This is a genomic window from Streptomyces sp. NPDC085524 (assembly GCF_044541755.1).
Lineage (GTDB): Bacteria > Actinomycetota > Actinomycetes > Streptomycetales > Streptomycetaceae > Streptomyces.
Genome location: NZ_JBITTH010000010.1, coordinates 168,723 through 224,412, shown reverse-complemented (window position 1 = coordinate 224,412; position 55,690 = coordinate 168,723). Strand labels below are relative to the sequence as shown.

Below are 55,690 nucleotides of genomic sequence, written 5' to 3'. Positions count from 1 at the left end.
GGGGACGCCGGTCGACGGCGCCGTTCCACACGGCCCGGGCGGCGTCGTAGTCATCGTGTCCGGCGGTGATCAGCCGGCCCCGGAAACCGTCGATGTCCATCGCGGTCACCTCCCGCTCGGACGGCCGGCCCGCCGGCCGGCCGGTGTCGTGGTCCTCGTATCCGACACCCCCATCGCACCACCGGGTGCCGGGGCCGTGAAGTCAGGAATCTGGACCGGACCGCCCGGGGCGGGCGTGCGAGACTGGCAGCGTGCGGACCTACGGTCAGTACTGTCCCATCGCCCGCGGCGCCGAGATCTTCGCCGAGCGCTGGACACCGGTGATCATCCGCAACCTGTACCTGGGCTGCGGAAGCTTCGGCGAGATCCTCCAGGGCGCCCCCGGACTGTCGCGGACCCTGCTCGCGCAACGCCTCAAGCAGCTCGAACGGCTCGGCATCGTCGCGTCGGAACCCAAGCACGAAGGGCGCGGACACCACTACGAGCTCACCTCCGCGGGCCGCGACCTCTTCAAGGTCTGCGTGTCGCTCGGCGAGTGGGGCGCCGCCTGGCTCGAGATCGCCCCCGAGCACCTCGACCCCTTCGTGGCGCTGTGGTCGATGTGCAACATGCTCCGCCGGGACCGGCTCCCGGACGGCCGCGTCGTCATCCGCTTCGACTTCACCGGGCGGCGCAGCAGCCCGGAGCGGTACTGGCTGCTGATCGAGCACGCGGACACGGAGATCTGCAAGACGTACCCCGGTGTCGACGAGGACCTCTACGTCACGGCGGAAGCAGAGGCCTTCGTGAAATGGCACGCCGGCCGGCTGAGCTGGACCGAAGCCGTCCGGGAGGACCGCATCAGGCTCCACGGCCCGTCCTGGCTCGTACGGGCCTTCCCCACCTGGAACGCCAAGAGCGCCTTCGCGCACATCAAGCCGGTCGCACGAAGGCCGTCGGGGAGCGGTGGCGCTGCTCCCCGACGGCCCTCGGCGACGGCTCGGCGGAACTAGAAGGTCAGGTTCCAGGAGTCGATCTTGCCGGTGTCGCCGCCGGCGTTGTCGTTGACCCGCAGCTTCCAGGTGCCGTTGGCGACCTCCGAGGAGGCGTTCACGGTGTAGACCTGGTTGATGTTGTCGGCGCTGCCGCCGGCCCGGTTGTGGACCGTGTACACGGTGCCGTCCGGGGCGATCAGGTCGACCTTCAGGTCACCGATGTAGGTGTGCACGATGTTCACGCCCACCTTGAGGGTGGCCGGGGCGTTGCCCGTGACACCGCTGACGGTGATGGGGCTCTCCACGGTGGTGTTGTCGCCGATGGCGAAGTCACCCGTGTTCTCGAAGTACTTGCCGGGCGGCGGGGTGGACCCGACCGCCTTCAGCGCGTCGACCTGGCCCTCGCCGAAGAACCCGTTGTTGGCCGCGGTGCCCTTGCAGCGGCTGTCCGACGGGCAGGCGACGTCGTTGGCCTGGGCGGCCAGCTTCTCGCGGATCTGGGCCGGCGTGATGCCCGGGTTGACGCTGGCGATGAGCGCCGCCACACCCGCGACGTGCGGGCTGGCCATCGACGTACCGCTCATGGTGGCGTAGGTGCCGCCCGGTGCGGTGGAGTAGACGTTGCTGCCGGGAGCTGCGACGTCGATGACGCCCTGGCCGAAGTTGGAGAACGAGGCCTTGGTGGTGCCGGTGCCGTTCGCCGCGACGGTGACCACGCCCGGGAGCTCGGTCGGGATGTCCAGGCAGGCGTTGGTGATGGTGCGGGTGACCGGGGTCGAGTCGTTCGGGCTCTCGGTGTCGGTCGTCTTGTTGGCCAGGTCGATGTTGGAGTTGCCGGCCGCCGCGACCTGGAGCGAACCCTTGCCCTCCGCGTACTCCTGGGCGCGCTTGACGCCCTCGATGATCGCGGCCTGGTCGGCGTTGTCCGGGCAGTTGAACTGCCACGGGTCCGTGTAGTAGCTGTTGTTGGTGACCTTGAAACCGTGGTCGCCGGCCCACATGAAGCCGCACACGGTGTTCTCGGCGAAGAAGAGCGAGGAGCCGGGCTCGGCGATGCGCACCGAGGAGATCTTCACGCTCGGGGCCACGCCGATGACGCCCTTGCCGTTCTTGGCGGCGGCGACCGTGCCGGCCACGTGGGTGCCGTGGGTGCCGACGTCACGCCAGGCGCCCGTACGGGTGTCCGGCTTGCCGTAGGCGCAGGAGGCGGAGTCCGCCGCGTTGAAGTTCGGCGCCAGGTCCTGGTGCTGGTCGTCCACACCGGTGTCCAGGATGCCGACCTTGACCGAAGGGGAGCCGGTGGTGACGGCCCAGGCCTGGTCGGCCTTGATCTGGGTCATGTCGACGCGGTTCGGCTCGCCCGCCGGCGTCGTGGCCTGCGTCGGATTGGCGGGCAGGGCCGGGTTGTAGGCGTCCGCCGGCACGTCCGAGGTGCGGGTCGCGCCGACCTGCTGGACGCCGCTCACGCCGCGCATCGTCGTGGCGAAGGTGCCGGACGAGGAGTGGGCGACGATCACGCCGATCGCGTCGTAGTACTGGAAGACCGTGCCGCCGTTGGCCGTTACCGCGTTGCGGACGGCCGTGGTGTCACCGGGAGCGGTGATCACGAGGTAGGCGCGGGTGCCGGCAACCCAGGTCGCACTCTGGGAGGTCGGCGCCGCGGCCTTGGGCGCCGCGGGGGCGGTGCCGGACTTGGCGGGAGAGCCGGAAGGGGAGACGGGGGCGGTGCCGGCGAGCGCGGCGGGGGCCCCGAAAGCGAGTGCGGCGCCGATGGTGGCGGCCAGCACGAGGGTACGTCGAGGTCGGCTGGATATGTGGGGTATCAATGCGTCCTCCGTGGACCCGGTGGTCAGGCCGGGTCGTACGAAACAAGTGGTGGACGCAAGATGTCATGCACGCGGCCGGTTGCGGAAGTACCTTTTACCGCCCGGAGGTTCGTTTATCGGTGGCTGAATACCGACTATGGGTGCAACTGCGGAGAATACGGCGGACCGACCGGGCTGGGTACCGTGGGGGCGAACCCTGTCCGGTCGGTCCGTGACGGCGCACCGGTTATACCGGTACGCCGTCCTTGTCGCCGGCCGACTGGACCGGGACGGGGGCCGTCGGCCCGCCGTGCCCGTCGTCGACCAGCGTGGTCTCGTCGAACGGCAGCCGTCCCGCGAGGACTTCGCCGGCCCGGGCGTGGTCGAACTCCTTCGTCCACGTCCCGATGAGCACCGTCGCGATCGCGTTGCCCGCGAAGTTGGTGAGCGCCCGGGCCTCGCTCATGAACCGGTCGATGCCCACGATCAGGCCGACGCCGTCGACGAGTTCCGGCCGGTGCGACTGGAGCCCGCCCGCCAGTGTGGCCAGACCCGCGCCGGTGACCCCGGCGGCACCCTTCGAGGCGATGACCATGAAGAGCAGCAGTGAGATCTGCTCGCCGAGCGCGAGCGGCTTGCCCATCGCCTCGGCGATGAACAGCGAGGACATCGTCAGGTAGATCGCGGTCCCGTCCAGGTTGAAGGAGTACCCGGTGGGCACCGTGATCCCCGTGACGGGACGCGAGACGCCCAGGTGCTCCATCTTCGCGATCAGCCGCGGCAGCGCGGACTCCGAGGAGGAGGTCGAGAGGATCAGCAGGAACTCGCGGCCCAGGTAGCGCAGCAGGGAGAAGACGTTGACCCCCGTGCACACCCGCAGCAGCGTGCCCAGCACCACGAACACGAACAGCAGACAGGTCGTGTAGAAGCCGATCATGATGACGGCCAGGGATTTGAGGGCGTCCATGCCCGTCGCCCCGACCACCGCCGCGATCGCACCGAAGGCACCCACCGGCGCCGCCCACATGATCATCGCGAGCACCCGGAACACCAGCTTCTGCACGTGCCCGATCCCGCGCAGCACCGGCTCGCCCGCCGCACCCATGGCCTGCAGTGCGAATCCGCAGAGCAGCGCCACCAGCAGCGTCTGCAGCACCTGCCCCCCGGTGAAGGCGGACACCAGCGTGGTCGGGATGATCCCGAGCAGGAATTCCGGCGTGCTCTGCGCCCCGCCCGCCTTGGCCTGCGCCTCGCCCGCGTGCTTCACGGCCTCGGTCAGGTGCAGCCCGCTGCCCGGCTCCAAGAGGTTGCCGACCAGCAGTCCGATCGCCAGCGCGACCGTGGACATCACCATGAAGTAGCCGAGGGCGAGCCCGCCCACCGCCCCCACCTTGGCGGCCTTGCGGACCGAACCGATGCCCAGCACGATCGTGCAGAAGATCACCGGCGAGATCATCATCTTGATGAGGTTGACGAAGCCGGTGCCGAGCGGCTTGAGCTCCACGGCCACGCCCGGCGCGGCGAAGCCGACGGCGATGCCGAGCAGCACCGCGGCGATCACCGCGATGTAGAGATAGTGCGTTCTGTCGCGCCTGGCGGCCACGATGCCTCCTGGTGGTGAAGTCGTTCCGGGAGACCATCGCCCAGCGCTGTGACCCCGGTCACCCTTGCGTTCATTGAGTTCACGACCCGGTGCACACTGAGCGCCATGTTCCGCTTCCCCCGGCCCCCGCGCAGCCTCGCCGGCCAGCTCTTCGCCATGCAGGTGCTGCTGGTCGCCGTGGTCGTCGCCGGGTGCGCCGTCTTCGCGTACGCCACCGCACGCGGCCAGGCCGAGGAGGCCGCCCGGCGCCAGGCCGGGGCCGTGGCCCACGCCGTCGCCGACTCGCCGTCCGTGCGCGAGGCCGTACGGGGATCCGCGGGCGGAACCGACCCCTCGGCCTCCCTCCAGCCCTATGCGGAGAAGGTCCGCACCGACTCCGGCGTGGACTTCGTGACGATCATGGCCCCCGACGGGCGGCGCTGGACCCATCCCGACCCGCGGCGCATCGGCGAGCCCTACCTCGGCAACACCGCCCCCGCACTGCGCGGCGAGACCTTCAGCGAGACCTACACCGGCACCCTCGGCCCCTCCATCCGCGTGGTCACACCGCTCACCGACGGCGGCCGGATCGTCGGCCTCGTCAGCTCCGGCATCACCGTCCGCGCGATCAGCGACCGGCTCGCCGCACAGCTCTCGGCGCTCGCCTGGGTCGCCGGCGGGGCGCTCGCCCTCGGAGGCCTGGGCACGTACGTGGTCAACGCCCGGCTGCGCCGCCACACGCACGGCATGAACGCGGCCGAGCTCAGCCGGATGTACGACTACCACCAGGCGGCCCTGCACGGGGTCCGCGAAGGCCTGCTGCTGCTCGACGGACAGCGCAGGATCACCCTGATCAACGACGCGGGGCGGGAACTGCTCGGCCTGCACGGCGGGATGACCGGCACGGGCGTCGCCGACCTCGGCCTGCCCGCTCCGCTCACCGGCGCCCTGCTCGCCGACCGGCCCCGGGTGGACGAGGTGCACCTGACCGCCGACCGGGTGCTCGTCGTCAACAGCTCGCCCGTCGCGGGCGGCGGCCGCCGGGGCACCGTGGTCACCCTGCGCGACCACACCGAACTCCAGTCGCTCACCGGCGAACTGGACCAGGAGCGGGGTTTCACGCAGGCCCTGCGCTCCCAGGCCCACGAGGCGGCCAACCGGCTGCACACCGTGGTCTCGCTGATCGAACTCGGCCGGGCCGACGAGGCGGTGGAGTTCGCCACCGCCGAACTGGAGCTCGCGCAGGCGCTGACCGACCAGGTCATCACCGCGGTCGGGGAGCCCGTGCTGGTGGCGCTGCTGCTGGGCAAGGCCGCCCAGGCGCACGAGCGGGGCGTGGAACTGGTCGTCACGCCCGACAGCCGCAGCCTCGCCGAAGGGGGCGGTCTGCCGCCCGCACGCGACCTGGTCACCGTGCTGGGCAACCTCATCGACAACGCGGCCGACGCCGTCACCTGCGTCCCCGGCGCCCGGATCGCGGTGACCCTGCGGCCGGACGGGGACGAACTGCTGCTGCGGGTCGCCGACAACGGCCCCGGGCTGCCGGAGGGCGTCGACGTGTTCCGCCGCGGCTGGTCCGGCAAGGGCGAGGGGCGGGGCCTGGGCCTCGCGCTGGTGCGCCAGGTGGCACAGCGGTACGGGGGGAGCGTCACCGCGGCCCAGGGCCCGGCCGGGGGCGCGGAGTTCACCGTACGGCTGCCGGCCCCGGGCGGTGCCCGGTGAGCGCGGGCGAGGTGCGGGTGCTGATCGTCGAGGACGACCCGGTGGCCGCCGACGCGCACGCGCTGTACGTCGGGCGGGTGCCCGGGTTCACCGCCGTCGGCGTCGCCCACTCGCTCGCCGAGGCCACCCGGACCCTGGAGCGGACCCGCGTCGACCTGCTGCTGCTCGACCTCACCCTGCCCGACGGGCACGGGCTGCGCTTCGCGCGCGGGCTGCGGGCGGCCGGGCACCCCGTCGACGTGATCGCGGTGACCTCCGCGCGGGACCTGGCGGTGGTCCGCGAAAGCGTCTCCCTCGGCGTGGTCCAGTACGTACTGAAGCCCTTCGCCTTCCCGACCCTGCGCGAACGGCTGCTGCGCTACGCCGAGTTCCGCCAGGCGGCGGGCGAAGCGGCCGGCCAGGACGACGTGGACCGGGCGATGGCCGCCCTGCGCGCACCCCGCCCGGCCCAGCTCCCCAAGGGGCTGAGCGCGCCGACCCTGGACCGGGTCGCCGCCCTCCTGAGGGCGGCGACCGAGGGGCTGACCGCGGCGGGGGCGGCCGAGGCGGCCGGGATCTCCCGGATCACCGCGCGCCGCTACCTGGAGCACCTGGTGGACACCGGCCGCGCGGACCGGACCCCCCGGTACGGCCAGGTCGGCCGCCCCGAACTGCACTACCGCTGGCTGGCGGCGGCGTCCTAGGGCCTGTCGAAGGTGTAGAACTTCCGGTGGTCCAGCATGTCCGCCGGGGTGACGTCGTTCCACGGCCGCATGGTGTCGTGGAGGTCCACCACGTTCGGGGTGCCCGCCGCAGGCAGGTACGCCGACTGCGGGTGGCGTGCCTGCCAGTCGGCCCACAGCTTGTCCACGAAGGCGTGGTGCATCCAGAAGACCGGGTCGTTCGGCGAGACCCCGGTCGCCATCTGCCCGCCGACCCACACGTGCACCCGGTTGTGCAGGTTGGCGCCCCGCCAGCCCTCCAGGTTGTTGCGGAAGCCGCTCGAGGAGCTGTTCCACGGGGCCGCGTCGTACACGGGAATGGCCAGTACGGAGTCCACCTCCGCCCTGGTCGGCAGCTCGGCGACGCCCGTGCCGAGGGCCCGGCGCAGGTAGGCGCGCCCGTCCACCCGTACGTTCACGTTCCACTTGCCGCCCGCATGGGCGAACGGCCCGTCGAGCACCTGCCCGTCCCGGGCCCGGCCTGTGCCGCCGAGGAAGTCGGCGGCCCAGAGCGAGGAGCGGGAGGTGCGGTCGGCGGTCCAGTCCCAGTACGGGATCGACACGCTCGCGTCGACCTTCTGCAGCTCCGCCTCGAACTCCAGCAGGAAGCGCCGGTGCCAGGGCAGGAACGAAGGGGAGCGGTGGCCCACGCGGTCGCCGGAGTCCGTGTCGGACATGATGAAGCCGTTGTGGGTGGTGACGAAGCGGTCGTACGTGCCGGTGCGCTTCAGCTCCAGCAGCGCGGCCGTGAAGGCGCGCTTCTCGTCGGCGGTGAGCGCGGCCTGGTTCTTGCGGACGGTCATGCCGCACCGCCGAACGGGGCGAGCTCGGAGCCCTGGAGATCGCGGACCGCGGCGCGGGCGAGGGAGAGCGGGTCGGCAAAGGTCTCGTAGTGGTTGACGACGCTGATCCAGCTGCCGTCGGCGTTGCGCATCACGTGCAGCTCGCGGCCGTCTATCCGGACGGTGGGCAGCCCGGCGCCGTGGTGGCCGCCGTGGTGGCCGCCCCCGTCCTGGGTTATCCGGATGCGGCGGCCCTGGTAGACCTCGTCGGTGGCCGTGCCCGAGGTCGTCGGAGCAGTGGCCGTGGTGGCGTTCGCGACGGTGGCCGCCAAGCCCCATGCGGTGAGTGCGCCGGCAGTGGTGCCTGCCAAGGCCTGTCGGCGGGTGATCTTGTTCATGGCACGAAGAGGTACCAGGGCGAAGAGGGCCACTGACCGATATCCGGACATCAGCGGATAAGTTGCCGGTAGAACAAGTTGGATGATCTTCCCGTCCGGACCGGCTCCAGTGGCCCGAACGGGAAGACCTGCGGGTGAAACCCTACTCGACGGTAAATCCTCCGGCCGCACCGGCGGGCTATGGAGGCGGTCACACTGCGGAGTCGGCCGGAAGCGGCGGTGCGTGCCGGTCGGCCATCGAAGGGATTCAGGGTCATCTGTCCCATATAGTCCCGATATGGCCCTGCATAAGACGAAGGACGAAGGTGCGCTCGACGCCTGGACGGATGTGTTCGCGTCCGCGCTGAGCGGCCAGATCCTCCCCAAGTACCGGATCCCGGACGAACACTCGCCCACCGAGGTGGTCTACCAGCTCCTCCACAACGAGCTCCTCCTCGACGGCAACGCCGCCCAGAACCTGGCCACCTTCTGCACCACCTGGTCGGACGACGGCGTACACCGCCTGATGAACGAGTGCCTCGACAAGAACATGATCGACAAGGACGAGTACCCGCAGACCGCCGAGATCGAGGAGCGCTGCGTCAACATCCTCGCCGACCTGTGGCACGCCCCCGCCGGAACCGCCGCCACCGGCTGCTCCACCACCGGCTCCAGCGAGGCCGCCATGCTCGGCGGACTCGCCCTCAAGTTCCGCTGGCGCGAGCGCCGCCGCGCCCAGGGCCTGCCCGTGGACCGCCCGAACCTGGTGTGCGGCCCGGTGCAGATCTGCTGGGAGAAGTTCGCCCGCTACTTCGACGTCGAACTGCGCCCGGTCCCCCTCGAGCCCGGAGCCACCGGCCTGCGCGCCCACCAGCTCGCCGACTACGTGGACGAGAACACGATCGGCGTCGTCGCCATCATGGGCGTGACCTACACCTGCGACTACGAGCCCGTCGCCGAGTTCTCCGCCGCGCTCGACGCCATCCAGGCCGAACACGGCTGGGACATCCCCATCCACGTCGACGGCGCGAGCGGCGGCTTCGTCGCACCCTTCCTCCACCCGGACGTGGTGTGGGACTTCCGGCTGCCGCGGGTGGCCTCCATCAACACCTCCGGGCACAAGTACGGACTCGCACCCCTCGGCGTCGGCTGGATCGTCTGGCGCACCGCCGACCTGCTCCCCGCCGACCTCGTCTTCAACGTGGACTACCTCGGCGGCGACATGCCGACCTTCGCCCTCAACTTCTCCCGGCCCGGCGGCGAGGTCATCGCCCAGTACTACCTCTTCCTGCGCCTCGGCCGCGGCGGCTACCGGCGCGTCCAGCAGGCCTGCGCCGACACCGCCCAGTACCTGGCCGGCGAGATCGCCGCCATGGGCCCCTTCACCCTCCTGTACGACGGCCAGGGCGGACTCCCCGCCGTCTCCTACACGCTCACCGACCCGGCCGGATCCCCCTTCACCCTCTACGACCTCTCCGACCGGCTGCGCATGCGCGGCTGGCAGGTCCCCTCGTACCCGCTGCCGCCCGCCCGCGACGACACCGTGATCCAGCGGGTGCTCATCCGGCACGGCGTGACCCGCGACCAGATCGCCCTCCTCGCCGACGACCTGCGCCGGGCCGTCGACCACCTCACCGCCACACCCCCGCCCGTGCCCGCGACCGAACCCCGGTCGGGCTTCCACCACTGAGGTCCCGTACGGGTCCGGCTGGCGTGCCCGGCTGGCGCCCGGCGGGGCACCCCCCGCCGGGCGCCTCAGCCGGACGCCGGCCAGCGCATGCCCAGGGCGTCGAGCGCCGCCACCCGCTCCGGGGTGAGCGAGCTCGCCCGGGAACGCTGGTTGGCGATCCAGGCGCCCAGGCGCAGCTCCTGGTCGCCGACCCGCTCCACGTGCTTGCGGGGCACCCTCAGATGCTGCTCGCGCCGGTGGAACTGTTCGGCCGCCTCCAGGTGATCGGCCCACGCCTCGGCGTGGCTGCGGCGCGGCGCCGGACGCTCCGCCTCGCTCGCGGGGGTCGCGCCGAGGGCGTGCTCCAGCAGCCAGCGCTGCGCCCAGGCCAGCCGCTCCCAGTTCAGCCGCTGGGTACGGACCCACGCGCCCAGGTCCTCGCCCTGGACCAGCACCTCGCCGGGGGCGAGCGGCAGCCGCCCGCCCGCGTCCAGGTGAGCCCGGGTCAGGTGGAAGGCGCGCTGCCAGGAGATCTCCCAGTCCGGGCACCAGGAGGCGTCGATGGCCTCCAGCGCCTCCCGCCGCTCCTCCGACAGGGCCCCAGGGCCCTTCCGGCGGGCCGCGGCCCGCTGGTTCTTCACCCACACCCCGACCGGCGCGCCGCCCCAGGTGGCCTCCACCGGCGGGAGCAGGTGCCCGTGCTCCGCCGCCCAGGCGCGGGCCGCCGAGAGTCCTTCGGCGAACGCCACGTCGAAGTGGCTCCACACCATGCCCAGCGCGTCGAGCTCGGCCGCCCGCTCCCGGCCCAGCGCACCCCGGCGGTAGGTGCGCCGTACGTCCGCGATCCACTGGCCGAGCGGGAACCGGGCGAGCCCGGGCGGCCAGGCCTCGTCGCCCGCCGGGGCCTTGAAGCCGAACGGGACCTTCAGGTCCCCGGCCCCGGCGGCGTAGATCCGGGCGGCCTCGACCCCGCGCCGCCAGTGCTCGTGCTCCGGGTTCAGGACGCGCAGCCGGACGAAGGCGGCCAGCAGCGCCGGATCCCGGGGCGTCGAGAAGCTCAGCAGGCCCTCGGCGCCGCCGCTGAGGCCGCCCGGGGCCGCCGCGCCCGGGGCCCCGCCCGGCACCTGCGGCTGGGCCAGCGACTCGACCAGCCGGGTGTCGTGCGCCCGCAGCGCTTCCAGCAGCCGCGCCAGGTCTCCGTACGCCCGGGAGGTCAGCATCTCCGCCGGGCTCTCGCCGGGCCCCAGCAGCACCGGCACCACCAGGGAGGCGACCTTCCCCTCCCCGGGGCGGATCCGCAGCGCCCGCCCGACCGCCTGGACCAGGTCGGGCATGGAGCCCCGTACGTCCGCCCAGAAGACGGAGTCGCACTCCTTGGTGTCGACCCCCTCGCCCAGCACCCGCACGCTGCCGAGGAACGCCTTCTCGGCGACCCGGGCATCGGCGAACGCGGACAGCACCCGCCGCCGGTGCGGCGCCGAATGCTGCCCGCACAGCCAGTCCGCCCACACCCGCCGGGGATACACCGGGCGCGGGGTGCGGCTCGTCAGCCGCAGCCGCGTCGCCACCGCCGGCAGGCCGGCCGCGAACGCCTCGGCCTCCTTGGTCAGATGGTGGAAGACCAGCGTCCGCCGGAACCCCTGGTGCACCGCGGCCTTCACGAGAGCCGTCTGCAGTGCGGCGAGCCGGGCCCCGCGCACCTCGTCCGAGCGCCCGTCGCGGCCCATCAGCACGGCCGCCTGGAACCCCGGATCGGTCACGTCCACGCACACGACCCGGTAGGGGGCGCAGATCCCGCGGTCGATGGCCTCCGACAGGGACAGCGTGTAGCAGCGGGCGCCGAACGGCCCCCGGGGGTCGTCCTCCATGGAGGCGACCAGCTCGCCGCGCCCCCTGGCGCCGCTGCCTCCGCCCTCCTCCTCGCTCTCCTCGCCGTCCTGCCAGACCCGGGGCGTGGCCGTCAGGTAGAGCCGCCGGACCGCGGGGATCCGCGTGTTGTCGTGGACCACCGCCCAGGGTTTGCCGATCCGCCCGGAGGTGCGGTGCGCCTCGTCGACCACGACCAGGTCCCAGCCGGGCAGCCCGGCGAGGTGCGCCCGCTCCACGATGCCCAGTCCGAGCGAGGCGTACGTGGCGAACACGGTCACCCGCTCCACCGAAGGGCCGCACCAGCGGGCCAGCTCCGCCGGATCCGTGGTCGTGGGCACCCCCGCGTCCTCGCCGCGCAGCGAGCACACGGCGAGGGAGCGCCCGGTGCGGCCGCCGTCCCGCCAGGCCGCGGCCGTCTGTACGAGCAGGTCCAGCGAGGGCACCAGCACCAGGACCCGCCCGGCCCGCAGCTCCTCGGCCGATCGGACGGCGACGAGGGACTTCCCCGACCCCGTCGCCATGATCACCTGGGTGCGCAGCCCGGCCCCGGGTACCCGGCCCCCGGCCGGCAGCTCCAGGGCCCGCACCACCGCATCGACGGCCTCACGCTGGTGCGGGCGCAGCTGCTTCCTCGCCATTCACCTCACCCACCCCTGTGATCTGCTGATTCGTCTCCAGCTCCTATCCTGCCCTGATTTTGACGCACATGCCCGGAGGGTCGTGACACGGGTCACACCAGGGAGCGTCAAGTGCGGTGGGCTTGTCTTGTCCCATGGACATGAACGAGACCAAGAAGGTACTGCTGGCCGGGGCGAGCGGAGTCCTGGGACGCCACATCACCGAGGCGCTCACCCGCACCGGACACACCGTGATCAGCCTCGGCCGGGGCACCGGAGCCGACGTCCGCGCCGACCTGATGGACCGTGACGGACTGCTGCGCGCGGTCGACGGAGTCAAGGCCGACATCGTCGTGCACGCCGCGACCGCCCTGCGCGAGGCCCCGATGAAGCACAAGGACGTGTTCGCCACCGACGACCTGCGGCTCACCGGCACCAGGTACCTGATGGAGGCCGCCCACATCGTCGGAGCCCGCCGCGTCATCGCCGAGTCGATGGTCTTCGGATACGGCTACCGGGACTTCGGCGCCCACGTCATCACCGAGGACGCCGACCCCTACGCCCCGGTCGGCGACCCGGCCGTGGAACGCCACCTCGAAGGGATGCGGGTCAAGGAGCAACTCGTCCTCGGCGACCCGGACATCGAGGGGATAGCGCTGCGCTTCGGCCTCTTCTACGGCGCCGGCGGAACCGAGTCGTTCGTCGAGCTGCTGCGCACGCGGAAGATCGCGGCGGTCGCCGACCGGGGCAGGGTGCTGCCCTGGGTCGACCTCGCCGACGCCGGACGCGCCGTGGCCCTCGCCGTCGAAGGCGGCCGCCCCGGGGAGGCGTACAACATCGTCGACGACACCCCGATGGGCTTCGGCGGGTACGTGAAGAACGTCGCCGAGGCGTTCGGGACCCCGAAGCCGCTGACCGTGCCCGCCTGGCTGATGCGCCCCTTCTCCTACGTCCACCGCGTGGTCACCACGAACATGCGGGTCTCCAACGCCAAGGCGAGGGCCGGCCTCGGGTGGGCGCCGAGCCACCCCGGATGCACCGAGACCCTGAAGGCGCTCGCGGCGAAGTGAGGCGGAGGGCGGGCGGGGAACACAACGGGAGAGGGAACGGGAATGCGGGACGGATCCCGGACGGACCTTGATCATCCGGCTGGGCGGTGCCACCGTACCGATCATGACTGACCCCTTCGAGGAGCACCGGCGCCTGCTGTTCGCGGCCGCCTACCGCATGCTCGGCAGCGTCGCCGACGCCGAGGACATCGTGCAGGACGCCTGGCTGGCCTGGCACCGCGCCGACCGGGCGTCCGTGGAGAACCCCAGGGCCTACCTGGTGCGCACCGTCACCAACCTCAGCCTGAACCGGCTGAAGTCCGCCCGGGTGGTGCGCGAGGCGTACGTGGGGCCCTGGCTCCCCGAACCGCTCCTCACCACGCCGGACATCGCGGAGGAGGCCGAGTTGGCCGACACCGTCTCGATGGCGGTCCTGGTCGTCCTGGAGACCCTGACCCCGACCGAGCGGGCCGTGTTCGTGCTCCGCGAGGTGTTCGGCTACTCCTACGCGGAGATCGCCGAGGTCGTCGGGAAGTCCGAGGCGGCCGTGGGCCAGTCCGCGCACCGGGCCCGCGCACACGTACGCGCCCGCCGCCCCCGCTTCACCGCCGACCCGGCCGAACAGCGCCAGATCGCCGAGAAGTTCCGCGCGGCCTGCGCCGGCGGAGACCTCGGAGAGGTGCTCGCGCTCCTCGCCCCCGACGTCGTCTCGTGGTCGGACGGCGGCGGCGTCGTCACGGCCGCCCGCCGCCCGCTGCACGGCCCGGACAGCGTCGCCCGCTGGTTCCTCGGCGTCCTCGCCAAACCGGAGGTCCAGGGCGTCGAGATGCACCCCGCCGAGATCAACGGCGAGCCCGGACTGCTTCTGGTGTACGGCGGCGTGAACGCAGGCGCCCTCACCTTCGACGCCGTGGACGGCCGGATCACCGCGCTGCGCCTCGCGATCAACCCGCAGAAGCTGCGCGGCATCCAGGCCTGAGGGGCGCTGCTACCGCGCTCCGAAGTTCTGCGTCCACCAGGGTCCGCCCGAACCCTGGTGGATGCCCACGCCGATGTCCTTGAAGGAGCAGTTGAGGATGTTCGCCCGGTGGCCCGGGCTGTTCATCCAGGAGTCCATGACCGACTTCGCCGTCTGCTGGCCCCGCGCGATGTTCTCCCCGTACGTCGACCAGCGGTACCCGGCCGCGGTCGTCCGGTCGCCCGGGTCCTTGCCGTCGGGGTTGGTGTGGTCGAAGAAGTTCCGCGCCGCCATGTCGTCGGAGTGCCCCTGGGCGGCCGCCCGCAGCTGCGGGTCCTCCTTGAGGGGGCCGCAGCCGGCCGCCGCCCGCTCGGAGTTGACCAGGGCTATCACCTGCCCGGCCACACCCTGCGGGGCCGGCGCCGGCGGGGGAGCGGAGGTCTTCTTGGCCGGGGAGGCCGAGGTTTTCGCCGGGGTCGGACTGGGGCTCGGGCTCGCGGAGGCGGACGCCGAAGCCGACGGGGAGGGCGACGGCGAGGCGGAGGCCGACGGGGAGGGGAGCGCGGAGGCGGACTCGGTCGCCGAGAGCGCGGCCAGCGGCGCGGGCGCGCCCTCGTCCTTCTTGCCGCCGGAACCGGGAAGCGTGCCGAGGTACACCAGGCCGCCGCCCGCCACGCACGCCGCGACCACCGCGGCGCCGACCACCCGGCGGCGCTGGCGGCGGTGCCTGCGCAGGGCCCCGCGGCCGCCGGCCGCCTCGCCGGCAGCCTCGCCGGCCGTGGTACCCACCTGGGCGAGCTCGTCCGGGCCCGCGGCGGACGCCGAGGCGGCGGGGACGAAGCCGACGGCGCCGGCCGTCCGGGTCCACGCGAGCAGCGCCGCCGAGAGCGGTACGAGCGCCAGCCCGGCCAGCAGCCCCTCCGCCGGAACCAGGCCGCTCCACAGGCCGGAGCAGCGTACGCACTCACGCGCATGGCGGGCTATTCGCTTGCGCCACAGCGCGGAGGGCTCGCCGTCCCAGGTCGCCACCACGGCCCGCAGCTCCTCGCACCGCGGCTGCGCGTCCAGCGCCCGCTCGACCACCCGCGCCGACTCCAGCTGCGCCTTCATCCGCTGGATCCGCACCGCCGCGTGCTGCGCGGGCAGCTCCAGGGCGGCGGCGACCTCCGCCCGGGTCAGCTCCCCGGCGCACTCCAGCCACCACAGCGACAGCAGACCCCGGTCGTCGGGCTCCAGCCAGCGCGTGGCGCGGGCCGTCTCGCGCCGCTGGCCCGACAGGTTCAGCCGTACGACGGTCAGGTCGACGAAGTCCGCCCCCGGGTCGGCCACGTCATCGGCCGCGTCCAGGGCGGCGCTCTGCCCGAAGCCGCTCTGCCGGTCCTGCCAGTGCGCGCGGACCCGGTTCATCGCGATCGCCACCAGCCAGGACCGGAAGCTCTCGTCCGAGCGCAGACCGCCCAGCCCGTCGAGGGCGCGCAGCATGGTGTCCTGGACCACGTCGTCCACGTCGACGGAGCCGTTCAGGGCCCGCCCGACGATGTTGTAGACCAGCGGCAGATGGGTGGCGACGAGCTCGTCCTGCGCCCGGGGATCGCCTGCGCGGGCCGCTGCCACAAGCGCTGCCGTCTGCTGAGTACTCATGTGATGTCCCTGTCCGTACCGGCGGTCGATGATGCCCAATACCTGGGAGACCGTCGAGTGGGGCCCCGATAACAGTTATCCGGAATCTGTTTTCCCGGCATCCGCCGGCCATGGTCCCGCCCTCCCCTCCGCGGGCGCGCCCGGCCTCCTCCCTTGCGGACCCGCGAGCACCCCAAGATCTACCAAAAGGTGCAAATGGGTGAAATCTCCCAATCAACTCCCTTCCCGGCATATGCCTCTTGATGGTGTGTCAGCGGCAATCGTGCGAGGCATAATCGGGCCCGGTCGTCTCCGGAGGCAATGGAGCCATGGGGGCACGAACCGATCTCCCGAGCGGATTCCCGCACCGACCGACCCCCAAGGCGCCCGCAGATGTCCCTGGCCAGCCGCCCCCGCCTCGCGGCCCTGCTCGCCGCGATCACCATAGGCGTCGCCGGGACGACGGCGTGGGCCTACGGACACGTGACCGACCGACAGCCGGACGGCCCTGAGGCGTTCGTCACACCGAGCGTGACCGAGGGCTCCGCGCTCCAGGTCGTCGCGCACCCCGACGACGACCTCTTCTTCATGAACCCCGACCTGAGCCGCTCCATATCGACGGGCATCAGGGTCACGACCGTCTACCTGACCTCCGGCGAGTCCGACGGCAGGAACGAGGCCCACAGCCCGCACCTGCAGGACGCCGTGGGCCCCGCCGACCGAGCCGCCTACGCGGAGGCCCGGCAGAACGGCATCCGGGCCGCCTACGCGGAGATGGCCACCGGGGAACGCACCAGCGCCTGGCAGCGCCGCTCCATACCCACCGCCGGCGGAGGCAGCGCGGAGGTGGACGTGCTCGTCGCCAGGCCCGAGGTCAACCTGGTGTGGATGCAGCTCCGCGAGGCCCGCAGCATCTCCGGGGACAACCCGGACAGCCTGCGCGGACTGTGGGACGGCAAGGTGCCCGCCCTGGGGGCGCAGCTGACCTCCGGGACGCCGGTCAAGCCCTGGTTCTCGTACACCAAGGAGCAGGCGGTGGCCGCCATCGCGGACGTGTTCGCGCGCTACAGGCCGACCACGATACGGACGCAGGACCCGACCCCCGGCAGGACGGGGAGCGGCACCTTCCTCGACCACCAGGACCACATGTACGGCGCCCGCTTCGTGCAGGCGGCCGCCGAGCGCTACGCGAAATCCGCGGACCGGCCGCACTTCTCGGTCCAGAACTACGTGAGCTACCCGAACAGCTCGCTGCCCCCGACGCTCGACCCGCAGACCGCCGAGGAGAAGCTCGGCTACCTCAAGACCTACGCCTGGACGGATCACCAGGACTGGTGCGGCAGCCCCGCCGGCTGCGGCGACCGCAAGACCGCGACCCGGCCCGCCGGTGCGGGCTGGAGCCAGACCATCCGGTACAGCCGGGGCGACGGCACGTCCTGGATGGCCGAAGGCGCCCCGGGACGGCTGTGGGCCTTCGCGGTGCTGGACGGCCGGATGGCGTACTGGTCGCGCACCGGCGCGCAGGCCCCCTGGCAGGGCCCCCGGTTCCTTCCCGGCACCGGCACGGGCACCGTCGTGGACGCGGGCGGGAAGGCGGTGCGGCTGCCCGGCGGCAGGGTCGCGGTGTTCGCCACCCGCACCACCCTGGGTACGGCGCCCCAGGACTACGGCCGCGACGTCGTGTACGCCGTCCAGGCCGCGGCCGGCGGGGAGTTCGGCCCGTGGCAGTCCCTGGGCACCCCCGACACCGCCGACATATCCGGCACCTCGGCGATCAGCGGACCCGCGGTCGCGGTCGATCCGGCGGGCCGGATGACGGTGTACGTACGCGATTCCGCGCGCACGCTGCGCGCCCGGACCCAGGCGGCCGCGGGCGGCTCGTTCGGCGAGTGGCAGGCCCTGGGCGGCGCCGGCCTCCAGGGCGACCCGGTCACCGCGACCGACGGGTCGGGGCGGCGGCACGTGTACGCGGCGACCTCGGAGTCCGTCCTCGCCTGGGTCCAGCAGGCGCCCGGTGACCCGTTCGGCGGGCCGTTCCCGACCGGGCTGCCGCAGACCACGGGCGTGCTCTCGGCGAGCCCGGAGGGCGGCGGAGTCCGGCTGTTCTTCCGCCGGCCCGGCACGGGCAACGTCTGCACGAGCCTGGCCGGCGCGGGCGAACCCGCGCCGGAGTTCTCCCCGGTCGCCGAGGAGGGCGGTCTGGGCGGCTACGGCGCGGTCGGCGTCGCCGGCCATCTGCTCGCGGGCCGCGCGGACGCGGGCACGGTCGCCTGGGCGGTCACGGACGGTCCGCGCTCCTGGCAGCAGTCCCAGATGCTCTACACGGGGGCCCCGGCGGCCGTGGCCGACAGCTCCGGAACGGCCGTCGCCGCGGCCCTCGGCCTGGACGCCGAGCTGCACGTCGTCAACGCGGTCCCGCAGCCCGGGACCGAGCCGCACGGCAGCCGGACCCCCTCCCCGTGGCACCGGGCGGTTCAGCCCCGGCCGCACGCACAGGACGGGAGCGCCGACCGGACCGTCGCCGGGGGACCCCCGCTGCGGTGACCCGCGCCGTGCGCCCGCGGCCCCCGGAACCCGGGTGGCAGCCGGGGCCGCGGCGGGCGACGATGACGGACGGACCCCCTCCGGGGACGGCGGCGGCACGACCCCCACCCACCAGCGATCGGGGCTCTCATGACCCCTTCCCTCCTCCCGTGCGGACGGCGCGTGCGCGTGCGGCCGGGCGCGGTCGGCGCCGTGGCCGCCTGCGCGGCCCTCGCGGCCCTCATGACCGGGTGCAGGAACGACGCCGTGCCCGCCTGGGGGTACCCGGAGCTCAGGACGACCCTGAGATCGCTTTCCGCGGTCCTGGAAGAGGGCTGCGACGAAACGGCCCCCGCGAGCTGCGCGAAGCACCTCGACCGGCTGGACGCCCTGGCGGAGCGGGCCTTCACCCAGGTCCTCGACCACAAGCTCCTCGACGGCGGATACGTGGCCGCGCTGAACGAACTCGACGACGCGAGGGCCCGGCGGGCCGCCGCCGCGGGGCAGGCCCCGTCCCGGCACGATCCGCACCACCTCCCGTTCCGGCGTGCGGTGCAGGCGGAACGGCGCGCGTACGAGCACCTCCTCGCCGAGCTGGAACGTCTGCGCACCGCTCCGCCGCCGGGTGACGGGACGGAGCCCGTCTGAGCGGACGCCCGGCCCGGGGCGGGACGGCCTAGGAACGCAAGGGCGGTGTGGGGAGAGCCCCGTCGTCGAGCGCGACCAGCGAGAGGACGAGGATCGAGGCCGTCCACGCCAGGGGTGCCACCGACGAGGGCCTGCCGGCCCGGTCGACCTTCTCGGACAGTTCGCCGAGCGGGTTCCGCTTGGCGAGGATCCAGTCCAGGACCTTCCCGGCATCCGCCGTCCTCCCCGTGCCGGCCCAGGCGAGGGCGAAGAGCGCCGTACTCGGCGTCCAGGCGTAGGCGCCCCAGGGCGCCGTCGGATCGTTTCCGGGAGTGAGGCCCCCCTGGGGCAGGAGCAGGGCCTGGTACGTGGCGTCGAGCGCGCGGGGCAGGCCGGGCGGGGCCGCGTTGAACGGCGGCGCCATGAAGGCCACCGCGCTGTCGCGGCCGTGCTGCCCGTCGACGGTGCGCTGGTATCCCAGCGGAGCGAACCTGCCGGCAATCGCGGCGGAGAGCCGCCCGGCGGCGCCGGACCAGCGTGCCGCGTCGGCCGGCCGGCCGAGTTCCCGGGCGAGGTCCGCGGAGGCGTTGAGCCCGGAGAGCAGGGGGGCGGCCGTCCCGATGTTCGGCGTGGCCGTCGTCAGCTCCCAGTAGTCCGGGGAGGCCGGGGGCAGGCCGTCCTTCCCCAGGGAGGCCGCCGCACGGTCGGCCGCCTTGCGGACCATCGGGTAGAGGCCCGTCAGCCGGGCGTGGCGGGTGCTTCGAGGCGCCGTCCGGTACCACTGCCAGGTGGCCCAGGGGACCCAGCCGTTGGCGTCGAGCTGCCACCGCCTGCCGTCCGGCGGGCCGGAGCCGTCGAGTTTCGTCCGCGCGTCCCAGGTGCCGTCCTTGCGCTGGGTCGCAGCGCTGTAGCGCAGGATCCGGTAGGCCTCGGCATCGTGGCCGGTGTGGGCGAACGCGGCGGCGGCGAAGCCGGCGTCGCGCGGCCAGGAGTACATCCAGCCGGGAGTCCACCCCGCCGCCAGGGCCCCGTTGGGCCGGAGCAGGGCGCGCGTGGACAGCAGGGCCCGCTCCGCCGCCGCCCGCTGTGCGGGTGACCTGCCGGGCACCCGTCCGGCGGCCAGCCAGGCGCGGCTCTGCGCGATCTGCCGCCGGGCCGCCGGATCGCCGGCGGCTACCAGGACCGATGCCGTCCGGTCGGCGGGGACGTACCTCCACCGCCCGGACGGCAGCCGCAGCACGTTGCTCCGCTCGACGTACTGCGCGTCCTTGGCGACCGACGCCGTGATGCCCTCGACGGCGGTCTCATGGGCCAGGAGACCGACGGTGGGGGCGGCGAGGATCGACAGGGGCGCGTAGCTGCCCTCGGCTTCACCGTGGCTCTGGTGCCCCAGGGCCCGCACGAAGAACACCTGCCGCTTCTCGTCGGCGGGCCGGGCGACGGGGACCGCCGCGACGCACACGGGAAGCGCGACGCTCGCGAGGGACGCCGTGACGACCGCCCAGCGGACCAGCGGGACAGCAGGCATGACCGCTCCTTCTCCTGGGCTCTCCGGGCCGGGCGAACCCGCCCGGTGTCCGGGCGTCCCGGGGTCCCGGTGGCGGGCGTCCCGGCGTCCGGGCCTTCCGGCGTTCCAGGCGTCTCGGCCTTCCGGCGTACGTGTGTCCCGGTGTCCCGCCCTTCCGCCCTTCCGGGCACAGGCCCCCGGAAGGCCCATCGTGGGACAGGCGTGCGCCGCCCGCCACGACATGCCCGCCGCCCGGGTGATCGGGCCGCCCCCGGATGCCGGTCGGCTGCGGACTGTGCACATTGGTGTGATCGGGCCTGCCCTGAGGTGTCCGCCGTCGGCAGGCGCACCGGCCGTCGGCCCGGCCGGGAGCCGTCGCTGCGGAGGACTGCTGAATGATCACTGCACCGACCGAGACCGAGGACGAGGACGAGGACGGGGACGGGGGCCGCCGGACGCATTCCTCCGCGGCGGGCCCCGAGAGCGGCCGACGCCGCCTCGTCCGCAGGATGCTGCGGGGCGCAGGCGGAGCCGTGCTGGCCGCGGCCGGGGCCCTGGTCGCCGTCGGGTGCTTCCTCGGGCTCTACCTGCGGCCCACCTCCGATGACTGGTGCGCCGCCTGGAAGGCCCGTGACCTGGGGGTCCTCGGCATCACGGCCGATTTCTACTCGACTCAGAACGGCCGGATCGCCAACGCCTTCCTGAGCGGCGTCGTCTACGGCGGGGGACTCGCCGGAGCCAAGATCCTCCCGACCGTCATCACGGTCGCCTTCACCGTCGGGCTGGTCCTGCTGGGGCGCCAGTTCGTCCGACTCCTCGGCGGAAGACCCGGGGTCGTGACGCTGACCGCCTGCGCCCTGGTCGTCCAGGCGGTGCTCTACTACGCCGGGACGCGCAGCTACCAGGTGCTGCTGTGGGCCCCCGCTTCGATTTCGCACACGATCCCGAGCGTCATCGGAGTGTGGGCGCTCCTGCTGGCGATCCGGACCGTCCGAAGACCCCGGTCCGCCGCGCGCGCGCTCGGTTTCGCCGGGTCGTTCCTCATCGGCTTCGCGCTCGGCACCCTGAGCGAGCCGTTCGCGCTCGTCAGCGGTCTGCTCGCGGCGGGAGCCGGGCTGCTGGCGCTGCCCCGCCTGGGGCTGGCGCAGACCTGGCGCCCGTTCACCTGGTGCCTGCTCTGGTGCTCCGGACTCGTCTGCGGCCTGATCGTCCTCTACACCTCACCCGGCGCCCGGTGGCGCCGCGCCCAGCAGCCGGAGAAGGAGTCCCTGCTCTCCCCGGGCGGACTCCGGGCGACCTTCAGCGACTGGCTGCACATGTGGGAGACGGTGACCGGCCAGTGGGCCTACCTCGGAGCCGTCGCCGCCGGCGTCCTGCTGGGCCTGGCGGCAGGGCTGCGGATCCCGGCCACGCAGCTCGGACGGCGCAGCCGGAGCCGGCCCGTTCCGCGGACCACGCTGGTCGCGGTGCTGCTGCTCCCGGTGCCGGTGGTGGTGCTGGGCTCGTTCGCGGTGGTGCTGGGCCTGCGCAGCGGCTACGGCCCGAGCGGGTGGACGTACGCCCGTACGTGGACGAACTACCTCGTGCCGATGGAACTCGCGCTGTGCGCCTACGGTGCGCTGCTCGGGGCATGGGCCCGCCGGCTCCCGGCACGGGGGCGGACCGGCACGCTCGCCCTGCCCGCCGGGATCGTGGCCGCGGGCGGCCTCGCGCTGGCCGCAGTGGCCGCGCTCGTCCCGAGCGTCCAGCAGCTCACCACCGCCACGGTCACGCGCGCCGTGGCCTGGGACGCCCAGAACTCCCGCATCCGGACCGAGGCCGCGCGCGGCGCCACCGACATCGGATACCGCCCCCTGCACATCGGAAGCCTGGCCGAACCCTTCTACACCTCCGCCTACGACAAGGACTGGGTCGCCGCGTGCGTCGTGGAGTGGTACGGAATCGAGCGGATCCACCGCCTCTGACCGGAGATCCCGGTAGGGTCTAGACCACATCGTTGCCGTACGACGATGGGCGTTCCGCTGCGTGGAACACAGGGGAGGGGTCCTTGTCCTGCCACCCGTACGACGTGCTGGCAGCCCAGCGCCTGCTGCCGGTGCTGCGCAATGCCGACGCCGGCGAAGCCGTCCGCGGCACCCGCGCCCTGCTCGCCGCCGGGTGCCGGGCCGTGGAGCTGACCACCTCGACGCCCGGCTGGGCCGACGCCCTCACCCGCACCGTCCCGCTCGCGGACGCCCACGGCCGCCCCGCCCTCATCGGCGTCGGCACCGTCACCACGGCCGCGCAGGCCGAGACCGCGCTGGATGCGGGCGCAGCCTTCCTGATCTCCCCGTACCCGGCTCCCGAAGTCCGCGAAGCCGCCGCCCGCCGCGAAGCCGTGTTCGTCGAGGGCGGGTTCACCCCCGGCGAGATCGCCGCCGCCGTCCGTGCGTCGGGCGCGGCCAAGGTGTTCCCGGCGCACGTGGGCGGCCCGGGGTTCATCCGCTCCCTCCGGGCCGTCCTCCCCGAGGCGTTGATCATCCCGACCGGCGGGATACGGCCCGCCGAGGTCGCCGACTGGATCGCCGCCGGGGCGAGCGCCGTCGGCATCGGCGGCGGACTGCCCGCCGATCCGGGGGAGCTGGCGGCCCTGTTCGCCGGATCCGCCGGGCCGTGCTGCGCGGGCTGCTCGGAGGCGCGGTGAGCGGCGGCGGGCGCGGCGGGTACGACGTCCTCGTACTCGGGGAGGTACTCGTCGAGCTCCACGCCGGCACCGCCCTGCGGAACGCCGAGGACGGCACCCCGGCCCGCATCTCCTACTCCGGTGACGCCCTCAACGCGGCCGCCGCGGCAGCCGCCGCCGGGGCCCGCACCGCGCTGCTGGCCGTGGTCGGCGAGGACGAGCTCAGCCTGCCGCTGCTGCGGCGGGCCGCCGAGCTCGGCATCGACGTCTCCCACGTGCGCCGCGCCCCGCGCCCCAACGGGGCCTACCTGCTCTCCGCCGACCCCGACGGCGACCGCGAGTTCGTCTACTGGCGCACCCACAGCGCCGGTTCCACCCTCTCGGCCGAGCACGTCGAGTCCTGGCGCGGCCTGCTCACCGGCTGCCGGGCGCTCGTCACCAGCGGCATCACCGGCGCCCTGTCACCCACCAGCCGCGAAGCCGTACTGGCCGCCGCCCGCCTGGTGCACGGGGCCGGCGGGCACCTCTCGTACGACCCCAACTTCCGCCCCCGCCTGACCGGCCGGGCCGAGGCCCGGGCGCTGCTCGCCCTGCTCGCCCCGCTGACCGGGCTGCTCAAGACCTCCTGCCCGGCCGACGCCCTGGCCCTGGTCGGCACGGACGACCCGCGCACCGCCGCCGCCCGCTACCGGACGCTCGGCGCCCGGGCCGTCGCGGTCACCTCGGGCGCGGGCCGGCTGCTGCTCGACGACGGCGCGCGGGCCGCGTACCACCCCGTGCCGCTCGACCCGGCTCCGGTCGACGCGACCGGTGCGGGGGACTGCTTCACCGGGACCGCCACCGCCCGGCTCGCCCTCGGCGACCCCCTCGAGGAGGCGGTGGCCTACGGCATCGCCGCCGCCTCGCTCTCCGTCGCGGGCCGCGGGGGCACCGGGCGGGTGCCCGCCTTCGAGGAGACGGCGGCCCTGGCCGCTACGGCCGGCCGGCTTCCAGGACCGAGACCTCCTCGGCGGTGAGGCGCAGGGCCCCCGCGGAGACGTTCTCGACCAGGTGGTCCGGGTTCCCGGTGCCGGGGATCGCCAGCACGTGCGGGCCGCGGTGCAGCGTCCACGCCAGCCGCAGCTGGGCGACCGACACGCCGCGGGCCTCGGCTGCGGCGCGCAGCCGCGCGCCGTCGTCCGCCACGGATCCGGCCTCCTTGCCCGCGCCGGCGATGGCGTAGAACGGGACGAAGGCGATGCCTTCCTTCTCGCACAGGTCGACGAGGGCGTGGTCCTCGGCGGGCGAATCGATTCCGTACGGGTTCTGCACGCACACCACCGGAGCGATGGACCGGGCCTCCGCCAGGTGGTGGGCGCGCACGTTGGAGATCCCGAGGTGCCGGACCAGGCCGGCCGTGCGCAGTTCGGCGAGGGCGCCGAAGTGCTCGGCGAGCGACTCCTCGGCCGCCGAGCCCGGGAGGCGCAGGTTGACCACGTCGAGGTGGTCCCGGCCCAGCTGGCGCAGGTTCTCCTCCACCTGCCCGCGCAGCTGTCCGGGAGCGGCCCAGTGGAAGGCACCGGACGGGTCGCGGCCGGGACCGACCTTGGTGACGATGACGAGGTCGTCGGTGTAGGGGCCGAGCGCCCGGTTGATCAGCTCGTTGGCGGAGCGCAGGGGCGAGAAGTAGAACGAGGCGGTGTCGATGTGGTTGACGCCGAGTTCGACGGCGAGGCGCAGCACGCGGATCGCGCGGCCGCGGTCGCTGGCGGGCGCGCCGGCCCTCAGCGCGGCGCCGTCCTGCGTCAGCCGCATCGCGCCGAAGCCGATGCGGTTGACGGTCAGGTCGCCGAGCTGCCAGGTGCCGGCCGCGTCCGCGGTGATCATGTCAGTAGTCATCCTCGGACGGTACCGGGTCGGGTTCGCGGACCCACCCGGCGGCGAGGACCAGCCGCGACGTGCGGTGCACGGCCAGGAACCCGAAGGGCCGGTCGTACCGGACGTCCACCCGCCGTGTCCGGTACCTCAGCCGTGGCATGGCGCAGCCCGCGACGGCCGCGAAGGCGGTGACGGCGGCGGCCTCGAAGCCGGTCGCGTGGAAGCGGGCCAGGGCCGACTGGCGGGCCGACTCGACGGCCAGCGGCCTGGTACTGATCCCGGGGAAGTGGCCCCGGCTCGTGTCGCTCGCCGTCCGCAGCCCGAACAGCGCGGCGTGGGCGAGGAGGTCGTGCTCGGCGCGCACCTCGAAGGCGACCGTCCGGATGGACAGCCGGGGTTCGGGAGTCTCGGCGCGCACGCTGCGGACGGTCAGCCCCGGCCCGGCCTCCCCCTCGGGGAGCAGGCTCGCGCCCGTCGACGGCAGGGCCCGGGTGACCGCGTCGATCCCGGTGGCGAGCACCGCCCCGGGGGCGGCTTCCGGCTCGCCCAGCACGAGGTGCACGTCGACCCCGGCGCTGCCGACCACCTCGAGCACGGTGACCGGGCCCCGCGGTCCCCGGGCCACCGAGACCCGGTCCAGCAGGGTGGTTTCGCGGCGCAGCACCGGCAGCTCGCGCCCGGCCCACGGGCCCTGTCCGGTGGTGTCCCGGCACTCGTCGAACGGCTGGATCCACCGCAGTCGCAGCGCCAGCGCCGAAGCCAGGACCAGCAGGGTGTCCTCGGTCACCGGCAACGGCATGTGCTCGATCAGCCCGCCGGTGCGGTCCGAGGCCCACGCGTCCAGCGCCTTGCGGTCGGTGTCCGCGTCGCCCGTGAGGCCGCCCCGGGTCCCGGGCGGGAGCTGCGCCGACCAGCGCTCCTCCAGCGGGAGTTCCTCCCTGGTCCACAGCCCCGTCGCGCACTGGAGACCCCGTACGCCGGCCAGCGCGGCCAGCAGCTCCCGGGCGGCCTCGGCCGCGGAGCCGGCGGGTATGCCCAGGGCCTGCGCCAGCTCCTCGCGCGCCGCACCGTCCGCGCCGTCGGCGAGGAGGGCGAGCAGCGGCCAGACCCCGGCCGCGGTGAAGACCGTGCCCTGCTCGGCGGCCGGGGTCCGATCGGCGAGCGTGCCGCGCTCGGCGGCCTCGTCCCGCTCGGCGAGCGCCTCCCGCTCGGTGACCGTGCTGCGCTCGGCGTCCGTGTTCTGCGCGGCCCACTGCCTCGTGAGGCGGTTGACCGCCCGCACCGTCGAGTTCCTCATGCGAGGGAGGGTACGTGGAGGGGCGCCGCCGGGCCGGGTCTTTTTCCGCGGCCCGGCGGCGCCGGTCAGTGGCCGCGCAGGCCGCGGTCGACGGCCGTCATCAGCTCGCCGTCGGCGGTGTCCGAGTCGAGCGACCAGAACATCGCCCCGCCCAGGCCGTGTTCGCGGATGTAGCCGGTCTTCGCGCGCAGCACCTGCGGGTCGTCGTACGTCCACAGGGTGCTGCCGTCGAACAGCCAGGCGTGCCCGCCGCGCCGGTCGCGGTAGACCTCGTACGTCCCCGAACCGGCCAGCTTCTTGAGCGCCTTGTAGTCCTCGTACCCCGCGGACCAGGTGGCCGGCGCCGGACCCGTCGCGGGCTGCCCCATGCCGTCCCCGCCGCCGCTGACACCCGTCCAGCCCTGGCCGTAGAACGGCATGCCCATCACGAGCTTGTGCGCGGGCGCCCCGCGCCGCCGCCAGGCGTCCACGGTGCCGTCGACGCTGAAGTCGCCCCGGGCGTACAGCGCGGACTGCTGGGCGGTGCGCGCCTCACCCGACACGTGGAAGTCGTAGCCCTGGAGGGTCACGAAGTCCAGGTCGCGCATGATCCGGCGGACGTCGAAGCCCGCGTCGATCTTGGCGGGGGCCGTCGGGACGAAGGCGGTCAGCTCGTACGCGGACTTCCGCTTCCGGCTGCGCGCGTACGCGTCGAGCTGCGTACGGAACTCCTTGACGAGGGCGGCGAAGTTCTCCTTGTCCTCGGGACGGTACTTCGTGTCGGTGTCCCCGGCCGAGCCGGGCCACTCCCAGTCGAGGTCGATCCCGTCGAACACGCCCGCGGCCGCGCCAGCACCGCCGCGGGTACCGTCCTGCGGGAGGTTGCCCTTGATGTACAGGTCGATGCACGACTCGACGAAGGCCTTGCGGGAGGCCGGCGTGAGCGCGGCGTCCGAGAAGTGCGTGGACCAGCTCCAACCACCCAGCGAGATCAGCACCTTGAGGCCGGGGTGCTTCGCCTTGAGCTCGCGCAGCTGGTTGAAGTTGCCCGCGAGCGGCTGCTCCCAGGTGTCGGCGACCCCGTCGACGGAGTTCGCGGCGTCGAGGGGGCGCACGTAGTCGGCCCAGGCGTCCGCCTCGCCGGGCACGTTCCCGGTGAAGCACTTGCCTTCCGGACTGACGTTGCCGAAGGCGTAGTTGATGTGGGTGAGCTTGTCGGCGGAGCCGTTCGCCTGCAGGTCCTGGACCTGGAAGTCCCGCCCGTAGACCCCCCATTGGGTGAAGTAGCCGACCTTCTTGTACGGGCGCTCGTGCCCGCCGTCGGCCTGCGCGGCGGCTGGCGCGAGGGCGGTCAGCAGGGAGAGGGAGCAGGTGGCGACGGCCAGCCTGCCGAGCATGCTGCGGCGCATGGGCTTCCTTTGCGGAGGCGGGAAGTGAGGAATGTGCGCGTGCGCTGTGCATGCCGGAAACTATTGGTCTGGACCAGAGTGAGTCAAGGGGGCGCCACCGGACCGCTGCTCGGACCGCTGCTCGGACCGCTAGGACAGGCTCCAGTGCCCCACGTCGTCGGAGAGCCCGCCGTTCAGTGCGAACTGGACCGCTGCCGGACCGGCGTCCTGCGGGGGGCTGAAGGTGACGAAGCCCTCCGCCGTGTCGCCGGGGTCGAGGGTGACGGTGTCGGGGAAGGCCGTCCCGGCGGTCGTGGCGGTGTCGGTGCCCTCGAACCGGCGGCCGGCGGAGTCCAGCAGGTGGGCGCAGGCGGCGGGGGAGTCCTTGTAGACGACTGCCCCGGTGTTCTCCAGGCGGAACCGGACGGCGACGAGGCGGTCGTCGGCCTTCGCGTCCGATACGGCGATCACGCTCGCGGGACCCGCCGGATCGACCACCCGCATCAGCGTGACGTCGAGCTGCTCACCCGGCTCCAGGCCCCTGAGCGGAATGGTCTCGCCGGAACCACCGGGCCCCGCCCCGAGCAGCACGGGCACGGCGAGCCCCACCGCACCCGCCACCGCCCCGAGCCGCACCCGCAGCCGACCCCGGGGCCTGCAGGAACCATCGGATCCGCCGGTAACCCTGCCCACGATCCTCTCGGCCGCCGGCTCCCGCCACCGGCGGCGGGGGCGAGCGTCTCGCGGGGTGGGCATTCGGTTAATCGGTTGGATCTACGAGGCGGTCCGTGCCATGGTTGGTCTCGCCGAAGGGGCGTAGCTCAGCTGGTCAGAGCGCTGGTCTCCAAAACCAGATGCCGCAGGTTCGAATCCTGCCGCCCCTGCCACCGTGAGCGCCGGGTGAAATGCCTGGTCGGCTCGCACAGAGCAGCCTCCCTGCGAGTCCGCAGGGAGGCTGCTCCTGTGTTCGGCCAAGGCCGGTCGGTGGGTGGGCCGGCTCGGTACGCCGGGCCGAGCCGGGCGCCGTCCGGACGTGGCTCCGCCCGTCGGTCGCTGTCCCCCTGAGGGGCCGACGGGCGGGATTCGAGTAGCTGCCGCAGCCACGGGGCAATCGCTCGAATGTGATGGTCCGACCGTACTCCCGGCCACTGACAACGCCGGGGCGCCCGCCCATGGACGGGAAGGGGCGACTCCTCGGTGTCGGCCGGCTCGAATACCGCCGGCACTGCCGTCCGGACATCGAGCTCGGCGTGCCGGACCGGCCGGCGCGGTTCAGGCTGGAGACATGGCCGATCACGTCTATGTCGTCGTCCACCCCGTCGTCGCCGGTGGCCGTTCCGTGGTGGCCCACGTCCACGGCGAGGACCAGGCCCTCGGCTTCGCGCACGCCTTCACCGGGGTCATCGACCTGCTGCGGGCGGCCGGACTGGAGACCGCAGCCGGCCTGCCGCCGATCCGCTGGCTCGGCGGCGGCCCGGAGGAGTGGGGCGACTGAGCCGTGCACCATGGGGCGTCCGCGTGGACGGCGTGACGGAGCGCGGGCTGTTTCGGGACGCGGCCGCCCGGGGCCCGGACGCGCGACGACCCTCCCGTGGGGAGGGCCGGGAGGGGCGCCGGCCCGGGATGGTCCGGTGGCTGCACCGTAGACCCGGAGACCGGTGCGACGGTAGGCATATGACAAGGGGATTCCGGGTGACCGGCCTGTCCGACCCGGTCGCCCGCGTCACCCGGTTCGATCAGCTGCTGTGGAAGATCCATGTGCCGAGCATCATGTCCGGTCGGTGTACGCGGCCATGGGATGTGGCGTGGCGGGCGCAGGCCGGTGTCTTCGCAGCGGGGAGCTGCGCGGCCGGTCTGGCAGACTGGGGCCGCTAGCCAAGGCGGTGCAGGACAGGAAACCGGTGCGATTCCGGTGCGGTCCCGCCACTGTGACCGGCCGTCCCCGTGTGGGAGGCCGGGAGTCAGACACTGACGCACCGCCTCTGTTCTTCTTCACGTCGACCAGGGGACGAGGATCCCCCGGAGAGGCTGTTCTCGTGTTGCGTTCCCGCGCTCTTCTTTCGCGTCTGCCGCGTGTCGTTGTGCCCCTGGTGGTTCTGGTGCTGCTGGGCGGGTGTGGCGGTTCGCCGGGGGAGGAGGACGGGCGGGCGGCGCAGGACGCGGCCGCCGTGCCCGGGTTCCCGTACACCGTCACCAACTGCGGTGTCACCAGCACCTTCAAGAGTCCGCCCCGGCGCGCCGTGACCATGAACCAGCACGCCACCGAGCTCCTGCTCGCCCTCGGGCTCCAGGACCGGATCGCCGGTACCGCCTACCTCGACGACGCCGTGCTGCCCGCGTACCGGCCCGCCTACGACGGGATCGAGGTGCTGGCCGAGGAGTACCCGTCCAAGGAGACCCTGCTCGCCGCCGGTCCCGACTTCGTGTACGGCGGCTACTCCAGCGCCTTCGACAAAGCGCAGGGCCGCGACCGCGCCGGGCTCGCCAGGGCAGGCATCAACTCCCGCCTGAACGTGGAGTACTGCACCGCCGGTCCCATCGGCCTCGAACAGCTCAGGACCGAGATCACCGAGGTCGCCCGCACCTTCGGCGTGCCCGAGCGCGGCGCCGAACTGATCGCGGAGGAGCAGCGCCGCATCGACGCCGTGACCGCCCGGGTCAAGGACCGGCCCCGGCCCGCCGTCTTCGTCTACGACTCCGGAGACGGCTCCGCCTCGACCTCCGGGGGCGGCGGCATGGGGAACGAGATCCTCTCCCTCGCCGGCGGGACGAACGTCTTCGCCGACCTCAAGGGCACCTTCGCCGACGTGTCGTGGGAGAAGGTCATCGAGCGCAAGCCCGAGGTCGTCCTCGTCTACGACTACGGCGGCACCACCGTGGAAGCCAAGAAGCAGCGCCTGCTGAACGATCCGGCGCTCGCCGAGGTGCCCGCCGTCAAGAACCGGCGGTTCGTCGTGCTGCCGCTGTCCTCGGCCGTCCTCGGCGTGCGCGTCGCCGACGCCGTCGAGTCCCTGGGCCGCAGCCTCCACCCCGACGCCGCATGAGGCTCCGCACGGCCACGGTCCTCGGCGTGCTCGCCGCCGCGCTCCTGGCCTCGGCGGTCGCGGGGCTGGCCCTGGGGCCCGTACGGATCGCCCCCGGCCGGGTCCTCGGCATCCTCCTCGGCGGACTGTCGGGGGAACGGCCCGCCGGAGCCTTCGCCGCCATCGTCTGGGACGTCCGGCTGCCGCGGGTCCTCCTCGGCGCCCTCGTCGGCGCCGGGCTCGCCGTGGCGGGGACCGTGCTGCAGGCCCTCGTACGCAACCAGCTTGCGGACCCCTTCCTGCTCGGGGCCTCCTCCGGAGCCTCGGCGGGGGCCGTCCTCGTGATCGTCTTCGGTGCGGGTTCCGCCCTCGGGGCCGGCGCGGGGCCGGGCGCGGGGCCGGACGTGGGCGTGCCGCTCGCCGCGTTCGCCGGGTCCATGGGCGCGCTCGTCGCCGTCTACGCGATGGCCCGGCGCGGCGGCACCATGACCACCGGGCGGCTGGTCCTCGCCGGAGTGGCCGTCCAGTACGTCCTGTCCGCCCTCACCAGCCTGGTCCTCGTGCTCGCCGCACACCCCGACCAGCTGCGCTCCGTCCTCTTCTGGACCCTCGGCGGCCTCGGCGGGGCCCGCTGGGACGGACTCGCCCTGCCCGCGGCCGCACTGCTGCTCGGCACCGGCCTGCTCACCGCCCTCGCCCGGCCCCTCGACCTGCTGCTCGCGGGGGACGAGGGCGCCCACACCCTGGGGCTGGACACCGGGCGCTTCCGCGCCGCCGTCTTCGTCCTCGCCTCCCTCGTCATCGGCGTGCTCGTCGCCTGCAGCGGTGCGATCGGCTTCGTCGGGCTGATGGTTCCGCACGCCGCCCGGATGGTCGTCGGCGCCGGGCACCGGGCACTGCTGCCGGTGGCCGCGCTGGGCGGCGCCGTGTTCCTGTCGCTGGCCGACCTCCTCGCCCGTACGGCCGCCGCTCCCGCGGAGATACCGGTCGGCGTGGTCACGGCGCTGGTCGGCGGCCCGTTCTTCCTGTGGATGCTGCGCCGCTCCGGACCCACCGAGGGGGTCGCCGGATGACGGAACTCGTGGTCGAGGCACTGCGTTACGAGACCGACGGACACACGCTGCTGCACGGCGTCGACCTCACCGCCCGGCCCGGAGAGACGGTCGGCGTGGTCGGACCCAACGGCAGCGGCAAGACCACCCTGCTGCGGTGTGTCTACGGAACCCTGCGGCCCACCGCCGGCCGGGTGCTGCTGGACGGGGCCGACGCCGGCACGCTCAGCGTCAAGGAGCGGGCCCGGCGGACGGCGGTCGTGCCGCAGGACGCGAGCGGCACCTCCGGGCTGACGGTCCGTGAGGTCGTCGCCATGGGGCGCAGCCCGCACAAGCGGTTCTGGGAACAGGACGGCCCGCAGGACGCCCGCCGGGTCGCCGAAGCGCTGGAGACCGTGGGCGCCGCCCGCTTCGCCGCCCGCCGGTTCGACGCGCTCTCGGGCGGCGAACGCCAGCGCGCCCTGGTGGCGCGGGCCCTCGTCCAGGAACCGGGCCTGCTCGCCCTGGACGAGCCGACCAACCACCTGGACATCCGCTACCAGCTGGAGATCCTGACCCTGGTCCGGGGCCTGCCCGCCACCAGCCTGCTCGTCCTCCACGACCTCAACCTCGCCGCCGCCTTCTGCGACCGGCTGTACGTGCTGTCGGGCGGCCGGGTCGCGGCCTCCGGGCCGCCGGCCGAGGTGCTCACCGAGGAGCTGCTGGCCGAGGTGTACGGGGTGCACGCCCGGGTCGCGGTCCACCCGGAGACGGGCGCGCCGCACATCGTCTACCTGGTCATGGCGTAGAGCGCCAGCACGACCGGCGCGGGGCAGGCCACGGCGCCCAGCAGCGTGAACCGGGCCTCGCGCGACAGGCGCCGGATGCCGGGGGCGAAGTACAGGAGGGTGAGCACCCCGCCGGCCCCGGCGGTCACGACCACGGGCCAGAGCAGCAGCCCGGTCACGTCCGCTCCGGACGCGGCACTCCAGACGCCGACCAGCAGTACGAAGCCGGCGATGACGGACAGCGCGATCCCCGTGACGGCCCACAGCACCAGGGCCGCCGCCACGAGCGCCCTGTTCACCGGGGCGGGCGGCGCGGGGACCGGCACGGGGGCGTACAGGGCGGCGTACGCGGCGGGGTTCAGGGGGGTGGGGTTCGGGGCGGACATGACCGGTGGCTCCCTGCTGCTGACTGACCTGCGGTGACTCACCCAGTCTGGGCGGCCGCCGGCCGCGGGGGATGAGTGCGGATACTCATCCCGCGCAGCGCGCGTGCTCAGCCGCGAGGGCTCGCAGGCGGAGAGCTGACGGTCGCTTCGCCCCACGGCTGAATCCACGGCGGACGAGGCCGGGGCGGCGGGCGTGGCGTCGGGACTTGCACGGGCCGTCAGGTGATGATGGCGCGGTGCGACTTGATCACGTGTCCTATGCGGTGGCCCGCGACAGCTTCGTCTCGACCGTCCAGTGGATCGGATCGGCCCTCGGCGCCGGATTCGTGGACGGCGGCGTGCACCCGCGATTCGGCACCCGCAATTTCATCCTCCCGCTGAGCGGCGGCACCTACGTCGAGGTCGTCACCACGCTCGACCACCCCGCCGCCGACCGCGCACCCTTCGGCCAGGCGGTCGCGCGCCGCGCCGCCGAGGGCGGCGGCTGGCTCGGTTGGGTGGTCTCCGTCGACGACATCGCCCCGGTCGAGGCCCGCCTCGGCCGCACCTCGTCCGAGGGCCACCGTGTCCGCCCCGACGGGTTCGACCTGAGGTGGAAGCAGATCGGCTTGCTGGAACTGATGGAGGACCCGCAACTGCCCTACTTCCTGCAGTGGATGGTCCCCGACGAGGAGCGCCCGAGCTCCGACCCGCGCACCTCCACCACCATCCACGGGGTCTCCATCGCCGGCGACGCCGCCTCCATCTCCGAATTCCTCGGCGAACCGGCCGACCACCCCCTCGACCAGATCGACGTCACGTGGATCGAGGACGAGGAACCGGGCCTGGTATCGGTCGAGTTCGCCACCGCCAAGGGCCCGGTCACGATCTGACCTCTGACCTCTGACCTCTGGCCTCTGACCTCTGGCCAGGGCCCGGCTGCCCCGCCGGAACAGCCGGCCGGGGCATCCGGGCCCGCGGCCGGAGACCTATGCGGTCCCGTCCTCCTGGTAGCCGTACGGGCGCGTGATGATCTCCATCCCGTGCCCGCTCGGATCCGTGAAGTAGACCCCGCGGCCCCCGTCGTTGTGGTTGATCTCGCCGGGGTGCTTGCCGTGGGGGTCGGCGAAGTACGGGACCCCCGCGGACCGGATCTTCTCGAACGCCGCGCTGAATTCGTCCTCGGAGACGAGGAACGCGTAGTGCTGCACGGTGATGGACCCGGCCGGAACGGTCGCGAAGTCCAGGGTGACGCCGTTGGCGGTGCCGACGGGGATGAAGGGTCCCCATTCCGCCCCGACCTCGAGGCCGAGGACGTGCGCCAGGAATTCGGCGGACTCCCGGTTGTCACGGGAGTGGATGATCGTGTGGTTCAGTTCGACCGACATGGGTGAATGCCTCCGAAAGGCACGTCACGGGCACCTCCATGCCTCACCCGGCCGGTGACCGACACGCGATGCCGTGATCGTGATCCTAGGCACGCCGTCCGGCGGGAGTCCACCGCATTCCGGCCGCCGGGCGCCGGAAGGGCACGCAGCCCCGGAGGCCTGACGCCCCCGGGAGCCCACGCACCCCCGCGCCACCGAGGCCGTCACGAACCCCCGTACACCGCCTTGACGTTGTCCTGCGCCGGATGTGTCCGCCCCGCCGGTCCCGCGGCGAAGACCCGCAGGAGGTTCTCCGTCACCCGGGTCGTCAGCGCCCCGGAGCGCGCGTCGAGACCGTGGTTCCGGCCGCTGCGGCCGTCGCCCGTCGCGTCCAGGGCCTCCACCCACCGCATCGTCCCGGTCGCGAAGACCCCCGCCCCGCTCGACGTCGTGTAGTACGCCGTGTCCTGGTGGCTCGGGCGCCCGTCGCACACCACGGGGGAGTGCGCCAGTATCTCGATCGGCCTGGGCGTCGGGAATCCGGTGTTCACCTTGTCGTACTCCACCCCGACCAGGTGCTCGAAACGGTCGCCCGCCTTCGCACCGGTGCCCTCGAACAGCCAGTGGCCCGGGTTCGTCACCACGTACGGGGCGTCCACCGGGTAGCCGTCGTAGATCACGCCGAGCAGGGAGCTCTCCGGGTCCGCGCCGGGCGCCGAGCGGAAGTCGACGGTCGCCGGATGGCCGCGCTTGACCGCCGGGTCCTGGTCGTAGGAGGACTTGTAGCAGACCACCGTACGGTCCGGGCCGAGGTCGGAGGCCTCGAGGCGGATCCGCCGGAAGCAGCAGTTCGCTCCCAGTACCGCGTTGTTGGTGCCCGCGTCGCGCGCCGCCGTGATGTGCGCCCGCTGCTCCGGCGACCAGTACTCGTCGTGCCCGAGCGAGAGGACGGCCGCCGCACCCTCCAGCAGCCGCTTCTCCCGCGCCACGTCGCTGGTGGTCGCGTAGGCGAGGGGGATGCCGAGCCGCTCGGCGAGCGCGATCAGCGGGGCCTCGTACGTCAGGAACAGCCCGGCGCCGTCGTCGTAGTCGTACGGCCGGTCGAAGGTCACCGCGAGGGAGCGCGAGGCGTAGCCGCCGCTGGGGCCGTCGTAGCTGCTGTAGCCGCCCCACCGGTTGTAGGCCTGCCACGTGGCCACGGCGTTGACCACCACCGTACGGCCGGCCGTTGAGGCCGACCGCACGGTCACCGGTACGAAGCGCTGGCCCTCGCCGCCCTGCGCGTCGAGCCGCAGCAGGTAGCTGCCCTCGGGCCAGTCCTTCGTCTCGACCGTGGTGGTGCGCGCCCAGCGCGTGCGGACCATCCGGGTCCCGGAGTCCACGGTGTGCTCCGGCTGCCGCACCCCCGGCAGCGCCTCGGAACGCCACACCAGCCGCGCCCGGGCGCCTCCGTACCAGCCCATCCGGTAGGCGGACACGGTGAACCGGGGCGCCGTCGTCGACACGTACAGCCCGAACGACTCCCCGGGCAGCACGCTCACCTTGTCCGCGAACCCCTCGACGGAGCGGTCCGGTCCGGCCTTCGCCACCGGCCAGTCGGCGTTGCCGGGGCGGGCGTTCTCGGCCTTGACGTCGAAGCCGTGCGGGCCGCCCGCCGAAGGCTTCCCGCCGGGGGCGGCCGAGCCGCCGTGGTGGTCCCCGCCCTGCAACGCGGCGCCGCCGTCGGCGCCCGCACAGCCGGAGACGGCCCCCAGCCCCGCCACCGTGGCCGCCCCCGTCGCGATCGCGAGGAACCGCCGCCTGCCCGCGCCGTCGCCGCTCCCGGCCGACCCGGGTATGTGCTCCTGATCCATGGGGGCACGTTATGTCACGCTTCGAACCCGGATTCGACCGGCCCGTCCCCTCCTGCCCACCTAGGCTTTCCCCCGTCGGTCCTGCACACCAACCGAGCCCGGGGGAGCACGAGATGACGCACGACGGAGCACACCGCCGGGCGTCCCCTGGCCGACGCCAATGCCGCCCTGCCCCGGCCCGAGGAGCCGTACACGGTGCTGTGGCACGCGGCGACGATCCTGCGCGAGCACCGCGGGCACGGCCACCTCGTCCCCCTCCAGGCCCACCACCTCGACCCGGTCGAACCCCTGGTCCTGCACGCCGGAGCCGGAGCCGGAGCCGGCACGGCGGTGCGCACGGCCGTCGAGAAGCTGACCGACGAACTCGCCGCCGCCCCGTGGTCCGCACTGAGCAGCGGGGAAGCGGCGCGGCTCGCCGACCTGCTCGTCCCGCCGGTCCTGGACATCGTGGCCACCGGCCTCCTGCCGGCACAGAGCACGCTGGGCATCGGCATGAAGTACGACTACGCGGACTCGTAACTCTGGAACCAGTGGGTGTCGAAGTGGCGGGCCGTCGAGAAGGGATGCCGCGGATCGGTGAGCATCCGGTGGACGAACTCGGCGGCCGTGCCGTCGAACCGCACCCACGCGTCGGGGACGTCCTCCGTCACGAGGACGGGCCACTGGTCGGGGTCGGGGCCTTCGGTGAGCCAGAAGAACCGGTCGGCCTGCTCGGAGCCCGCCCACTCCAGCAGGCCGCCCGGGACGGGGTACGGCTCGTACGGATCCCACAGACCGCGGGCAGGGTCGGCCCGCTCGGGTACCGGGACGATGTCCTCGCCCGGGACCCGCGCGCCGGGGACGCGCATCGTGAGGAAGCCGTCGAACGCGCCGTACCCGAACACCTCGACGAGCCGCTTGTAGTCCCCGGGCAGGGGCGACCCGAGCCGGGCTTCGACGTCGGCCCAGTCGACCGTACGGGTGCGGGCCGTGTCCCACCCCGTGACGGAGACCACCGCGTCCACCCACGAGGAGCCCTCGGGCAACTCCGCCGCCGGGTCCTCCCGTTCGGCGACGAGGACCACGAGGCGTACGTCCTCGCCGACGCGGGCGGCACCGCAGCCGATCCACCGGCCCCCGTACGCCCACGCCCGCATCTCGACGATCCGGTCGCCGAACGGGGCCAGCAGCGGCAGCCCGGTCCGCGCGGACGCCGCCGGATCGGCGCGGCCACCCGTGGCGAGGCTGCGCGGCCGCCCGAGCCCCATGCCGAGCGTCTCCTCGAGCGCGTCGAGGTCGTACTCCTCCGGCGGCGCCAGGCAGACGTGCCCCGCAGGATGTCCCGCCTCCCCGCACTCCAGCCCGCCCGGGCCCGGTCGTGCGAGGCCGAAGACGGCCGAGAGCAGGTGTCGTTGTTCGTCCATGGCCGTATTGAACCGGTCCCCACCGACACCACCGGATGAGACGATGGCGCGGGACCAGCAGACCGGGGGTACCGCGCCACCCCCCAGGAGGGGAGCCGCGCCCGTGCAGTACGCCTTCTCCACGCTCGGGCTGCCCGGCGCCCCCCTCGGCCGCGTCGCCGCCCTCGCGGCGGAGCACGGGTTCGACGGCCTCGAACTGCGCGCCCATCCCGAGGAACCCCTGCACCCCGCAGCCCCCGCCGCCGAGCGGGAGGCGGCACGGCGGACCCTGGCCGCCGCCGGGGTCACCGCCCTGGGGATCGCCGGCTACGCCAGGGTGGCCGCCCCCGGCGAGGACGGGCCGGTCCTCGCAGAACTGCGCAGCCTGGTCCGGCTCGCCGCCGACCTCGAAGCCCCGTACGTCCGCGTCTTCCCCGGCGCCGGCAGCCGGCCCGGACCGGCCGCCGACGCCCGTGCCGTGCGCCGGCTGCGGGCCGCCGCGGAGTCCGCCGAGGCGCACGGGGTGCGGATCCTGCTGGAGACCCACGACTCCCACCGCACCGCCGCGGCGGCGGTCCGGATCCTCGACGCGGTCGCACGACCCGGCGCCGGCGCGCTGTGGGACGTACTGCACACCTGGCTCGGCGGCGAATCCCCCGCCGACTCGGGGCGGCTCCTGGGCGCGCACCTGGGCTACGTACAGGTGAAGGACGTGGCGTCGGCGAAGGAACTCACCCCGCTCGGGCTCGGCGCCGGGGTGCTCCCGCTCGCCGAGGCGGTCGCGGCGGCGCCGCCCGGCGGCTGGCTCTGCTGGGAGTACGAGAAGCGCTGGTACCCCGGGGCAGCCGAGCTGCCCGGACAGCTCGCGCGGGGCCGGGAGCACCTGGAACACCTGGCGGCGGCCCGGCCGTCGTCCTGATACGGATCAACGCGCCGCGCAGGCCGGGCCGTTATGCGTGGGTGGTCGGGCGCGGGAGCGGCTCCAGACACCGAGCCCGCACCGCGTCTCGGACAAGGATTGCGCCCCGTCCACGGGGCGGAGGAAGTCACATGTGGTCTCACGTGGCCCCTGACCTGGTGACGGTCCGCAGCGGCGCGTCGGTGTGCCCGCGCCCTCACAGGTCTCGGCGCGATCGATACGATCGACTCCGATCACATGGTCACGGGGCCCGCCGCCCCGGCCGCCTGCCTTCGCACCCGCGCAACCGGCGCGCCTAGACTGGCCATTCGGTCGATCCTGTCTTGACGAGTGCGGAGGAACGAAACACGTGCGCCATCTCCCGCTGGGCCGTTCAGGCCTCCAGGTCTCCGCAGTCGGCCTCGGCTGCAACAACTTCGGCGGCCGCCTCGACGCCCGCGCCACCCGCGCCGTGGTCGACGCCGCCCTCGACGCGGGCATCACCCTCCTCGACACCGCCGACATCTACGGCGGACTCGGCGGCTCCGAGAGCCACCTCGGCCAGGCCCTGAAGGGCCGCCGCGACCAGGTCGTCCTCGCCACCAAGTTCGGCTTCGCCGGTATGGACATGAAGTACGGGCCCGCCGCCGGATCCCGCGGCGGGCGCGCCTACATCCGACGGGCCGTCGAGGAGTCGCTGCGCCGCCTGGACACGGACCGCATCGACCTCTACCAGCTGCACAGCCCCGACCCGGCCACCCCGATCGCCGAGACGCTCGCCGCGCTCACCGAGCTCGTCACCGAGGGCAAGGTCCGCTACATCGGCCACTCCAACCTCAGCGGCTGGCAGCTCGCCGAAGCCGCGCACGTCGCCCGCGAGACCGGCGCGGCACCCTTCGTGTCGGCGCAGAACCAGTGGTCGCTGCTGGAGCGGTCCGCCGAGCGCGAACTGGTCCCCGCGGCCCTGCACTACGGCGTCGGAGTGCTCCCGTACTTCCCGCTCGCCAACGGCCTGCTCACCGGCAAGATCCGCCGCGGTGCGCCCGTCCCGGCCGGCTCCCGGCTCGAAGGCCGCGACGGCTACGTCACCGAGCAGCGCCTCGACGTGGTCGAAGCGCTCGCCGCCCTCGCGGACAAGCACGGCCGCAGCGTCCTCGAACTCGCCATCGGCTGGCTCTCCGCCCAGCCCGGCTGCGCCTCCGTCATCGCCGGGGCCACCTCCGCCGAGCAGGTGCGCGCCAACGCGGCCGTCGCCGACCGCCCGCTCGACGACGAACTGCTCGCCGAGATCGACGCCATCGCCCCGGCCGCCGCATGAGCGGCGCCCCGCAGCTGCGCTGCGCGCTGATCGACGACTTCCAGGGCGTCGGCACCACCGCCGCCGACTGGTCGCAGCTCGCCGGACGCGTCGAGGTGGTGAGCTTCCCCGAGCACACCGACGACGAGGACGAACTCGCCGCCCGCCTGGCGGACTTCGACATCGTCGTCACCCTGCGCGAGCGCGTGCCCTTCCCCGGCACCCTGCTCGACCGGCTGCCCCGCCTGCGCCTGCTCGTCGCCTCCGGCATGCGCAACACGGTGATCGACCACGCGGCCGCCGCACGCAACGGCGTCACCGTCTGCGGCACCGCCAGCTCCTCCACCCCGCCCGTGGAACTGACCTGGGCCCTGCTGCTCGGCCTCGCCCGCGGCCTGGTGCAGGAGTCCACGGCCCTCCGCGACGGCGGCCCCTGGCAGCAGACCGTCGGAGCCGACCTGCACGGGCGGCGGCTCGGACTGCTCGGCCTCGGCAAGATCGGCAGCAGGGTCGCGCAGGTCGGGCTCGCCTTCGGCATGGACGTGGTGGCCTGGAGCAGCAACCTCACCAAGGAACGCGCCGACGAGGCGGGGGTCGCCCTCGCCCCCTCCAAGGAGGAACTGCTGGCGGGCAGCGACTTCGTATCCGTCCACCTCGCCCTCGGCGAGCGCACCCGCGGCCTGATCGGCGCGGCCGAGCTGGAGCTGATGCGGCCGACCGCGTACCTGGTCAACACCTCCCGGGCCGCCATCGTCGACCAGGATGCGCTCCTCGCCGCCCTGCACGCGGGCCGGATCGCGGGCGCGGGCATCGACGTCTTCGACACCGAGCCGCTGCCCGCCGACCACCCGCTGCGGACGGCGCCGCGCCTGCTCGCGACCCCGCACCTGGGGTACGTGACCCGCGCCAACTACGCCACGTACTACGGCGAAGCCGTCGAGGACGTCATCGCGTTCCTCGACGGCTCACCCGTACGCGTGCTCGGCTAGGGCCTGTCGTCGAACTCCCGTCTGCCCCGCCCTCCGGGCGACGACGGGAGTTCGACGACAGCCCTTAGACCCGGCCGGGGGTTCTCCCGCCCGCGACCGTCACGAGACGATGTCCTTGCGGGAGAAACCCCGGAACGCCAGGGCGAACAGCACCAGCGCGTACGACACCGACACCGCCGCCCCCTTGACCATCCCGCCCCATTCCAGGTGGGGCTGCAAGGCGTCCGCCCACGCGAACTGCCAGTGCGCGGGCAGGAACTCCCGCCAGGACCCGAGCGCGGTCACCGCGTCCAGCACGTTGCCGACGATCGTCAGCCCGACCGCCCCGCCCACCGCGCCCAGCGGCGCGTCCGTCCGGGTCGACAGCCAGAACGCCAGCCCCGCCGTCACCAGCTGCGACACGAAGACGAAGGCCACCACCAGCGCGAGCCTCGGCAGGGTGTCCCCGGCCGGCAGCACCCCGCCCGCCGGGAGCTTCAGCGGCCCCCATCCGTACGCGGCCGTCCCGACGGCCAGGGCCACGAGCGGCAGCAGGACCATCGCCGCCAGGCTGAAGGCGAGCGCCACCACCAGCTTGCTCCACAGCAGCCGGGCCCTCGGCACCGGCGAGGCCAGCAGGTACCGCAGCGAGGACCAGCTGGCCTCCGAGGCCACCGTGTCCCCGCAGAACAGCGCCACCGGCACCACCAGCAGGAAACCGGCCGAGACGAACAGGCAGGTCGCGGCGAAGTTGGCCGCCGAGGCCGTGGCCGTGTCGATCAGGGTGATCCGGCCGTCACCGCCGCCCCGGCTGCCCGGACCGCCTCCCACCGCGAACGCGATCATCAGGACGAACGGCAGCGCGGCCAGCACCCCGCCCATCACCAGCGTCCGCCGCCGGCGCCACTGCCGCAGGGCCTCCACGCGCAGCGGCAGCGTACGGTTCGCCCGGTAGCCCGGGGCGACCTCCTGCGTCAGGCTCCGCACCGTGCTCATGCCGGACCTCCGATCAGGGTGAGGAACGCGTCCTCCAGCCGCCGGTGCGGCCCGACTCCGGTCACCGGCACCTCCAGCCGTACGAGTTCGGCGATCAGCCCCGCGGCCGTCGCCCCTTCCAGCCTTACGAGCAGCCCGTCATCGGTGGCCGCCACCGAACCCACCCCCTCCAGCGCCGCCACCTTCTCGATGCCCGCCTCGTCCACCGGCTCCGCCAGCGTCACCAGCAGGGTGTCCCCGCCGCCCGTGATCTCGGCGACCTCGCCCGCCGCCACCCGGCGGCCCCGGTCCATGACGACCAGGTGGGTGCAGGACTGCTCCACCTCCGACAGCAGGTGGCTGGAGACGATGACCGTCCGCCCGCCCGCCGCGTAGCGGATCATCACGTCCCGCATCTCCCTGATCTGCGGCGGGTCCAGGCCGTTGGTCGGCTCGTCGAGGATCAGCAGGTCCGGCATCCCGAGCATGGCCTGCGCGATCGCGAGGCGCTGGCGCATGCCCTGCGAGTACGTCCGCACCGCCCGCTCCAGCGCGTCGCCGAGCCCGGCGATCTCCAGGGCCTCCGCCATGTGGGAGTCCTCGGCGGGCCGGCCGGTGGCCTGCCAGTACAGCTCCAGGTTGGCCCGCCCCGTCAGGTGGGGCAGGAATCCCGCGCCCTCCACGAAGGCCCCGACCCGCGACAGCACCGGCGCTCCGGCCCGCACCGCGTGCCCGAACACCCGGATCTCCCCGGCATCCGGCGAGATCAGCCCCATCAGCATCCGCAGGGTGGTGGTCTTCCCGGCCCCGTTGGGCCCGAGCAGCCCCAGCACCTGCCCCTTCTCCACGCGGAAGGACAGGTCCCGGACCGCGTACCGGTCCTGCGACCTGGCGTACCGCTTCGTCAGACCGGTGATCTCCAGCGGTACGTCGGCCGGCGCGGCCTCCGGCGGCGGTGCGGCCGGGGTCCTGCCGGTCCGGCGGATCCCGAGCAGCGCCGCGGCCAGCAGGGCGGCGCCCAGCGGCAGGCCCCACGTCCAGGCGGGCAGCCCGGCCGCCGCGGTCCGCACCGCGGGGGCTTCGGGGACGCTGAGGGCGCTCTGCGCCGAGACGGTGTACGCGGCCGGCGCGGCCGGGGTCGCGTAGCCGAGGTCGGTGGCCGCGACCACCAGCCGCAGCCGGTGCCCCGCCGACACGGCGTGGTCGATCGCGGGCAGCCGCAGCTCGACGCTCGTGCCCTGCTGCGCGTTCTCCACCCGCACCGGGGCGACGAGCTGGCTGGGCAGCACCTGCTGGCGCCCGTCCGGCCCGACGTCGTAGACCTTGCCGAACAGCACGGCCGACCCGTCCGCGGCCGTCGACCTCACGTTCAGGGTCACGGTCGGCGTGCCGGTGATCCGCAGCTCGCGCTCGAGCGGTCCCGACTCGAACCGGGCGTTCTGCCCGGGGAAGTCCAGCGAGAGGCCGGCGCCGAGGGCCGAGAGCTGGCCGCCGATCCCCGGCAGCGAGGACAGCGCGGGGGGCGCCCCGCCCGCGGGATTGGCGAAGCTCTGCTCGCGCCCGGCCAGGGCGAACTCACGCGGGCCGGAGGTCAGCCCCGGGTACTGCCCGCCGCTCGCGCCGCGCAGCTTGACCTCACCGTCGGTGGAGTCGATGCCGCCCGAGCGGGAGACCCGGAACACCGGGCCGGTGTCCGCGCCCTCGTCGCCCTTGAGGTACCGGTCGAACCAGGCCCGGACCCGTGCCTCCACCCGGTCCGCCTCCCGCATGCCCCCGTCGTGGCCGCCCGCGGCCCAGTCCACGGAGACGGGCGCGCCGTTCGCGGCGATGGCCTTGGCCATGGCGTCGGCCTGGTCCAGCGGGAAGAGGGAGTCGTCCTGCCCCTGCACGATCAGCGACGGCACCTTGATCCTGGCGCCCACGGCCGACGGGCTGCGCTGCTCCAGCAGGGCCCGTGCCTCGGGGTCCGGCTTCCCGGCCACCGCGACGCGCTCGTACATGGCGCACAGTTCGGGCTGGAACCGGCCGCAGCCGGGGGCGGCGGCAGCGGCGGGAGCGCCCCGCTGGAGTCCCGCCTGCTGCTGCATCCCGCCGGTCGAGCCGGTGGTGAAGAAGACGCCGGACCACAGCTTCTTGAAGACGCCGCCCGGGAAGAGGGAGTCCGCGAGGTTCCAGTAGGTGATCTGCGGAGCGATCGCGTCCACCCGGCGGTCGTATCCGGCGGCCAGCAGCGACACGGCCCCGCCGTAGGAGGCCCCGGCGACACCGACGCGCGGATCGCCCTCCGCGTCGAGACGCACCTCGGGGCGGGCCGCGAGCCAGTCGACGAGCCGCGAGACGTCCTTCACCTCGTACTCGGGATCGTTCAGCCCGATCAGGCCGCCGGAGCGGCCGAAACCGCGCGCCGACCAGGTCAGGACGGCGTAGCCGTCGCGGGCCAGCCGCTCGGCCTGCTCGCGGACGTCGTCCTTGCTGCCGCCGAAACCGTGCCCGAGGAGCACGGCGGGACGTTTTCCGCCGCCGCCGGCGGTGAAGTACGAGATGTCGATCCCGACATCGGCGGTCTGCTGTCCGGGCGGGGTCGAGCCGGGCGGCGTCGGACCCGGCGGGGTCGAGCCGGGCGCGGCCGGACCGGCCATGTTCAGCACCTGGTCCTCGCGGTGCACGGCCGGCCCGTCGTCGCCGCTCGCGGCCGACCAGGTGCCGGCTCCCGCGACGACGGCGAGGGCGGCGGCGCCCGCCAGCAGGCGGTCCCGGCGGCGCCGTGGCAATCGGAGCTTCATACGGGAACCCTAGACGCCCGGGTGCCCCGCGCCCGAGCGCCCGAAGGGGGATGTCCAGCACTTCTCGAGGAGTACGCCGCCCGCCGCGCGTACCGCACCTGCGGTACGGGCCCGCGTCCCCCGGGCCCGCGTCCCCCGGGCAGGGCGGTACTCGGGCCGGGCGGTACTCGGGCCTGCGGCCCCCGGGCCGGGTGGTACTCGGGCCCGCGGCCGCCGGGCTGCGCGGTACCCGGGCCCGCAGTACCCCGGCTCCCGCAGCCTCCGGTCCGCGGTCCGACCTGCGGGGTGTTCCCCGCCGCGCGAGGATGGCCGCATGCTGCTGGCCGAGCTCGCGCGCGTGTCCCGGGAGGTCGCCGACACCTCCGCCCGCTCCCGGAAGACCGCCCTGCTCGCGGAGGTCTTCGCCGCCGCCCCGCCCGAGGAGGCCGGCCTGGTGATCTCCTACCTCGCCGGACGCCTTCCGCAGGGCCGCCCGGGCATCGGCTGGCGCGCCCTGGCCCAGGAGACACCTCCCGCGCGGGAGCCCACCCTCACGGTCCTCGACGTCGACCACGCGGTGACCGCACTCGCCGCCGCCAAGGGCGCCGGATCGCAGGCGGAGCGGCACCGGATCATCGGCGACCTGCTGGGCGCGGCCACCGGGGCCGAGCAGGGGTTCCTGCGCAGCCTCCTCTCCGGCGAGGTGCGCCAGGGCGCGCTCGACGCGGTGGCCCTGGAGGGCGTGGCCGCGGCCGCCGGGGTGCCGGCCGCCGGTCTGCGCCGGGCGGTGATGCTGGACGGCTCGCTGCCCCGGGTCGCGGCGGCCGTACTGGCCCGGGGCGCGGGAGCGCTCGGCGAGTTCACCCTGCGCGTCGGGCAGCCCGTACAGCCCATGCTGGCGAACACCGCCGCTTCGCTGGCCGAGGCCCTGGAGGCGCTGGGACCCTGCGCGGTGGAGGAGAAGCTCGACGGGATCCGGGTGCAGGTCCACCGCGAGGGCGAAGCCGTACGGGTGTACACGCGCTCCCTCGACGACATCACCGACCGGCTCCCGGAGGTGGCGGAGCTGGCCCGGGCGCTGGAGGGGGAGCGGTTCATCCTCGACGGCGAGGTGATCGGCCTCGCGCCGGACGGCCGCCCGGTCCCCTTCCAGGACATCGCGAGCCGGGTCGGCTCCCGCGTGGACGTGGCCGCGGCCCGCCGGACCCTCCCGGTCGTCCCGTACTTCTTCGACATCCTGGCCCGGGACGAGGAGGTCCTGCTCGACCTGCCGGTCCGCGAGCGGTACGAGGCCCTCGCCGCCCTCGTGCCGGAGCGCGCCCGGGTGGGCCGGCTGGTCGTCGAGGACCCGGCGGTGCAGGCGGCCGAGGCCGAGGAGTTCCGGGCCGGGACCCTGCGGCGCGGCCACGAGGGCGTCATGGTCAAGGCCCTCGACTCCTCCTACGCGGCGGGCCGGCGCGGGAAGCACTGGCTCAAGGTGAAGCCCGTGCACACCCTCGACCTGGTGGTCCTCGCGGCCGAATGGGGCCACGGCCGGCGCACGGGACTGCTGTCGAACCTGCACCTGGGAGCACGGGCCGCCGACGGCACCTGGGCCATGCTCGGCAAGACCTTCAAAGGGCTCACCGACGAGATGCTGCACTGGCAGACCGGTGCCCTGCGCGCCCTCGCCACCTCGGACGACGGCTTCACCGTGCGGGTGCGGCCGGAGCTGGTCGTGGAGATCGCCTACGACGGCCTCCAGCGCTCCCCGCGCTACCCGGCGGGCGTGGCCCTGCGCTTCGCGCGGGTGCTGCGCCACCGCCCGGACAAGACCGCGGACGAGGCGGACACGGTGGACACGGTCCTGGCGGCGCACTCCCGGTAGCGGACATGCGGGTTCAGTCGTCGTCGACGTCGCTGTCGTCCTCGCGCAGCCTGCGCCAGAGGTTGGTGCGGTGGAGCACGTACAGCGCCGCGAGCAGGAAGAGCACCTGCAGGCCCACGGCGAGGATCCAGAAGACGGCGCGGCTCTCCAGCTCGTCCGTCAGGTAGGCGAAGTTCATGCCGAAGAACCCCGTCAGGAAGGTCAGCGGCAGGAAGATCGTCGACACCACCGCCAGCCGGTTGATCACGCCGTTCTGGTCGCCCGAGACCAGGGAGGAGTAGCTGCCGAAGGCCCGCCGGGCGCTCTCCTGGAGGGACTCGATGTCCGCGAGCACCAGGTTCGCGGTGCGCCGGTACTCGCGGGCCAACTGCCCGCGCTCCTCCCGGAAGCCCCGGTTCATCACCCGGCGCGTCACGCTCTCCTCCGCCACCCGGTGGTAGGGGAGCAGGGTGTGGTGCAGCAGGGCCGCGGTGCGCCGCAGCCGCGACAGGCGGTACAGCTGCTCGGGCTCGCGCCGGCGGAACATGGCGTCCTCCAGGTCCTCCACCTCCAGCAGGGCCTGGACGGCGGCCCGGCGGTAGGTCTCCATGGCCTCGTCCAGCAGAAGGAAGAGCACGGCCACGGAGTCCTGCGGGGCCTCGAGCGGGAACCGTGCGATGACGTCCCCGATCAGGGGCGCCGGCCCCCGGTGCGCCGTGAGCAGGTACCGCTCGGTCACCAGGACGTGGACGTGGACGACCCGGTCCGCGTCGACCGCGGGCACGACGAACGCGCCGCCGTCCCCGCGGATCTCCGCCCGGGCGGATTCGTCCTGGCGCCCGAGCCACGGCACGTCCGCGGCCTCCAGTCCGAGCAGCTGGGCGAGGGGCGGTTCGTCGGCCGCCTCCTCCTCGGGCAGTTCCACGTCCACGAACAGGAAGCGGGACGTGGCGAGGCGCTCGCGGGCCTGCCACGCATCGCCACGGGTCAGGGTGCCCTCCGGCATGGACAGCATCGATACGATCATCGTCCCTCGCCGTAGGTCATCCGGTGCCGTGGATCCCAGCCTGTACGGCGCTGGACCCCGCGCAACCGTGGTGGCGCATTCGCCCCCCACGGGCCCTCGAACAGGTGAGACCGGCCGTCGGCCCGCGTGTTTTGCCTCAGAGGCAAGAAGGTTTGCCAGGCGGGTAATCCTCTGGCTCAATCGGCGTATGACATCCGGATCCGACACCGGCCCCGAAGGCGCCGCCGGTACCGACGGCCCGGCGGACGAGCTGCCCGCCGTCGCCCCGCAACTGCGCGAGCTGCGCCGGCGCGCGGGCCTCACCCTGGAGGCCGCCGCCGCCCGGGCCCGGCTGTCACCCGCCCACCTGTCCCGGCTGGAGACCGGCCGCCGCCAGCCCTCGCTGCCGCTGCTGCTCGGGCTCGCCCGCACCTACGGCACGACGGTCTCCGAGCTGCTCGGCGAGAGCCCGGCCGTCGCCGATCCCATCGTACGGGCCGGCGGCCCCGGCGCCCGGGAGGCCGACGGCTGGACGTACTGGCAGGCCGGCGGCTCCGGACGCGGGATGCAGGCGCTGCGCGTGCACGTCCCGCACGGCCGCAGCCAGGGCGAACTGGTCCGCGTACACCCCGGCGAGGAATGGCTGTACGTACTCGACGGGCGGCTGCGGCTGCACCTCGGGGAGGCCGAGCACCTCCTCGGACCGGGGGACAGCGCGCACTTCGATTCGCTCACCCCGCACCGGATCGGCGCGGCCTCCTCGGGCGGGGCCGATCTGCTGTTCGTCCACACCCTGCTGCAGAGCAGCCTCGCCGGGCTGTGCCTCGGCGGGACCACCACGTCCACGCACCGCCCCTGACCGAGGAGGAACCGCAACCATGTCCCGAGGAGAGACCCCGGTGAGCACCGCGGACGCCGTCGCCCCCGTGACCCCCGCACCCCCGTTGACCCTGCGGGCGCGCTTCGAGTCGAAGTTCCCGCGCGGCCTCGTGATCCGGCTGGTCGCCTACCTGTTCGTCGGCCACCTCTTCGCCTTCTTCGTGTACCTCCTCTTCGTCCTCGGAGCCAAGAACCAGTGACGCCGCGGAGCGCGTGACTGCACCCCGCACGACTCTGGAAACGTGCAGGTCCTGTGGCTACCCTCCGCGCATGATTCCCACGGTTGTCTGGGGCACCGGCAACGTCGGCCGTTTGGCCATTCGTGCCGTCGAGGCCCATCCCGCGCTGGAACTCACCGCCGTCATCGTCCACGATCCGGCCAAGGTCGGCCGCGACGCGGGCGAACTCGGCGGACTCCACCACCCGTTGGGGGTGGCGGCCACCGACGACATCGAAGCCGTACTGGCCGCCCGCCCCCGGGCCGTGGTGTACGCCGCCTCCGGCGACGTCCGCCCCGACGAGGCACTCGCCGACATCACCCGGGCCGTCCGGTCCGGCGCGGTCGTCGTCAGCCCCGCCCTCTATCCGCTCTACGACCACCGCAGCGCCCCACCGGAGTTCCGCGATCCGGTGCTCGCGGCCATCGCGGAGGGCGGCGGCTCGCTCTTCGCCTCCGGCGTCGACCCCGGCTGGGGCAACGACGTGCTCCCGCTCCTGATCAGCGGACTGGGCACCACCATCGACGCCATCCGCTGCCAGGAGATATTCGACTACTCCACCTACGACCAGCCGGACTCCGTCCGCTACCTCGTCGGCATGGGCCAGCCCATGGACGACGAGCCGATGATGCTCATGCCCTCCATCCCGACCATGGTGTGGGGCGGGCAGATACGGATGATGGCCCGCGCCCTCGGCGTCGAACTCGACGGGATCCGCGAGACGTCGGAGCGCCGCGCGCTCGACACCACCGTGACCACCCGGACCATGGGCGAGTTCGAGGCCGGCACCCAGGGGGCCATCCGCTTCGAGGTGCAGGGCATCGTCGAGGGCGAACCCCGCATCGTCATCGAGCACGTCACCCGCATCCACGCCTCGTGCGCCCCGGACTGGCCGACCCCGCCCGACGGCGGCGACGGCGCCCACCGGGTCGTCATCGAGGGCCGCCCCCGCATCGAGGTCACCGTCGAGGCCACCGACGAGGGCGACAACCGCTCGGCCGGCGGCAACGCCACCGCCGTGGGCCGTCTCGTGAGCGCCATCGACTGGCTCACCGAGGCGGAACCCGGACTCTACGACGCCCTCGACGTCCCGCTGCGCCCCGCCATCGGCAGACTCGGAAGGAAGCAGTCATGAAGATCGACATCCCTGAAGGCCAGCACCCCATCGAGTACGTCTGGGGCGACATGGTCCCCGGCATCGGCATGGCCGCGGCGAACTTCTCGCTGTCGGTGTACGCCCACACGACCCTGGGGCTGCGGGAGTTCGAGGCGGCCCGGCTGCGCGTCGCGCAGATCAACGGGTGCGTCTTCTGCCTCGACTGGCGCACGGAACGCGACGGGGAGAAGGTCGAGGAGGAGTTCTCCGAGGCGGTCACCGAGTGGCGCACCACCGGGGCCTTCGACGACCGGACGCGCCTGGCGGCTGAGTACGCCGAGCGGTACACGCTCGACCACCACGGCCTCGACGACGAGTTCTGGGACCGGATGACCGCGCACTACAGCCAGCTGGAGATCGTGGAGCTGACCATGAGCATCGGCTCCTGGCTGGCCTTCGGCCGGCTCAACCACGTGCTGGGCCTCGACAGCGTGTGCGTCCTGCCCGGCCACTGAGCGGGTCTACCGCAGCCGCCGTACGGCGGCTGCGGTGGGGGGTGAAGGCTCGGCTGCCTCTTACAGGTCGGTGGCGATGATCTTCTCGATGTTGCGCTCGGCGAGCGCCGTGATCGTGACGAACGGGTTCACGCTGGTGTTGCCGGGGATCAGCGCGCCGTCGATCACGTACAGACCGCTGTAGCCGTGCAGGCGGCCGTAGTTGTCGGTGGCCTTGTTCAGCACCGCGCCGCCCAGCGGGTGGTAGGTGAGGGTGTCGTTCCAGATCTTGTAGGCGCCGAACAGGTCGGTCCGGTAGATCGTGCCCTCCTTCGCGTTGATCTTGTCGAAGATGGTCTTGGCCATGTCGATGGAGGGCTGCTTCCACGCGGTCTGCCAGCTGAGGTCGGCCCTGCCGGTGGCGGCGTTCCAGGTGAACTCGGCGCGGTTCGGGTTCTTGGTGATCGACAGGTAGAACGAGGCGTACGTCTCGATCCCGGTGGGCAGCGGCGCCACTTCGGCGAACGCCCCGCCGGCGTCCCAGTTGTCGATCCCGGAACAGGGGATGGTCGACTGGAGCTTGCCGGTCGGGTCCCACATGTGGTTGGCGCGGCCGCACATGACGTTGCCGTTGTCGCCCCAGCCCTTGCCGACCTCGCCGTTGAGGTTCGCCAGCGCGCCCGTGGCCTTCAGCTGGACCAGGAGCTTGCTGGTGCCGACGCTGCCGGCCGCGAAGAACACCCGCTCCGCCGTCACCGTCTTGGTGGCCACGGTGTCGCCGGTGGTGTTCAGCTGGTCGATGACGACCGCGTAGCCGCCGCCGGCCGCGGGGGAGACCGAGGTGACCTTGTGGAGGGGGGAGATGGCGACCCGGCCCGTGGCCTTCGCCCGGGCGAGGTAGGTCTGGTTCAGGGACTTCTTGCCGTGGTTGTTGCCGTACAGGATCTCGCCGTCCAGCGCCGACTTGGCGGCGGTACCCGCCTGCTCCTGCTTCATGTAGTCCCAGTCGTACACGTTGGGCACGAAGGTCCACGCGAAGCCGGAGCGCTGGGCGTGCTTGCGGCCCACCCGGGAGAACTGGTAGCACTCGGCCGTCTCGAACCAGGCCGGGTCCACCATCCCGACCCCGAGGCCCGCGTTGGCCCTCGGGTAGTAGGTGCTGTACATCTCCTCGGCGTCCACCGACGGCAGGACGGACTGGAAGTTGGCCCGCTTGGGCGTGACCGCCATGCCGCCGTTGACCAGCGAGCCGCCGCCCACGCCGCGGCCCTGGTAGACCGTGATGCCGGCGAAGTCCTCGGCGTCGAGGATGCCCGTGTACTTCGGGACGTCCTTGTCGATGGGGAACCCGAGGAAGTTGCTCAGCGGCGCCTTGGTCCGGGTGCGCAGCCAGAACGACCGGTAGTCCGGGCTGGTCACCTTGGGGAAGACCTTGCCGTCCGAACCCGGGGTGACCCAGTCCATGCCCATCTCGATCATCTGCACGTCGACACCCGCCTCGGCGAGCCGCAGCGCAGCCACGGACCCGCCGTAGCCGGTGCCGATGACCAGTGCCGGTACGCGGGCTCCGTCGGCGATGGGGCCGGCCGCGGCAGCGGCCTGATCCTGTGCCTGGGCGGCAGCGGGGGTGATGTGACCAGCGAGGGTCACGGCCCCGAGAATGGAACTCGTTCTAGCGATGAATCCGCGGCGCGAAAATCCATTGGAATCGTTTCCGGGCAGGGCTCTGTCACTCATGTGACGTTCCTCACTCTCGGCGGAATGGGAACGAGTTCTACTGCTGCCCTCGTGTGAAGTCACTACATACGTCTAGGTAACTTTCGGTCGATCACGTAACGGCGGGGGCCGGTTCCCGGCGCCGGACCCACCCCAGGACGAGGAGGGAGGCGACCGCCGCGAAGGCGCACCACGTGGAGGCGAATTCCAGTCGCCACAGCGCTGAGCAGGCCAATGCCCCGGCGGCCAGCACCCCGCCGAGGACCCGCAGGCGCCGGTTCCCGGAGAGCAGCAGGGAGCCCAGCGTGGCGAACAGGTAGCCCGCCAGGACCAGCGGCATCCACGGAACATTCACGCCGTACCCGAGGGTGCGCCCCCGCACCTCGGCGCTCACCGCCGCCGTCGACAGGCAGTAGGCCAGCACGCCCGCCGTGACGAGGCCGGCGGCGAGCGGCCCCCGCAGGCGGCGCCGGGCCTCCGGCGCGGCCGCGAGGAGCACCCCGAGGGGGACCCATACGGGCAGCAGGGGGAAGGCGATCACGGCCCAGGCCGTGGCGGCGGGGGAGCGGCCGCCGCCCGAGGCCCAGACGGCGGCCTCCAGCAGCTGGTGCACGCCCAGCAGCAGCGGCAGCGCGGCCAGCGGCAGATCGCGGACGCGCCGCACCCGGGCCAGGCACACCGCTCCGACGGCGGTGATGGCCGTGCCCGCGATCAGATCGGCCGTCGCGCTCCAGCACACGGGTTCAGCCCGGATCCGGCCGCAGCGGCGCGGTCAACTCGGCCCGCTCCCCCCGGCGGCCCCCCGAGGGGGTTCGAGCGGCGGAGCCGCCACCGCGCAGTACGTGTGGCACTCCGGGTGGCAGGCCCCGGGCGCGGGGTTCCGCACGGTCGCCCAGGCCACGACGGCGCCCACCGCGAACGCCCCCGCGCACCAGCCCATCGCCCGCCCGAACGCCGCGTCGAACTCGACCGCCGAGCGGTACGACTCCGGCCCCATGCCCGCCAGCAGCGGCAGCGCCGCCACCGCGAGCAGCCCGGCCACGCGGGCCGCGGCGTTGTTGATGCCGCTGGCCAGGCCCGCCCGGCCCGGGTCCACCGAGGACAGCACGGTCGCCGTCAGCGGAGCCACCAGGGCCACCAGTCCCATGCCCATCACGGCCATCGCCGGCAGCACGTCCCCCACGTACGAGGCGTCCGGCCCCACCCGCAGCATCAGCAGCGCCGCGGCCGCGCACAGCAGGGGCCCGGCCGTGAGCGGGATCCGCGGCCCGATCCGCTCGCCGAGCTCGCCCGAACGCGCCGACAGCAGCAGCATCAGCAGCGTGGTCGGCAGCATCGCCGCCCCGGCGGCCAGCGCCGAGAACCCGGACACCACCTGGAGCTGGAGCACGACGAGGAAGAAGAACCCGGAGATCGCCGCATACACGCACAGGGTCACCAGATTGACGGCCGTGAACTGCCGGGAGCGGAAGATGTCCGGAGGCAGCATCGGATCCGCCCGCCGCCGCTCCAGCCGGACGAACGCGACCGCGAGCAGGACGCCGCCCACCGCCGCGGCGATCACCGGCGCCGACGCCGCCTGGGCCTCGATGAGCGCGTACGTGAGCAGCGCCAGCGAGGCCGCCCCCAGTACCGCACCGGCCACGTCGAACCGGCCGTGCGCCGTCGGATCCCTCGATTCCGGTACGTGCCGCAGCGCCACCGGCACGCACACCGCGGCCAGCGGCACGTTCAGCAGGAACACCCAGCGCCAGCCGGGCCCGTCCACCAGCCAGCCGCCGAGGAACGGCCCCACCGCAGCCCCCACCCCGCCCAGCCCCGACCACAGGCCCACGGCCCGTCCCCGGTCCTGGCCCCGGATCGAGCCCTGGATCAGCGCGAGCGAACCGGGCATGAGCAGCGCCCCGCCGACGCCCTGCAGCGCGCGGGCGGCGACCAGCACCCCGGCGTTCGGCGCGATCCCGCAGAGCAGGGAGCCCACCGCGAACCAGACGACGCCCAGCACGAACACGCGCCGCCGCCCGAAGCGGTCGCCGAGCGCCCCGCCGGCGAGGATCAGCCCGGACAGGGTCAGCAGATAGGCGTTGACCGTCCACTGGAGCACGGCCAGATCCGCGCCGAGGTCCTCACCGATGCGCGGCAGCGCCACGTTGACCACGGTCGAGTCCAGCATCGCCATGCTCGACCCGAGCACCGTGGTCAGCAGGATCCACCGGCCCCGCGCCGACGCGATCGCGACATCGGGACCCCCGGGAGCGCCGGGATCACCGGAACCGGCGGGTGCGGTCATGCCCCCAGGCTGGCGCGCCCGGCCGCGAAAGGCCACCCGGAGGCACCATCCCGAGGACGCCGCGGGGCGGGCGGACCGGCATTCGAGTGGCCGGCGCGCGGACTCCGGCGCGACGGGCCCCGGGGCCGGTGCGCGGCTCGTTAGCGTGGCTGACCATGACGCTCCTGAGCGACCAGGCCGATGACATCCGGGCCCTCGTGGCGGCCGCCGACCCCGGGGCGGTGTGGGCCTTCGGGGACTCAGGCGGCGTCCACGCGGGCTCGCACGACGGGGGCACCGTCCTGGACGCGGGCGGGCTGCGCGGGGTGCTGGCCCTCTGGCCGGTGATCGGGAGCCTCGTCGACGAGGGCTCCCTCCGGCTGCACACCCCGATCGCGGCCTACGGGGACACGGACGCTCCCGCCGGGACCACCGCCCACCACCTCCTCACCCACCCCGCCGGGACCGCCGACCTCACCCGGCTCGCCGAACGGATCTCCGGCAGCCCCCTCGGCGAGCTCGCCGCCGCCCGGATCTGGGGCCCCCTCGGCATGACCGCCACCCGGTTCGCCGACGGCACCCTGTACGCGCCCCTCACCGACCTCGTCCGCTTCCTGAGCCACCTCCTCGCACCGGAGCCCGAACGGGAGCCGGAGCCGGTCCCGGGGCCGGGCCCTGGACGGGACCCGGGGTCGGGCCCTGGACGGGACCCGCGGCCGGGCCCTGGACGGGACCCGCGGCCGGGCCCCGGATCGGGCCCCGGGCCGGAAGGGCGGGAGCAGCCGCCCGGCCCTCCGGCACCCACCCGCGCCTGGACCGCCGAGTCCCTCCGCATCCGCACCGGCGAACTCACCCCCGCCCGGGGCCTCCTCTGGCACCCCGCCCCCCAGGGCGTCTGGACCCACCCGGCCCCGGCGGACGACGGCCCGGCCGTATGGATCTCCCCGCGCCTCCACCGGTGGGCGCTCCTCGTGCCGACGGCCGCCGCGCAGCGGCCCCTGCGCTCCGCCTTCCGCGACGCCGCCTTCCAGCGGACCGGCGCTCGCGCACTCCCGGGGTGGGACGTACGGTGATGCCGATGTCACCGACCGTCGTTGTCCCGGCTGCGGAGGTACACGCATGCGTACGGTCCAAGGGGCCGCCCTGGACGGGCTGAGAGCCCGCGTACGGGCCCTCGGCGCGGAAGCTCCGGACCGGCGGGCACCCGCCGCCCCCACCTTCGGCGCCCGCCTGCGGGGCTTCGTCCGTACGGGCACACCACGCGCGACCGCCGCCGCCCTGCGCGCCCTGCGGGCCCGCCGGGGCGATGCGCCCGCCCTCCTGCGCACCCGGTCCGGCCGCACCTTCCTCGTCCTGCTCGACCCCCGCGACCTCGACCGCTTCTACGCCGAACCCGTGAGCCTCCTCGCGGCCGATCCGCCGGAGAAGTGCCGGGGCCCGGCCTCCGAGGAGCCCGCCGGCATCGGCTGCTCCCGCGGCGAACTGCGCGCCCAGCGGCGCCGGATCAACGAGGAGACGCTCGTCCCGGGCATCCCCGTACACCCCTCCTGCGGCACCTTCCTCGCGGCAGTCGCCGCGGAAGCCCCCCACCTGACCGCCGCCCGCACCCTCGACCTCGTACGCGCCCGGCACGCGGTGCACCGCGCGGCCCGCAGGATCGTGCTCGGCGAGGACGCCGCCTGCGACGAGGAGCTCGCGGGCTGGCTGCGCCAACTGCGCGGCGGCCGGGCCCGGTCCGCCCGCACCGTGTACGCCAAGGCCCACACGCGCATCCAGCAGTACGCCGCCCACGCGGGCGACGACACCCTCGTCGGCCGGGCCACCCGCCGCGCGGACCCGGCAGGCGCCCTCGACCCGCTGCGCCAGGCGCACCACTGGCTCCTCGCCATGGA

General features: G+C 73.8%; 48 protein-coding genes, 1 tRNA gene, 1 pseudogene and 1 riboswitch (2 of these 51 only partly in view). Of the genes and pseudogenes, 28 read left to right on the top strand and 22 right to left on the bottom strand.

Annotation, left to right across the window (positions count from 1 at the left end):
- Positions 1-100, bottom strand: the start of a protein-coding gene (locus tag ACIGFK_RS17925) for an FAD-binding oxidoreductase (protein WP_400052536.1). Its footprint begins 1,331 nt before the window's first position; the window shows 100 of its 1,431 coding nt (coding positions 1-100); it begins with the start codon at positions 98-100; its stop codon lies beyond the left edge, outside the window.
- A gap of 151 nt (positions 101-251) precedes the next feature.
- Here ACIGFK_RS17925 and ACIGFK_RS17920 point away from each other — a divergent pair, with 151 nt between their 5' ends.
- On the top strand, positions 252-992 hold the full coding sequence (locus ACIGFK_RS17920) for a winged helix-turn-helix transcriptional regulator (RefSeq protein WP_386467643.1): 741 nt from the start codon (positions 252-254) through the stop codon (positions 990-992).
- On the opposite strand, the gene ACIGFK_RS17915 is transcribed toward ACIGFK_RS17920, so the two are convergent.
- Both ACIGFK_RS17915 and ACIGFK_RS17910 read right to left on the bottom strand, forming a co-directional pair.
- The gene (locus ACIGFK_RS17915; protein ID WP_376657063.1) at positions 989-2,761 is read right to left on the bottom strand and encodes a S8 family serine peptidase; all 1,773 of its coding nucleotides are present in this window, start codon (positions 2,759-2,761) and stop codon (positions 989-991) included. The genes ACIGFK_RS17920 and ACIGFK_RS17915 overlap by 4 nt on opposite strands.
- 265 nt (positions 2,762-3,026) lie before the next feature.
- Complete coding sequence (locus tag ACIGFK_RS17910) at positions 3,027-4,382, bottom strand: cation:dicarboxylate symporter family transporter (RefSeq protein WP_400052534.1); 1,356 nt, start codon at positions 4,380-4,382, stop codon at positions 3,027-3,029.
- A 105-nt stretch (positions 4,383-4,487) separates the two neighbouring features.
- Between ACIGFK_RS17910 and ACIGFK_RS17905 the strand changes: the two genes are divergently transcribed.
- Positions 4,488-6,083 (top strand): ATP-binding protein, encoded by a 1,596-nt coding sequence (locus tag ACIGFK_RS17905; RefSeq protein ID WP_386467641.1) that lies wholly within the window; start codon positions 4,488-4,490, stop codon positions 6,081-6,083.
- Positions 6,080-6,766 carry a response regulator gene (locus ACIGFK_RS17900; protein ID WP_376657060.1) on the top strand — a complete coding sequence of 229 codons (687 nt, stop codon included), beginning with the start codon at positions 6,080-6,082 and terminating at the stop codon, positions 6,764-6,766. The genes ACIGFK_RS17905 and ACIGFK_RS17900 overlap by 4 nt, the downstream gene beginning before the upstream one ends.
- On the opposite strand, the gene ACIGFK_RS17895 is transcribed toward ACIGFK_RS17900, so the two are convergent.
- Both ACIGFK_RS17895 and ACIGFK_RS17890 read right to left on the bottom strand, forming a co-directional pair.
- Entirely contained in the window at positions 6,763-7,587 is an 825-nt protein-coding gene (locus ACIGFK_RS17895) for a tyrosinase family protein (RefSeq protein WP_376657059.1), read from the bottom strand. The two genes, ACIGFK_RS17900 and ACIGFK_RS17895, sit on opposite strands and share 4 nt — an antisense overlap.
- Positions 7,584-7,964 carry a tyrosinase cofactor gene (locus tag ACIGFK_RS17890; protein ID WP_376657058.1) on the bottom strand — a complete coding sequence of 127 codons (381 nt, stop codon included), beginning with the start codon at positions 7,962-7,964 and terminating at the stop codon, positions 7,584-7,586. The genes ACIGFK_RS17895 and ACIGFK_RS17890 overlap by 4 nt, the downstream gene beginning before the upstream one ends.
- A 277-nt stretch (positions 7,965-8,241) precedes the next feature.
- Between ACIGFK_RS17890 and ACIGFK_RS17885 the strand changes: the two genes are divergently transcribed.
- Positions 8,242-9,633: a glutamate decarboxylase gene (locus tag ACIGFK_RS17885; RefSeq protein WP_376657057.1), complete on the top strand. Its 1,392-nt coding sequence runs from the start codon at positions 8,242-8,244 to the stop codon at positions 9,631-9,633.
- A gap of 65 nt (positions 9,634-9,698) precedes the next feature.
- On the opposite strand, the gene ACIGFK_RS17880 is transcribed toward ACIGFK_RS17885, so the two are convergent.
- Positions 9,699-12,119, bottom strand: coding sequence for a Helicase associated domain protein (locus tag ACIGFK_RS17880; RefSeq protein ID WP_386467639.1), 2,421 nt, complete (start codon positions 12,117-12,119; stop codon positions 9,699-9,701).
- 134 nt (positions 12,120-12,253) lie between these two features.
- Between ACIGFK_RS17880 and ACIGFK_RS17875 the strand changes: the two genes are divergently transcribed.
- Both ACIGFK_RS17875 and ACIGFK_RS17870 read left to right on the top strand, forming a co-directional pair.
- Entirely contained in the window at positions 12,254-13,168 is a 915-nt protein-coding gene (locus ACIGFK_RS17875) for an NAD-dependent epimerase/dehydratase family protein (RefSeq protein WP_376657055.1), read from the top strand.
- 103 nt (positions 13,169-13,271) lie between these two features.
- Entirely contained in the window at positions 13,272-14,126 is an 855-nt protein-coding gene (locus tag ACIGFK_RS17870) for an RNA polymerase sigma-70 factor (RefSeq protein WP_376657054.1), read from the top strand.
- 9 nt (positions 14,127-14,135) lie between these two features.
- Here the strand turns inward: ACIGFK_RS17870 and ACIGFK_RS17865 are convergent, their stop codons facing one another.
- Positions 14,136-15,746, bottom strand: a complete 1,611-nt coding sequence (locus ACIGFK_RS17865; RefSeq protein WP_400052530.1) for a sigma-70 family RNA polymerase sigma factor — start codon at positions 15,744-15,746, stop codon at positions 14,136-14,138.
- A gap of 372 nt (positions 15,747-16,118) precedes the next feature.
- Here ACIGFK_RS17865 and ACIGFK_RS17860 point away from each other — a divergent pair, with 372 nt between their 5' ends.
- Both ACIGFK_RS17860 and ACIGFK_RS17855 read left to right on the top strand, forming a co-directional pair.
- Positions 16,119-18,269 (top strand): PIG-L family deacetylase, encoded by a 2,151-nt coding sequence (locus ACIGFK_RS17860; protein ID WP_400052529.1) that lies wholly within the window; start codon positions 16,119-16,121, stop codon positions 18,267-18,269.
- Positions 18,270-18,431: 162 nt separating this feature from the next.
- On the top strand, positions 18,432-18,896 hold the full coding sequence (locus ACIGFK_RS17855) for a hypothetical protein (protein ID WP_376657051.1): 465 nt from the start codon (positions 18,432-18,434) through the stop codon (positions 18,894-18,896).
- Between the two features lie 28 nt (positions 18,897-18,924).
- On the opposite strand, the gene ACIGFK_RS17850 is transcribed toward ACIGFK_RS17855, so the two are convergent.
- Entirely contained in the window at positions 18,925-20,403 is a 1,479-nt protein-coding gene (locus ACIGFK_RS17850) for a hypothetical protein (RefSeq protein ID WP_376657050.1), read from the bottom strand.
- A gap of 374 nt (positions 20,404-20,777) precedes the next feature.
- Here ACIGFK_RS17850 and ACIGFK_RS17845 point away from each other — a divergent pair, with 374 nt between their 5' ends.
- From ACIGFK_RS17845 to ACIGFK_RS17835, 3 genes are all read left to right on the top strand, one after another.
- Complete coding sequence (locus ACIGFK_RS17845; RefSeq protein ID WP_400052527.1) at positions 20,778-22,346, top strand: DUF6056 family protein; 1,569 nt, start codon at positions 20,778-20,780, stop codon at positions 22,344-22,346.
- Positions 22,347-22,429: 83 nt separating this feature from the next.
- Positions 22,430-23,065, top strand: coding sequence for a bifunctional 4-hydroxy-2-oxoglutarate aldolase/2-dehydro-3-deoxy-phosphogluconate aldolase (locus tag ACIGFK_RS17840; protein ID WP_376657048.1), 636 nt, complete (start codon positions 22,430-22,432; stop codon positions 23,063-23,065).
- Positions 23,035-24,060 carry a PfkB family carbohydrate kinase gene (locus ACIGFK_RS17835; RefSeq protein WP_386467628.1) on the top strand — a complete coding sequence of 342 codons (1,026 nt, stop codon included), beginning with the start codon at positions 23,035-23,037 and terminating at the stop codon, positions 24,058-24,060. Before ACIGFK_RS17840 ends, ACIGFK_RS17835 begins: the two co-directional genes overlap by 31 nt.
- Here ACIGFK_RS17835 and ACIGFK_RS17830 read toward each other — a convergent pair.
- The 4 genes from ACIGFK_RS17830 to ACIGFK_RS17815 form a co-directional block, all read right to left on the bottom strand.
- Complete coding sequence (locus tag ACIGFK_RS17830; protein WP_376657046.1) at positions 24,017-24,922, bottom strand: aldo/keto reductase; 906 nt, start codon at positions 24,920-24,922, stop codon at positions 24,017-24,019. The two genes, ACIGFK_RS17835 and ACIGFK_RS17830, sit on opposite strands and share 44 nt — an antisense overlap.
- The gene (locus ACIGFK_RS17825) at positions 24,912-26,198 is read right to left on the bottom strand and encodes a serpin family protein (RefSeq protein ID WP_400052525.1); all 1,287 of its coding nucleotides are present in this window, start codon (positions 26,196-26,198) and stop codon (positions 24,912-24,914) included. Before ACIGFK_RS17825 ends, ACIGFK_RS17830 begins: the two co-directional genes overlap by 11 nt.
- Positions 26,199-26,263: 65 nt before the next feature.
- Positions 26,264-27,586 carry a glycoside hydrolase family 18 protein gene (locus ACIGFK_RS17820; protein WP_400052523.1) on the bottom strand — a complete coding sequence of 441 codons (1,323 nt, stop codon included), beginning with the start codon at positions 27,584-27,586 and terminating at the stop codon, positions 26,264-26,266.
- A 129-nt stretch (positions 27,587-27,715) separates the two neighbouring features.
- Entirely contained in the window at positions 27,716-28,201 is a 486-nt protein-coding gene (locus ACIGFK_RS17815) for a hypothetical protein (RefSeq protein WP_400052522.1), read from the bottom strand.
- A 174-nt stretch (positions 28,202-28,375) separates the two neighbouring features.
- On the opposite strand from ACIGFK_RS17815, the gene ACIGFK_RS17810 reads away from it, so the two are divergent.
- From ACIGFK_RS17810 to ACIGFK_RS17790, 5 genes are all read left to right on the top strand, one after another.
- A tRNA-Trp gene (locus ACIGFK_RS17810) sits at positions 28,376-28,452 on the top strand.
- 398 nt (positions 28,453-28,850) lie between these two features.
- The gene (locus tag ACIGFK_RS17805) at positions 28,851-29,060 is read left to right on the top strand and encodes a hypothetical protein (protein WP_376661126.1); all 210 of its coding nucleotides are present in this window, start codon (positions 28,851-28,853) and stop codon (positions 29,058-29,060) included.
- A gap of 395 nt (positions 29,061-29,455) precedes the next feature.
- Positions 29,456-29,536, top strand: a riboswitch (cobalamin riboswitch).
- 110 nt (positions 29,537-29,646) lie between these two features.
- On the top strand, positions 29,647-30,609 hold the full coding sequence (locus tag ACIGFK_RS17800) for an ABC transporter substrate-binding protein (protein WP_400052521.1): 963 nt from the start codon (positions 29,647-29,649) through the stop codon (positions 30,607-30,609).
- Positions 30,606-31,661, top strand: coding sequence for a FecCD family ABC transporter permease (locus ACIGFK_RS17795; RefSeq protein WP_400052519.1), 1,056 nt, complete (start codon positions 30,606-30,608; stop codon positions 31,659-31,661). The genes ACIGFK_RS17800 and ACIGFK_RS17795 overlap by 4 nt, the downstream gene beginning before the upstream one ends.
- Positions 31,658-32,428, top strand: a complete 771-nt coding sequence (locus ACIGFK_RS17790; RefSeq protein WP_400052517.1) for an ABC transporter ATP-binding protein — start codon at positions 31,658-31,660, stop codon at positions 32,426-32,428. Before ACIGFK_RS17795 ends, ACIGFK_RS17790 begins: the two co-directional genes overlap by 4 nt.
- Here the strand turns inward: ACIGFK_RS17790 and ACIGFK_RS17785 are convergent.
- Complete coding sequence (locus ACIGFK_RS17785; RefSeq protein WP_376661130.1) at positions 32,410-32,793, bottom strand: hypothetical protein; 384 nt, start codon at positions 32,791-32,793, stop codon at positions 32,410-32,412. The genes ACIGFK_RS17790 and ACIGFK_RS17785 overlap by 19 nt on opposite strands.
- A gap of 236 nt (positions 32,794-33,029) precedes the next feature.
- On the opposite strand from ACIGFK_RS17785, the gene ACIGFK_RS17780 reads away from it, so the two are divergent.
- Positions 33,030-33,665: a VOC family protein gene (locus ACIGFK_RS17780; RefSeq protein WP_376661131.1), complete on the top strand. Its 636-nt coding sequence runs from the start codon at positions 33,030-33,032 to the stop codon at positions 33,663-33,665.
- Between the two features lie 96 nt (positions 33,666-33,761).
- Here the strand turns inward: ACIGFK_RS17780 and ACIGFK_RS17775 are convergent, their stop codons facing one another.
- Together ACIGFK_RS17775 and ACIGFK_RS17770 are read right to left on the bottom strand one after the other, a co-directional pair.
- Entirely contained in the window at positions 33,762-34,160 is a 399-nt protein-coding gene (locus ACIGFK_RS17775) for a VOC family protein (protein ID WP_376661132.1), read from the bottom strand.
- Between the two features lie 203 nt (positions 34,161-34,363).
- A complete protein-coding gene (locus ACIGFK_RS17770) occupies positions 34,364-35,992 on the bottom strand; it encodes a N,N-dimethylformamidase beta subunit family domain-containing protein (RefSeq protein WP_400052515.1) in 1,629 nt (542 codons plus the stop codon).
- A gap of 132 nt (positions 35,993-36,124) precedes the next feature.
- Here ACIGFK_RS17770 and ACIGFK_RS17765 point away from each other — a divergent pair.
- A pseudogene (locus ACIGFK_RS17765) lies at positions 36,125-36,511 on the top strand (hypothetical protein); the annotation flags it as partial.
- On the opposite strand, the gene ACIGFK_RS17760 reads toward ACIGFK_RS17765, so the two are convergent.
- Positions 36,496-37,395, bottom strand: coding sequence for a hypothetical protein (locus ACIGFK_RS17760; protein ID WP_400052513.1), 900 nt, complete (start codon positions 37,393-37,395; stop codon positions 36,496-36,498). The pseudogene ACIGFK_RS17765 and the gene ACIGFK_RS17760 sit on opposite strands and share 16 nt — an antisense overlap.
- Positions 37,396-37,498: 103 nt before the next feature.
- Here ACIGFK_RS17760 and ACIGFK_RS17755 point away from each other — a divergent pair, with 103 nt between their 5' ends.
- The 3 genes from ACIGFK_RS17755 (at position 37,499) to ACIGFK_RS17745 (ending at position 40,558) form a co-directional block, all read left to right on the top strand.
- Complete coding sequence (locus ACIGFK_RS17755) at positions 37,499-38,293, top strand: sugar phosphate isomerase/epimerase family protein (RefSeq protein ID WP_400052512.1); 795 nt, start codon at positions 37,499-37,501, stop codon at positions 38,291-38,293.
- A gap of 349 nt (positions 38,294-38,642) precedes the next feature.
- Positions 38,643-39,590, top strand: coding sequence for an aldo/keto reductase (locus ACIGFK_RS17750; protein WP_376661136.1), 948 nt, complete (start codon positions 38,643-38,645; stop codon positions 39,588-39,590).
- A complete protein-coding gene (locus ACIGFK_RS17745) occupies positions 39,587-40,558 on the top strand; it encodes a D-2-hydroxyacid dehydrogenase family protein (RefSeq protein WP_376661137.1) in 972 nt (323 codons plus the stop codon). Before ACIGFK_RS17750 ends, ACIGFK_RS17745 begins: the two co-directional genes overlap by 4 nt.
- A gap of 99 nt (positions 40,559-40,657) precedes the next feature.
- On the opposite strand, the gene ACIGFK_RS17740 is transcribed toward ACIGFK_RS17745, so the two are convergent.
- Positions 40,658-41,533 carry an ABC transporter permease gene (locus ACIGFK_RS17740; protein WP_376658451.1) on the bottom strand — a complete coding sequence of 292 codons (876 nt, stop codon included), beginning with the start codon at positions 41,531-41,533 and terminating at the stop codon, positions 40,658-40,660.
- Positions 41,530-44,295, bottom strand: coding sequence for an alpha/beta fold hydrolase (locus ACIGFK_RS17735; RefSeq protein ID WP_400052509.1), 2,766 nt, complete (start codon positions 44,293-44,295; stop codon positions 41,530-41,532). Before ACIGFK_RS17735 ends, ACIGFK_RS17740 begins: the two co-directional genes overlap by 4 nt.
- A gap of 313 nt (positions 44,296-44,608) precedes the next feature.
- Between ACIGFK_RS17735 and ACIGFK_RS17730 the strand changes: the two genes are divergently transcribed.
- Entirely contained in the window at positions 44,609-46,141 is a 1,533-nt protein-coding gene (locus tag ACIGFK_RS17730) for an ATP-dependent DNA ligase (RefSeq protein ID WP_400052507.1), read from the top strand.
- A 13-nt stretch (positions 46,142-46,154) separates the two neighbouring features.
- On the opposite strand, the gene ACIGFK_RS17725 is transcribed toward ACIGFK_RS17730, so the two are convergent.
- Positions 46,155-47,135, bottom strand: a complete 981-nt coding sequence (locus ACIGFK_RS17725) for a CorA family divalent cation transporter (RefSeq protein WP_376658454.1) — start codon at positions 47,133-47,135, stop codon at positions 46,155-46,157.
- A 199-nt stretch (positions 47,136-47,334) separates the two neighbouring features.
- On the opposite strand from ACIGFK_RS17725, the gene ACIGFK_RS17720 reads away from it, so the two are divergent.
- The 4 genes from ACIGFK_RS17720 (at position 47,335) to ACIGFK_RS17705 (ending at position 49,834) form a co-directional block, all read left to right on the top strand.
- On the top strand, positions 47,335-47,985 hold the full coding sequence (locus ACIGFK_RS17720) for a helix-turn-helix domain-containing protein (protein ID WP_400052505.1): 651 nt from the start codon (positions 47,335-47,337) through the stop codon (positions 47,983-47,985).
- 19 nt (positions 47,986-48,004) lie between these two features.
- Positions 48,005-48,205: a DUF6126 family protein gene (locus tag ACIGFK_RS17715; protein ID WP_376658456.1), complete on the top strand. Its 201-nt coding sequence runs from the start codon at positions 48,005-48,007 to the stop codon at positions 48,203-48,205.
- 70 nt (positions 48,206-48,275) lie between these two features.
- Positions 48,276-49,358, top strand: a complete 1,083-nt coding sequence (locus ACIGFK_RS17710) for a dihydrodipicolinate reductase (protein ID WP_376658457.1) — start codon at positions 48,276-48,278, stop codon at positions 49,356-49,358.
- Complete coding sequence (locus tag ACIGFK_RS17705) at positions 49,355-49,834, top strand: carboxymuconolactone decarboxylase family protein (protein ID WP_376658458.1); 480 nt, start codon at positions 49,355-49,357, stop codon at positions 49,832-49,834. The genes ACIGFK_RS17710 and ACIGFK_RS17705 overlap by 4 nt, the downstream gene beginning before the upstream one ends.
- 60 nt (positions 49,835-49,894) lie before the next feature.
- On the opposite strand, the gene ACIGFK_RS17700 is transcribed toward ACIGFK_RS17705, so the two are convergent.
- The 3 genes from ACIGFK_RS17700 to ACIGFK_RS17690 form a co-directional block, all read right to left on the bottom strand.
- Positions 49,895-51,550, bottom strand: coding sequence for a GMC oxidoreductase (locus tag ACIGFK_RS17700; protein ID WP_400052502.1), 1,656 nt, complete (start codon positions 51,548-51,550; stop codon positions 49,895-49,897).
- 91 nt (positions 51,551-51,641) lie between these two features.
- Positions 51,642-52,268: a DUF6629 family protein gene (locus ACIGFK_RS17695; RefSeq protein WP_376658460.1), complete on the bottom strand. Its 627-nt coding sequence runs from the start codon at positions 52,266-52,268 to the stop codon at positions 51,642-51,644.
- A gap of 33 nt (positions 52,269-52,301) precedes the next feature.
- Positions 52,302-53,819: a DHA2 family efflux MFS transporter permease subunit gene (locus ACIGFK_RS17690; protein WP_400052500.1), complete on the bottom strand. Its 1,518-nt coding sequence runs from the start codon at positions 53,817-53,819 to the stop codon at positions 52,302-52,304.
- A 155-nt stretch (positions 53,820-53,974) separates the two neighbouring features.
- Here ACIGFK_RS17690 and ACIGFK_RS17685 point away from each other — a divergent pair, with 155 nt between their 5' ends.
- Both ACIGFK_RS17685 and ACIGFK_RS17680 read left to right on the top strand, forming a co-directional pair.
- Positions 53,975-54,871, top strand: coding sequence for a hypothetical protein (locus ACIGFK_RS17685; RefSeq protein WP_386469995.1), 897 nt, complete (start codon positions 53,975-53,977; stop codon positions 54,869-54,871).
- Between the two features lie 46 nt (positions 54,872-54,917).
- Positions 54,918-55,690, top strand: the 5' portion of a protein-coding gene (locus ACIGFK_RS17680; protein ID WP_386469992.1) for a cytochrome P450. Its footprint extends 529 nt past the window's final position; 773 of the gene's 1,302 nt are visible here — the first part of the coding sequence; the start codon lies at positions 54,918-54,920; the stop codon falls past the right edge of the window.

What these genes read in the sequence shown, in the direction of transcription:
- ACIGFK_RS17875 (WP_376657055.1), top strand. Translation starts at nt 12,254, where the DNA reads ATGGACATGAACGAGACCAAGAAGGTACTGCTGGCCGGGGCGAGCGGA.
- ACIGFK_RS17700 (WP_400052502.1), bottom strand. Translation starts at nt 51,550, where the DNA reads ATGAGTGACAGAGCCCTGCCCGGAAACGATTCCAATGGATTTTCGCGC.
- ACIGFK_RS17745 (WP_376661137.1), top strand. Translation starts at nt 39,587, where the DNA reads ATGAGCGGCGCCCCGCAGCTGCGCTGCGCGCTGATCGACGACTTCCAG.
- ACIGFK_RS17710 (WP_376658457.1), top strand. Translation starts at nt 48,276, where the DNA reads ATGATTCCCACGGTTGTCTGGGGCACCGGCAACGTCGGCCGTTTGGCC.
- ACIGFK_RS17720 (WP_400052505.1), top strand. Translation starts at nt 47,335, where the DNA reads ATGACATCCGGATCCGACACCGGCCCCGAAGGCGCCGCCGGTACCGAC.
- ACIGFK_RS17825 (WP_400052525.1), bottom strand. Translation starts at nt 26,198, where the DNA reads ATGAGGAACTCGACGGTGCGGGCGGTCAACCGCCTCACGAGGCAGTGG.
- ACIGFK_RS17730 (WP_400052507.1), top strand. Translation starts at nt 44,609, where the DNA reads ATGCTGCTGGCCGAGCTCGCGCGCGTGTCCCGGGAGGTCGCCGACACC.
- ACIGFK_RS17685 (WP_386469995.1), top strand. Translation starts at nt 53,975, where the DNA reads ATGACGCTCCTGAGCGACCAGGCCGATGACATCCGGGCCCTCGTGGCG.
- ACIGFK_RS17860 (WP_400052529.1), top strand. Translation starts at nt 16,119, where the DNA reads ATGTCCCTGGCCAGCCGCCCCCGCCTCGCGGCCCTGCTCGCCGCGATC.
- ACIGFK_RS17705 (WP_376658458.1), top strand. Translation starts at nt 49,355, where the DNA reads ATGAAGATCGACATCCCTGAAGGCCAGCACCCCATCGAGTACGTCTGG.
- ACIGFK_RS17740 (WP_376658451.1), bottom strand. Translation starts at nt 41,533, where the DNA reads ATGAGCACGGTGCGGAGCCTGACGCAGGAGGTCGCCCCGGGCTACCGG.
- ACIGFK_RS17865 (WP_400052530.1), bottom strand. Translation starts at nt 15,746, where the DNA reads ATGAGTACTCAGCAGACGGCAGCGCTTGTGGCAGCGGCCCGCGCAGGC.
- ACIGFK_RS17770 (WP_400052515.1), bottom strand. Translation starts at nt 35,992, where the DNA reads ATGGATCAGGAGCACATACCCGGGTCGGCCGGGAGCGGCGACGGCGCG.
- ACIGFK_RS17845 (WP_400052527.1), top strand. Translation starts at nt 20,778, where the DNA reads ATGATCACTGCACCGACCGAGACCGAGGACGAGGACGAGGACGGGGAC.
- ACIGFK_RS17805 (WP_376661126.1), top strand. Translation starts at nt 28,851, where the DNA reads ATGGCCGATCACGTCTATGTCGTCGTCCACCCCGTCGTCGCCGGTGGC.
- ACIGFK_RS17895 (WP_376657059.1), bottom strand. Translation starts at nt 7,587, where the DNA reads ATGACCGTCCGCAAGAACCAGGCCGCGCTCACCGCCGACGAGAAGCGC.
- ACIGFK_RS17890 (WP_376657058.1), bottom strand. Translation starts at nt 7,964, where the DNA reads ATGAACAAGATCACCCGCCGACAGGCCTTGGCAGGCACCACTGCCGGC.
- ACIGFK_RS17850 (WP_376657050.1), bottom strand. Translation starts at nt 20,403, where the DNA reads ATGCCTGCTGTCCCGCTGGTCCGCTGGGCGGTCGTCACGGCGTCCCTC.
- ACIGFK_RS17870 (WP_376657054.1), top strand. Translation starts at nt 13,272, where the DNA reads ATGACTGACCCCTTCGAGGAGCACCGGCGCCTGCTGTTCGCGGCCGCC.
- ACIGFK_RS17820 (WP_400052523.1), bottom strand. Translation starts at nt 27,586, where the DNA reads ATGCGCCGCAGCATGCTCGGCAGGCTGGCCGTCGCCACCTGCTCCCTC.
- ACIGFK_RS17880 (WP_386467639.1), bottom strand. Translation starts at nt 12,119, where the DNA reads ATGGCGAGGAAGCAGCTGCGCCCGCACCAGCGTGAGGCCGTCGATGCG.
- ACIGFK_RS17795 (WP_400052519.1), top strand. Translation starts at nt 30,606, where the DNA reads ATGAGGCTCCGCACGGCCACGGTCCTCGGCGTGCTCGCCGCCGCGCTC.
- ACIGFK_RS17775 (WP_376661132.1), bottom strand. Translation starts at nt 34,160, where the DNA reads ATGTCGGTCGAACTGAACCACACGATCATCCACTCCCGTGACAACCGG.
- ACIGFK_RS17735 (WP_400052509.1), bottom strand. Translation starts at nt 44,295, where the DNA reads ATGAAGCTCCGATTGCCACGGCGCCGCCGGGACCGCCTGCTGGCGGGC.
- ACIGFK_RS17790 (WP_400052517.1), top strand. Translation starts at nt 31,658, where the DNA reads ATGACGGAACTCGTGGTCGAGGCACTGCGTTACGAGACCGACGGACAC.
- ACIGFK_RS17760 (WP_400052513.1), bottom strand. Translation starts at nt 37,395, where the DNA reads ATGGACGAACAACGACACCTGCTCTCGGCCGTCTTCGGCCTCGCACGA.
- ACIGFK_RS17905 (WP_386467641.1), top strand. Translation starts at nt 4,488, where the DNA reads ATGTTCCGCTTCCCCCGGCCCCCGCGCAGCCTCGCCGGCCAGCTCTTC.
- ACIGFK_RS17715 (WP_376658456.1), top strand. Translation starts at nt 48,005, where the DNA reads ATGTCCCGAGGAGAGACCCCGGTGAGCACCGCGGACGCCGTCGCCCCC.
- ACIGFK_RS17885 (WP_376657057.1), top strand. Translation starts at nt 8,242, where the DNA reads ATGGCCCTGCATAAGACGAAGGACGAAGGTGCGCTCGACGCCTGGACG.
- ACIGFK_RS17725 (WP_376658454.1), bottom strand. Translation starts at nt 47,135, where the DNA reads ATGCTGTCCATGCCGGAGGGCACCCTGACCCGTGGCGATGCGTGGCAG.
- ACIGFK_RS17690 (WP_400052500.1), bottom strand. Translation starts at nt 53,819, where the DNA reads ATGACCGCACCCGCCGGTTCCGGTGATCCCGGCGCTCCCGGGGGTCCC.
- ACIGFK_RS17785 (WP_376661130.1), bottom strand. Translation starts at nt 32,793, where the DNA reads ATGTCCGCCCCGAACCCCACCCCCCTGAACCCCGCCGCGTACGCCGCC.
- ACIGFK_RS17830 (WP_376657046.1), bottom strand. Translation starts at nt 24,922, where the DNA reads ATGACTACTGACATGATCACCGCGGACGCGGCCGGCACCTGGCAGCTC.